Here is a 56,119-nt window from a genome sequence, read left to right on the forward strand (position 1 = left end):
TGGCAGCCTTGAGATTGGCCGTCACGGAAATTGCCGGGATCTCGCCGCCAAGTCTCAACGCATAAGCCGCCCCGCCACTGGCGCCTGTGACGAGTTTGCCGATGTCAGGCAGCCGGCCGGAGAGGTCGGCATTCAACATCTGGCCGTCGAGCGCGACGTTGCCGGCGGCTTCCAGCGTGCCAGATTTCAGGACGAGGTTGGACAGCGCGAATTTCGACGGGATGGTGCCGACCACCTGGCTTTCGAGCGAGATCGGTCCGTCGAACCTGCCTGTAACCGCGGCCGGCAGGGCTGCCGGTTCGACGGTGAGCTTGAGGTTGCCGGTCAGCGCCTGGTCTGCCAGCCGATAGGAGCCGTTGAGGCCGCCGTTGATATTGGCGCTTTCGACCGTGGTGCCGTTGAAGCCGATGCTGCCGGGCGAGATTTGCAGCGGCGAAGCGATCGTGACCGGCCCCTGGACGGCGCGGTTGAGGTTCGGGTCTGCAAAGGTCATGTCGCCGGCAACCAGGCGCAGCTGGACGCTGCCGGAACGGGCGGCGAGATTGAAGGCGTCGCTCTTTGCCGTCAGTTTGATGTTGCCGATATTGGCCTGCGGCAGGGTTGCGGTGTCGAGCGAGCCGCTGACGTTCAGTCGGGCGGTCTGCGCATCGCCTGTTAGTGCCAGGTTGAGGCCTGATATCAGGAAGCGGGCTTCGCCTTCGGCGAGCGGCCAGCGGAAATCGACGGGCCCGGAGGTGCCGAGCAGATTGGCGTTCAGGCTGTTGTTGCCGGCCGGATCGAGCGTGCCGGACGCGGCGATCACGACGCTGCCGGTGGCAATATTGCCGGTCTGGATATCGATCTTGCCGTGGTCGTCGAAGGTGGTGGCAAGATCGATATTGGTCTGGCCGGCAAAAAGCGGCCGGAATGCCGATGGCAGCAGCGAACTCAGGTCACCGCCGCCCTTGAGGTCGAGGTGGTGCAGTCCGTCTGCGGTGATCTGATGCCGGGTCTCGATTGCGGCACGCTGCTGCCCGTCGAGGGCGGCTTGCAATTTGCCTTTCCAATCGGATATCGGCCCCTGGCCGTCGAGATCGATGTTGACGGCGGGACTGTCCGGCAGGCCGAGAAAGCCGGCGACCAGCCCGCCCTTCGGCTCGGAAAGCTGCGCTTTCACCCGCAGCCGGTTTTCGGCCGGCGCGTAAGCGATGTCGGCGGCAAGCCGCGCATCCGGCACCGCGTGACGGCTGACATTGACGATCGCCTCGCCGCCATCGCCGTTTGCCGAAAGGCTGCCTTCGGCGGCGAGCGCGAAGGCGCGCCCGGCAAAGGGTTCGGCAAGTTTGATATCTGGCAGCGCGACACGGTCGATGTCGATCTTGATCGGAAGAGTAAAGCCGCCGGAATTTTCTGCTCCGGGCCGCGAGGGCAGGGTGCGGACCGGTTTGCGCAGCACGTCGATCGCCTCGATCTCGAAGCGTTTGGCGTGGAAGGTTCCGGTCAGCAGCGCCAGCGGGTTCCAGTCGATCGCGATGCCGTGAACTTCCGCAAACACGCCCCTGGTATCGGAGATGGTGATTTCGGCGGCGCGAAGCCCGCCGGTCAAAAGACCTTGCGGTTCACGCACTTCGATCGTCATGTCGCGATTGGAAAGCGTGGAGGCTATCTTTTCGGTGACGATCCGGGCGCCGAAGGCGGTGAAGCCGAAAATCGCAAGTGCCGCGACAGCGAGAATCAACGCGGCGCCGGCGACATAGCCGGTGAGCCGTATGACCCAGGTGACGATTTTTGCCAGCATTTGCATCGGTGCGGACACTACCCCGTTTTCATGACGGCCACAGATCGAAAAACACAGCTGAACGGCAATTCTAGAAGGATTGACCGATGCCCGCGTAGATTCCGTAATCTGTGCCACCTTCGTACTTGTTCAGCGGCATGGCAAAATCAAGCCGCAGCGGGCCGAAAGGCGTCGCATATCGTATTCCCGCACCGGCGCCGGCGCGGATATCGGAAAAACCCGGAAAGGTGCTGTCCGAGACGGTGCCGACATCGATGAAGGGCACGACGCCGATCGTATCGGTGATCCTGATACGGGCCTCCAGCGAACCGGTCACGTAGGAGCGGCCGCCGGTGGGGTCGCCATTGTCGTTATAGGGCGAGATTTCCTGGTAGCTGTATCCGCGCACGGAGCCGCCGCCGCCGGCAAAGAAGCGCTGTGTGGCGGGAATATCCCCAATGCTATCGCCGCCGATCAGGACGCCGGCGGCGAGCTTGCCGGCAAGCACCAGGCCGTCTTCCTGGCCAAACGGCAGATAGCCGGAGATCGAGCCCTCGAATGCCGCATAGGGCGTGGCATTGAAGATTTCGTAACCGGGCTTGGCCGAGAGCGTTGCGCGGTAGCCCTCCGTCGGATTGAACTTGTCGTCGCGTGCGTCGCGGTCATATTGGATCGGCAAGGCGACGGTCAGATAATCATTGGTGCCGAAGGCGTCGTCGTCGCGTTCCCAGCTGAGCTCGCCGGCTGCCGAGACCGTGTCCCGGTCGGTCAGTTCGTAGGAAAGGCCGAGCGAGGCGGTGACGAGCGTCGCATTATAGGCATCCGGATTTTCGGTCTTGGCGACGATGCCGGCCTTCAGCGTGGCGGCGGGGAAGAAGGCGCCAGGCTTGGTGAAAAGAATGCCGGCGGAATAGTCGAGACTGCCGACATCGGTGGTTTCGCCAAGCCGCGAGACCGATCCCTCGATCCGCAGCGTTTCGGCTTCGCCAAACAGGTTGCGGTGGCCCCAATAGCCCTGAACGCCGAAGCCGTCGGTGGTGGAATATTGCGCGCCGACGCCGAAATAGCGTCGCTTGCCTTCGGAAACCTCGATCGTCATCGGCAGCGTGCCGTCCGGCCCCAGCGCATCGCCTTCGTGAATGGTGACGCTCGAAAAGACGCCGAGCGCGCGAAGCCGCTCGCCGGCTTTCTTCAGCGCTTCCGGGGAATAGGCTTCGCCCTTGTTCAGCCGGGAATAACGCTGGATGAAAGCCGGCTTGACGGTCTTTTCCCCGGTGACGCCGACATCGCCGATCGGGGCGACCGGGCCACCTTCGGCAGCAAGGACGATATCGACGGTATCGCTGTTGTGATCGGCGACGACCTTGCGTTCGGTCAGCTTCGCAAAGGGCCGGCCCTCGCTCTTCAGCTGCTCGACGATCTTGTCGCCGGCCTTGATGATGGCAAGCGAGCCGGCCTGAGCGCCCGGGGCAAGATCATAATCGGCGGGATTGTGGTTTGCGGCATCGCCGCCGAACTGGACCTCCCTGACCTTGAAAACCGGGCCGGGAGCAATGTTGACGGTGACGGGGATCGGACCGGACCGGTCGAATGTCGGATTAGGCGGCAGGTCGTCGATATTCCTGCCGTCGATGGTGATCGTCACCACGCCGCCATAACGGGCCTTTTCATACAGAGTGGCGATCAGCCGCTCACGGTCGTCGCGCGCCTTGACGACGATGCCGAGATCGCCGGACACCGGCAGTTTCTGGTCACCGAGGAGACGGGAACTGTTTTCCAGGGCTTCTTTGAGGTCGGGATCGGCGGTATCGGCTTTGAGGTCGACATGGTAGCGCACCGGATCGGGCACCTGTTGACCTTCGTCCTCTTCCTTGCCGAAAATGGTGATGCCGAAAAGCTTGAAGGCGTAAGCATCGCCGATCAGGACCGGTGAGAACGCAGCTGCCGCCGCGACCACCATCATGGTGCCTGTTCGCCGATACGCAATACCTGTTTTCGGGCTTTTCCCTCTGATCCGCATCCGCCGCTTTTGGTTATGCCTAGAATGAAGCTTCGTTGCCCAGCCGTGAACAGCTTAGCGGCAAAATCGCGCGGGGTGTACCATTTTAAATTGCCAACGCGCTAATTTAGCACAAAAAATCCCGGATGTGTGTCCGGGATTTCCTGATGTGCGGATCTGTGAGCGCGCTCAGCGCGGGCAAGTGTCGATGTAGCGGCGACCGTAGCGGTCGCGATAGTAGCACTGGCCGGGCTGTTCGGCGACGCTGCCGATCAAGGCGCCGGATACGCCGCCGATAGCGGCGCCGACCGCCGCGCCACGAACATTGCCGGTGACTGCGCCGCCGATGACGGCGCCGGATGCAGCGCCGATGCCGGCGCCCTGCTGGGTCGGCGTACAGCTTGCGATCGACAGGCCGATCAATGCGAGTATGACAGCTTTCTTCATCTTTTCTCTCCGAGGTTGTTGCCCAGCGGGCAAAGGCCGTCCCTATTATTTTTTGTCAGGCTAGTCCGAAAACTATGTCGGAAGAAAGGGTTGTCCACTGCTGCGCAGATTTTTTTGCGATACCGGCCGCCGCCGTGCCTCACGCGATTGGCCAATTGCGCCGGATCTGCCGCATCAATTTCATCGATTGCAGCGCGCAGATTTTTTATCTGGAATCATTCAAAAAACTGGTCCTTTTGCCGCAGTTGATGGTAAAGCAAAGGGTAAGCATTGACGCGCGGACGTCCGGTCGGCAAGAACGGCCGCGCGATACTGGAGCATATGATGGATTTCGAAGCGTTTTTCAAAAACGAGTTGGACGGGCTTCATGCCGAGGGCCGTTACCGCGTTTTTGCCGATCTCGAACGTCACCGCGGCAACTTTCCGCGCGCGACGCGCCATACGGCCGATGGCCAAAAGGAAGTTACGGTCTGGTGCTCCAACGACTATCTCGGCATGGGCCAGAACCCGAAGGTGATCGAGGCGATGAAGAACGCCATCGACCACTGTGGCGCGGGTGCGGGAGGCACCCGGAATATTTCTGGCACCAACCACTATCACGTCATGCTCGAGCGTGAGCTGGCCGATCTGCACGGCAAGGAATCGGCGCTGATCTTCACCTCGGGCTATGTGTCCAACTGGGCGGCGCTCGGCACGCTCGGCGCGAAAATCCCCGGCCTCGTCATCTTCTCCGATGCGCTCAACCATGCCTCGATGATCGAGGGCATCCGTTATGCCAAGTGCGACAAGGTGATCTGGAAGCACAACGACATCGCCGATCTCGAAGCCAAGCTCAAAGCCGCCGATCCGAAGGCGCCGAAGCTGATCGCCTTCGAGAGCGTCTATTCGATGGACGGCGATATCGCCCCGATCAAGGAGATCTGCGACCTCGCCGACAAATACGGCGCGATGACCTATCTCGACGAAGTCCATGGCGTCGGCATGTACGGCCCGCGCGGCGGCGGCATTGCCGAGCGCGAAGGACTGATGGACCGGCTGACGGTCATCGAGGGCACGCTCGGCAAGGCCTTCGGGGTGATGGGCGGCTATATCGCCGCATCGGCGGCCCTTTGCGATTTCATCCGGTCGTTTGCCTCCGGCTTCATCTTCACCACGGCGCTGCCGCCGGCCCTTGCCGCCGGCGCCGTCGCCTCGATCCAGCACCTGAAGGTCAGCCAGTTCGAGCGCGCCCGCCATCAGGACCGGGTGCGCAAGCTGAGAGCGCTGCTCGACCAGAACGGCATTCCGCATATGCCCAATCCGAGCCATATCGTGCCGGTGCTGGTCGGCGATGCGGCCAAGTGCAAGTGGATCTCCGACCTGCTGCTCGACAATTGCGGCGTCTATGTCCAGCCGATCAACTATCCCACCGTGCCGAAGAAGACCGAGCGCCTGCGCATCACGCCGACGCCGCTGCATTCCGACGCCGATATCGCCCATCTGGTCGAGGCGCTGCATTCGCTCTGGTCGCGCTGCGCGCTGGCAAGGCACGTCGCCTGATACTTTCATGATCGTTTGGGTTTGAACCGCAAGTCGGGGGCCTCCACTGGAGGCCCTGATGCCGTTCGATTTCGCGCGCCACCGCAAATCCCCTGTGCCCGCACAAGAGCATCCGGCGCTGCCGTTTTGAGAAGCTGCGCCGGTCTCGGCGTGACACGGATCGGTCTCTCTCTCTACCTTCCTCGCTGCAGTCCGCGCCTCCACCCATCGTTCCAACTGCATGAGAAAACCTTTTCTCACTTGACATCGAAGTTGGTAAAAGCTTTTCTCAGGCTACTTCAGAAGGAGGAAGGTCTGAACATATCGGGAGGAAAAAGAGGCAGGATCACCATTCATGAGGTGGCGTCGGCTGCCGGGGTGAGCATCTCGACGGCGTCGAAGGCTCTCAACGACACCGGCCGGATGGGGGCGGAAACGCGCGAGCGGGTGAAGCGGATTGCCGGCGAAATCGGCTATCGGCCGAATGCGCTGGCGAGAGGTCTTCTCAGCAAGCGCAGCTTCACCATCGGGCTGCTGACCAACGACACCTATGGCCGTTTCACGCTGCCTGTCATGGCGGGTATTTCGGACGCTCTCGTCGATCATGGGGTTTCGGTTTTCCTCTGCGCCATCGAAGACGATCCGGCACTCGCGCAGATCCATGTCGATGCGATGCTGGACAAGCAGGTCGACGGCATCATCGCGACGGGAAAACGGCTGGACAGACGTCTGCCTGTCGATCTGTCGAATTTGCATGTGCCCGTCGTCTACGCCTTCACGGAGGGGACGCAGAACAGCGTTACCTTCCGTTCCGACGACGAACAGGGCGCGCGGTTGGCGGTGGAATGGCTGGTGAAGGCCGGGCGGCGGCGGATCGCCCATCTCACCGGACCGGAGGAGTTCTTTTCTGTGCGCGAACGGGCCGGCGCCTATCATGAGGTGGCAGGTCACTGCGAACCGGTGCTCTACGGCGTCTGGTCGGAAAGCTGGGGTCATGAGGCGGTCGAACAGCTTTGGAAGCGGCCGGGAGAAAAACCCGACGCGCTTTTCTGCGGCAATGACCAGATCGCCCGCGGCGCGGTGGATGCGCTGCGCGAGCGCGGCGTCAAGGTGCCGCAGGACGTCTCGGTGATCGGCTTCGACAATTGGGAGATTGTCGCGGCCCAGACGCGGCCGCCGCTGACGACGGTGGATATGGAACTGAAAGAGCTCGGGCGGCAGGCCGGATTGACGGTGCTGGCGCTTGCGGAAGGACGGCCTGTCGAGCCGGGTGTCAGGAAATTGCCGTGCCGGCTGATCGTCCGGCAGTCATGCGGGAGCAAAGCTGCCGGGGAATGTGAATAAGGGAATGAGCAAAGGCGCAGGGAGATGCGCCATATCGGGAGGAGTGTCATGATCAAGCGTCTATTGGCGGCGACCAGCATCGCTACCTTGTGCCTGTTTTCGGCCGCGTCAGCCGCCGAGAATGTCGAAATGTGGGTTCGCACGGGGATCGGCGACTCGTTCAAGAAGGTGGTCGAATCCTATAATTCCAGCCACGACAATAAGGTCGTGGTGACCGAGGTGCCGTTCTCCGAGTTGGTGCAGAAATATGCGACGGCAATTGCCGGCGGGCAGGCACCGGATGCGCTGTCGATGGACCTGATCTACAACCCCGCCTTTGCCGCGGCCGGCCAGCTCGAAGACCTGACGGACTGGGCGAAGTCGCTGCCCTATTTCAACTCGCTGTCACCGTCGCATGTTCGCCTCGGCACCTATCAGGACAAGATTTACGGCCTGCCGCTCTCTGTGGAAACATCGGTGTTCGCCTGGAACAAGGATCTCTACAAGAAGGCCGGTCTCGACCCGGAAAAGGCGCCTGTGAATTGGGACGAAATCACCGCCAATGCGGAGAAGATCCGGGCGCTCGGTGACGATACTTACGGCTTCTATTTCTCCGGCGGCGGCTGCGGCGGCTGCATGATCTTCACCTTCACGCCGCTCGTCTGGGGTGCGGGCACCGACATCCTGTCGGCCGACAGCAAGACGGCGACGCTCGATACGCCGCAGATGCGCAAGGCCGTCGACATCTACCGCAATATGGTCAAGAAGGACCTGGTGCCGGCGGGTGCCGCCAGCGACAATGGCGCGAACTTCCTGACCTTCACCAATGGCAAGATTGGCCAGCAAAGCCTCGGCGCCTTTGCCATCGGCACGCTGGTGACCCAGCATCCCGACATCAACTTCGGCGTGACCCTCATCCCCGGCGTTGACGGCAAGCCGTCGTCCTTTGCCGGCGGTGACAACTTCGTCGTCACCAAAGGCACCAAGAAGATCGACGCGGTGAAGGAGTTCCTCGAATATATCTATTCGATGGACGGTCAGAAGATCATGGCGAAATACGGCAGCCTGCCGACGCGCGGTGATATCGCCGACAAGGTGCTGGAGGGTCTCGATCCGCGCATGCAGGTCGGCCTCAAGGCGATTGCCGTCGCCAAGACGCCCTATACGCTGCAGTTCAACGATCTGATCAACAGCGCCAACGGGCCTTGGGCAAGCTTCACCAACGCCGCGATCTTCGGCGACGACGTCGACGGCGCGTTTTCGAGCGCCCAGTCGGAAATGCAATCGATCATCGATAGCGGCCAATAACTCTCCCTCGGCCGCGGCCGGGGAGCGGTGGCAGCTTCCCGGCCAATTTCAATGGACAGATGCGGAGCGTTTGATGACCGGTTCCGGTTCAGAGACCCTATTGCCTCGGCGCAGGCGACGGCGCAGATCGAACTGGCGCGGCCTTGCCTATATCGCGCCGGCTATGGCGCTGGTCATCGTCTTCTTCATCATGCCGGTTGTCTTCACGGGATGGATGAGCCTGCACAACTGGCCGCTGATGGGCGCGTCGCGCTGGATCGGCTTCAACAATTATTACCGCATGATCAACGACACCCGTTTCATGACGGCGCTGAATTTCACCGCCTATTACACCGTGATCGTCACCATCGCGATCTTCGCCGTCGCCTTTCCGCTGGCCATTTTCGTCGAGAAGGAACGGCAGTTCGTCAGCGCCTATCGCACCATCATCTTCCTGCCCGTCGTCGTCGGACTTGCCACCGCCTCGCTGCTCTGGGTCTGGCTTGCCAATGTCGATAGCGGCTTCATCGGTCCGGCCTTGAAAGCGCTCGGTCTTCTGGAAAAGAGCCCCAATCTGCTTGCGACCTTCGACACCGCCTTCCTGACCGTCGTGGTGATGGTCGTCTGGAAGATCGCAGGCTTCACCATGATCATTCTGCTGACCGGGCTGCAGGCCATTCCATCCGAGCTGACGGAGGCGGCCCGCATCGACGGCGCCGGCCGCTGGCAGCGTTTCCGGCATCTGACGCTGCCGCTGATGCGCAAGACGATCGCACTGGCGCTGATCGTCTCGGTCACCGGTTCGATCCTCGCCTTCGACCAGTTCTACATCATGACGGCGGGCGGACCGCAGAACAAGATGATCTCGGTGGTCTACTACATCTTCAACCAGTCTTTCGTGTCGTTCAATCTCGGTTATGGCGCCGCACTCTCGATCGTGCTTCTCGCCATCCTGATGGCCATCAGCATCGTGCAGCTCTGGCTGCTGCGCGTCGGGGAGGAGCGTCCATGAGCACCTCGAGGGAACGCCGCGCCCGCAAGGCGATCCGGACGAAGTCGGCCTATCATCTCACCGGCATCGCCATCTCGATCTTCTTTCTCGCCCCCTTCGTGATCACGCTGCTCGCCTCCTTCCGGCCGGGCGCCGAGGCCAGCCTGCCGCCTCTGCCGCCATGGCCGACCTCCGGCGTCAGCTTCGATGCCTATGCGCTGCTCGATACGTTCGGCGCCGGCATCTGGCGGCACATGATCAATTCGCTGTTTGTTTCGATCGCCACCGTGGTGCTGACCGTCGCTGTCAGCCTGCTCGCCGGCTACGGCTTCTCGAGGTATCGCTTCCCGATGAAGAATCCGCTCTTCGTGCTGATCATCGCGACGCTGATGATCCCGTTCCAGTCGATCCTGACGCCGCTCTTCATCATCCTGGCAAAGCTCGGCCTCAACAACTCGCTGCTCGGGCTGACGCTCGTCTATGTGACGCTGCAGCTGCCTTTCTCGGTCTTCATGATGCGCAACGCCTTCGATGCGGTGCCGAAGGAGATCGAAGAAGCCGCGCGCATCGACGGCGCGCGTGACCTCAGGCTGCTGGTCCGCGTTCTGCTGCCGCTGGTGCTTCCCGGTGTGGCGACGGTAGCGATCTTTGCCTTCCTCAATGCCTGGAACGAGTTTCTGGCCGCCCTCGTGCTGCTCTCCAGCAATGAGAAATACACTTTGCCGGTGCTGATGACGGCGGTTCGCGCCGGGCGGCTCGGCGCCATCAACTGGGGAGCCGTGCAGGCCGGTGTCGTCGTCATGACGATCCCCTGCCTGATCGTCTTCCTGCTCCTGCAACGCTACTACATGCGCGGGCTGATGGCCGGCGCGGTGAAATGATCCCAAAAAGGTAGAGCCCATGACCAAATCAACCAACGACCGTCAGTTTCGTCCCGTCGCCGTTCCGGATGTCGAACTCGGCGGCTTCTGGGGCAAATGGCAGGACGCCGTCTGCAATTCCACCGCCGAAACCCTGCTCGACCGCTGCGTCGAGGCCGGCATGCTGAAGGCGATCGACGTCAACCAGCCGAGCCCCGGCGTCGTCATTCCCATTCAGCCCTGGGGCGGCACGACGCAGATGTTCTGGGATTCCGACCTCGGCAAGTCGATCGAGACCATCGCCTATTCGCTCTATCGCCGGCCGAACCCGAAGCTCGAGGCGCGCGCCGACGAAATCATCGACATGTATGAGAGACTGCAGGACAAGGACGGCTATCTGAACGCCTGGTTCCAGCGCGTCGAGCCCGCCCGCCGCTGGACCAATCTGCGCGACCATCACGAACTCTATTGCGCCGGCCATCTGATGGAAGCGGCGGTCGCCTATTACCAGGCGACCGGCAAGCGCAAGCTGCTCGACATCATGTGCCGCTTTGCCGATTACATGATCAAGATCTTCGGCCACGGCGAGGGCCAGATATCGGGCTATTGCGGCCATGAGGAAGTCGAACTGGCGCTGGTCAAGCTTGCCCGCGTGACCGGCGAGACGAAATATCTCGACCTGTCGAAATACTTCATCGACGAACGCGGCACCGAGCCGCACTTCTTCACGGCCGAGGCCGCTCGCGACGGCCGGAGCGCTGCCGACTTCCATCAGAAGACCTATGAATATGGCCAGGCGCACCAGCCGGTGCGCGCGCAGACAAAGGTCGTCGGCCACGCCGTGCGCGCCATGTACCTCTATTCCGGCATGGCCGACATCGCCACAGAATACAAGGACGACAGCCTGACGGCGGCGCTGGAAACCCTCTGGGACGATCTGACCACCAAGCAGATGTACATCACCGGCGGCATCGGCCCGGCGGCCTCCAATGAAGGCTTCACCGACTATTACGATCTGCCGAACGCCACTGCCTATGCCGAGACCTGTGCCTCGGTCGGCCTCGTGTTCTGGGCAAGCCGCATGCTCGGCCGCGGTCCGGACCGGCGCTACGCCGATATCATGGAGCAGGCGCTTTATAACGGTGCGCTGCCCGGTCTTTCCACCGACGGCAAGACCTTCTTCTACGACAATCCGCTCGAAAGTGCCGGCAGGCACCACCGCTGGAAATGGCATCATTGCCCCTGCTGCCCGCCCAATATCGCCCGGCTGGTGACGTCGATCGGCTCCTACATGTATGCCGTTGCCGACGACGAAATCGCCGTGCATCTCTATGGCGAGAGCACCGCGCGGCTGAAGCTTGCCAATGGTGCTGCGGTGGAACTCGAGCAGGTGACCAATTATCCCTGGGATGGTGCGGTCGCCTTTACCACCAGGCTGGAGAAGCCGGCGACATTCGCGCTGTCGCTGCGCATTCCGGACTGGGCGGAGGGGGCTACCCTCAGCGTCAATGGCGAGATGCTCGATCTCGATGCCGCTATCCGCGACGGATATGCCAGGATCGACCGCGAATGGGCCAGTGGCGATCGTGTCGCTCTCCATCTGCCGCTGGCGCTCCGCCCGCAATATGCCAATCCGAAAGTGCGCCAGGATGCCGGCCGAGTGGCCTTGATGCGTGGCCCGCTCGTCTATTGCGTCGAGACGACCGACAATGGCGACGATCTCAACGCCATCGTCCTGCCGCGCGAGCTGCCGGCCGCCGAAACCGTCGTGCTGAAAGATCTCAACGATGCCGTCGCCCTCGATCTCAAGGTCGAGCGCGAGGAGACGTCGAATTGGGGAACGCCGCTCTACCGCAAGGCGCCGGCCGAACGGCAGGTCGCCACCGCGCGTTTCGTACCCTATCATCTCTGGGATAACCGCGGACCCGGAGAGATGCTCGTCTGGGTCCAGTCGGACAAGTAGGTCGTTTGGGGATGACGAACGGTATGGCTAACAAGAGCGTCGTGCTCCAGGACGTGCGAAAAAGCTATGGCAATCTGCAGGTGGTCCACGGCATCGACCTGACGATCGAGGAAGGTGAATTCGTCGTCTTCGTCGGCCCGTCCGGCTGCGGAAAATCGACGCTTCTTCGCATGATCGCCGGCCTGGAAGACGTCACCGACGGCGAGGTCGAGATCAAGGGACGTGTTGTCACCGATCTCGATCCGTCCGAGCGCGGCATCGCCATGGTCTTCCAGTCCTACGCGCTCTATCCGCATATGAGCGTGCGCGACAACCTGGCCTTCGGGCTGAAGATGGCGCGCACCAATGCCGCCGAAATTGAGACGCGGGTGAAGGCTGCGTCCGCCATCCTGAAGATCGACCATCTTCTCGACCGGCGGCCGGGACAGCTTTCCGGCGGCCAGCGGCAGCGTGTGGCGATCGGCCGGGCGATCGTGCGCAAGCCCGATGTCTTCCTGTTCGACGAACCGCTGTCCAATCTCGATGCGGAACTGCGCGTGTCGATGCGCATCGAGATCGCCCGCCTTCACCGCGAGCTCGGCAACACGATGATCTATGTCACCCACGACCAGACGGAGGCGATGACGCTCGCCGACAAGATCGTCGTGCTGCGCGACGGCCGCGTCGAACAGGCGGGAACGCCGCGGCAGATCTACGAGGATCCCGCCAATACCTTTGTGGCGGGTTTCATCGGCTCGCCGAGGATGAACCTTTTGAATGCCCGCTGGGGTGAGGGCGCTCTGGTGGAGGTCGCCGGCCGGCGCATCGACAGCGGCCTGCCGTCGGCAGACAGGCCGGTGGGCGCCGCGGTGACGCTCGGTCTGCGGCCTGAACATCTGGCGGTGGCATCCGAGCCACCGGGCAGCCTGACGGCCAGGGTCGATTTTTCGGAGTATCTCGGGGGAACGCAGTATCTTTATTGCCAGCTTGCCGATGGCCAGTCGCTCACCGTCGAGCATCGGTCACCGATCGGCATCACGGCGGGCGAAGAGGTCAGCCTGCTGTTTGAACCATCCGATTGCCGATTGTTCGATGAGAGTGGCAACCGGCTGCGATAAGCGCAGCCTTCAGCCGGCGATAGCCAGTTTCATGAGATCACCAGCCCTTTGCCGGGCCTGCCTGTCGGCGGTAAAGACATCGTCCATATCGGCGGCCGGCGGCAGGCCGGCCAGATCGTCCATGACCCTTTCGGTGATCTCGGCCATGGCGAGGAAGGGCAGCCGCCCTTCGATGAAGGCTTCGAGCGCCACTTCCTTGGCGCCGTTCAGCACCGCGCCCTGAACGCCGCCGCGCGTCATCGCCAGGCGCGCCAGCCGCAACGCCGGAAAGCGCACTTCGTCCGGCGCTTCGAAATCCAGCCTGGCGAGCTTGGCGAAATCCAGCCGCTCGATCGGCAGGTTCGGCCGGCGCGGAAAGGACAGGGCATAACCGATCGCCGTGCGCATATCGGGCGCGCCGAGCTGGGCCAGCACCGACCCGTCGCTATAGCCGACCATCGAATGGATGATCGATTGCGGATGGATGATGACCTCGATCTGTTCGGGCGTCAGGCCGAACAGATTGCGGGCTTCGATCATCTCCAGCGCCTTGTTGAACATCGAGGCGCTGTCGATCGAGATCTTCAATCCCATTGACCAATTCGGGTGAGCGCGCGCGGTTTCCACCGTCACATCCGCCATCTCTTTGAGCGACGCGGTGCGGAAGGGGCCGCCCGATGCCGTCAGGATGACGCGCTCGATGGCGTGGCGCTGGTTTTCTTCCAGCACCTGGAAGATCGCATTGTGCTCGCTATCGACGGGGAGCAGCCTGCCGCCGCCTTGGCGGACGGCTGCGATGAAGAGATCGCCGGCCGAGACCAGGCATTCCTTGTTGGCAAGGGCGATATCGGCGCCGCGGCGCGCCGCCGCGAGTGTCGGCGCCAGGCCCGCGGTGCCCACGATTGCCGCCATTACCCAGTCGGCTTCGCGCTCGGCCGCTTCCATCAGACCGGATTTTCCCGAGGCAACCGCGATGCCGCTGCCGGAAAGTTCGCTCTTCAGTGATTCGTAATGCCGGTCATTTGCCGTCACCGCCAGCCGCGCGCCGGAGGATTTCGCCTGCCGGGCCAGCAATTCGACGTTGCCGTTGCCGGTCAGCACGGAGATTTCGAAGTTCTCCCGCCCACCCAGATGATCGACGACATTGAGCGTGTTCCGGCCGATCGAGCCGGTCGAGCCGAAGATGCTGAGGCGCCGCGGCGCGGTTTTGCCGGTCATCATATGCAATTTCGCGAAAAATTTCTCTCGTAGGTTCAGGCTCTACTAGGCTTTGCAAGGGGCGGCAAGTGTGCGGTGCAGCAGATTTCTAGCGCTGAGGGGTTTACAGAACAGCCGGGGGATGTGACCCTTATACCATTGCTCGAGGAATCGAGTTTCGCTGGCGGTCGGTCATGGCCGCATGGGCAATTCGGGGTGCTGCGGCGCCCAGGCACTCGGTGCCGCCGGCCTTCCGGCAAACATTAAATCGAGGATTGAAACCGGGATGAGCGGCTTGGCCGTGATCTCTATCGCGGGCTTGGCCGTGATCCCACCGCGTTCGCTACGAGCGCTTTATGTGCGCTGCCGCTTCGATGTCGAGTGTTGCAGCCTGTATCAGGTCAAAACACGTTCTTATGTCATGACGATATTCAAAATAGCATGCATTCTTTTGTCGATCCTGCCGTCGCTCGCTGCTGCTGCGAGGGCGGATGATCTGCTGATCTGGTCGCCGGCAAAACTTTCCGACGGGTCCTACAAGGCGACGATGGGTTTTCGCCTGCCAGCGGAATGGGAAACCAGCGCCGGCGCCGATATCGGGCTCGCCTCGACCAAAGGCGGAGCCTTGCTGCCCGATTCCGGACAGGCCATGCTCTGGGGCCGGATCGTCAGGACGAGTGTCACGCCGGCCGGCCAATCACAGCGGGGCGCGAAAGTCAGTGTCGATACGCTGCGCGGCAGCGGTGCGCTGACCCTCAGCCGCTCCCGCAGCTGGATCCTGTCCGATACGCTCGACATGCAATCGAGCCGGTCGATCAGTGTCCAATTTGACGCGGTCGATACCAGGCAGACCTCGGTGACGGCGTCGCAGGCGCTGAAACTGATCTATCCCTGGACGGGAACCTCGCTTTCGGCTGGCACAGGCGTCAGCAATGCCGGCGGCGACTTCTCGACGACGGTGGGGGTCAACCAGGACATCCTGCCGAACCTCAACCTCGATGCCTCGGTGAACAATCCGTTTTCACCGGATGAGGCCGGCAGCGTCAATCTCCGCTATCGCCTGCAGTGGTAGCGTTGAACCAAACTGCACCGATCGGCGTTTCCTCGGCAGATTCACGGAGAAACGGATCATGGTTTTCAAGGAACAGACATTTCACGGGCTCGAACCTGAAATAGAAACGGAAATCGCCAACCACGCGTTGCTCGAGTCGGCTGTCGCCAATGCGCTGGCAATCGCCGGCGGCATTGATGCGGCGGATGTCGAGGTGACGATGGAAGAAGATCAGGTCGTTCTGACCGGCACCGTCGGCACGGTCGGCGAGATCGAACGGGCGACCGCGGTCGCCAAGGCCGTCGAGGGTGTGCATTCTGTGCGGAACCGCATCCTGCTCGGCGGATCGTCGCTCGACGGCACGCATTGATCACACTGCGGCCGCTCCGGGGCTGCCGATCACGAATATATCGATGTCGTCGCCTATGAGGCGACGTCCCGTTGATCAACCAGCGAAGCGTTCGACGAGGAAGGACGAGCCGGCCAGACGATCCGTCTTCTGCATGGCGCCCGACCCCTGCGGGTGGTAGGCGATGGCGAGCAGCACGGCGCTGACGGCGATATAGGTGATTGCCAAAAGAGTCAGCTTGATACGCATGATGAATACTCCTGTTTCGCGATAAACGCGGCTAAACTTGCGAAGTTCCTCATGGCAAGATCAGGTGGAAGCCCGGCCGATCGGATCAGCCGGGCTTATCCTACATAGGTTTGCCTCATCGGCAGATCCGGGTTTCCTTGACGATCGTATGGCCATGGCGGCGGATCTTCTCCGTTTTGGTGAAGCAATCGCGCGACACGCGATGCGACATCCCATAGTGGCGGTTATACGGACGGTGGCGGTAATAGGGGCGTTCCGAATCGCCGTAATAGGGGCGTGCATTATCCGTGGTGATGGTGACACTTGCCGCCTCTGACGGCATTGCGGAAAAGACGGACGCCGCAGCGAGCGTACAGGCGAGGATGAACTGTTTCATGACGAGCCTCTCTTTCTGAGTTGGTCCTGTTCTGAGTTGGTCCTGGGTCAACTCGCCGGAAGCGCTGTCGGTTCAATCACATAGAGTTACCGATTGTGTCGACGAAGAAACCTTTGCGGCCACGGATCGTTAGCGCTGGGGAAGGACGGAGACACCGCTCATGGGACCGATTGCAAGGATCATCGCCATCGTCGCCGGGCTTGCCGGCGGCACGGTTTTTTCGCAGGCGCCGGAATTTGCCCAGCAATACCGCCAGCGGATCGGTGGAGCGGTCGACGAATTGCGGGTCATCGTCGAGGATTTCAACCGGCAAGCGGCCGACCATCATCTCGATCGCCAGCAGGCGCTGACCGCCTATGCACAATCCTCCGACGATTTCCTGCGCGACCGCGGCGTCTCGATGCAGAGCACGATCACCCGCTACGAAACGCTGCTGTCGCAGCAACTGAAACTCGGCACCGCCGCCCCCGTCGCCAAGCCCTTCGTGCTGTTGGGAGAACCGGACGACGTCGTTTTCGCCAATACCTGGCGTGATTTCGTGCCCGGTGTTCCTGTCAGTTTCGCCGGTCTTGTCGGGGGCGTAATTGGTTTTGCCGGTGGGTGGGTCGTGACGGCGCTGCTGGGGTTGGGGGCACGACGCGTTGGGCGCGGACGACGAGCCGATCGTCAGGTGCGGTGAGCCAATACGGGAGGTCAGGCGTCCTGCTGCCCATCTTGAAGACGAGGTCGGTCATTCCATTCCTCCCGCAGGATGAGGGGAAGCAGACGACTTGAAGCAAGCGGCCGCTGCAAGATGCTCTGCTAGCTCAATGAAGAACGGCGATGGCCGTTACGCCAGCTTCATCCGCGGCGCGAATGATCGCCGCCCTCAGCTGCTCAGGTTTAGCGTTACCCTTCACGACGTCCAGACAGATTTCAATAGCAGCAAGGAACTCCTTTCCGTCGTCGCACGGGAACTCGTTCATGAGCGCGTTGGCGGCCCCCACGGCTGTCCTGACGGAAAAAAATCTGTCGGGGTCCTCAAAGAGAAGAATGACGGGATCGAATTCGATCGAAGTGTCCCATTCCATTACACAATACTCCCGATGGGATGGCATATTGTTAACGCTGCAAGGGGCGTGCCACCGCACGACGCGGGTCGCATGCGCGCACGAGCTCGAGGGTATCATCGCCAAAGATCGGAACACGCCGAGATCGAGTATCGGGCCTGGACGCATGACGGGAAGTTGCGCCGCGCCTGATATAAAGGGCTGAGAGAGGAGCAGGACAACGCGTCACTTACGAGTTGGAATAGTCCGTCAACCGCTACGGTCCGCAACCGACACAAGGCTTGAGAATACCGATCAGAGCCAATACAATCGTTAACGAAAGAAAAGAACTACCAACTACCAAAACAGGCCACATAATCAGGAACTTCTCTCTCGGCTTAGCTAAATAGCGATCATCATCTTGGGCCTCGGACCGGTACAGACTGGGCCCAAAATCCATGCTGAAATCGAAGCCATTTCTAACGTAGAAGATCCACGACCTGAGGTACCAATACCAATTGTTTGCGCAAAGGCCGCCCACCAGGCCGAACACTACCCACAGCGCGATTCGATCTTCTGTCAATTAAGCTGTCCCGAATAAGCCACGGTTGTTAGTTCATCCCGCGTTTGTCGAGTGGGCCAATACTCCGATGTAGATCATTACACATTGTCGGACCTTTCGCCACGACCCGCAGCAATTCCCCCATTTATATGTTGATCCAAAGCTTGCGTCGAAACGGCCCGGGTACTTACTCGCTTGAAATCAACGGAAGCAGCCTGCAACACGATTGCCAACTGCGGCGGCAACATTTCGATGTAGATTGTTGGATATTGGTGATCCCGACGCGATTCGAACGCGTGACCCCCAGATTAGGAATCTGGTGCTCTATCCTGCTGAGCTACGGGACCACTGAATGCCATGCATACAAAAGGCTTGGCGCGAAGCCAAGCCTTAATTGTTGCTAGGCGCCGAGGCGCTGTTCGGCGAGACGGACCCAGTAGGAAATGCCGTGGGCGATGGCGTCGTCGTTGAAGTCGTAGGCCGGGTTGTGGAGGCCGGCGCTGTCGCCGTTGCCGATGAAGATAAAGGCGCCGGGGCGGGCGTTCAGCATGTAGGAGAAATCCTCGCCGCCCATCATCGGCTCGATCTCGGCGTTGACGTTGGCCTCGCCGGCGATGGCGCTGGCGGTGGCCACAGCATGCTCGGTCTCATCGGGGTGGTTGACGGTGACGGGATAGTTGCGATGGAAGCTGATCTCGGCCTCGGCCCCATGGGCTGCGACCAGGCCCTCGACGATCTGCCGGAAGCGTGTCTCGGCGAGCGTGCGCACCTCGGCGTCGAGAGTGCGGACGGTGCCGGCGAAAGTCGCATCGTTCGGAATGACGTTATGGGCGAAACCGGCATTGAACTTGGTCACCGAAACGACGACCGAGCTGATCGGATCGGCGGTGCGCGAGGCGATCATCTGCAGGTTGGCGACGATCTGGGCGCCGATGGCGATTGGGTCGATCGTCCGGTGCGGCTGGGCGGCATGGCCGCCGCGGCCCTTGATGGTGACGGTGAACTCGTCGGTTGCCGCCATGATCGCGCCCTTGCGGATGGCGAACTGTCCCACGGGCAGGCCCGGCAGGTTGTGCATGCCGTAGACCTCTTCGATGTCGAAGCGCTCCATCATGCCGTCCTTGACCATCAGGTTGCCGCCGCCGCCGCCTTCTTCGGCGGGCTGGAAGATGACGGCGACATTGCCGTTGAAGTTGCGGGTCTCGGAGAGATATTTCGCAGCGCCGAGCAGCATGGCGGTATGGCCGTCATGGCCGCAGGCATGCATCTTGCCCGGTGTCTTCGAAGCCCAGGACTTGCCGGTGATTTCCGTCAGCGGCAAGGCGTCCATGTCGGCGCGCAGGCCGACGGTGCGGCGGCCTTCGCCCTTGCCCTTGATCAGGCCGACGACGCCGGTGCGGCCGATGCCGGTGACGATCTCGTCGACGCCGAATTCCTTCAGCTTTTCAGCGACGAAGGCGGCCGTGTTTTCCACCGCGAAGAGGAGTTCGGGCCGGGCATGGATGTGGCGGCGCCATTCGGCGACTTCGTCCTGCAATTCCGCGGCTCTGTTCAAAATCGGCATATTCGCGTTCCTATTATGAAATCCCGACAATCTTTCATCGCATCACAACGGTGTGAAGCTGGGATGTGAGGCTGTGCAAATTACTTCGTCAATGACCTTTGCCATGTCATAGCCATATAGGCTAGATAGGGGAAGGTTTCGAGATTTTCCTAATATCCGAAGGACGAACCGTGTCGACGAGCCACTTCCGTTTGTTTGCCGTTTTGCGGCCGTTTCGTGTCGTGGTCGCCGCGACTGCCGGTTTTCTTGCCTCTATTCCGCTCGCTCAGGCCAATCCGCATATTCTCGTCGACGTGCAGACCGGCCGCGTGCTCGAGCACGAGGAAGCCTTCCGCAAGTGGTATCCGGCCTCGCTGACCAAGCTGATGACCGTCTATACCGTGTTCGATGCGATCCGCGCCGGTCAGATCAGCCTCGATACACCCATCGTCATGAGCAAGCGCGCCGCCGCGCAGCCGGCGGCCAAGATGTATTTCAAGCCGGGCCAGAAGCTGACGCTCGACAGCGCGCTGAAGATCCTGATGGTGAAGTCGGCCAACGACATTGCCGTCGCGGTCGCCGAAGCCATCGGCGGCACGCAGGAAGGCTTCGTGACGCGGATGAACGGCGAGGCGCTGAAGCTCGGCATGACGGATTCGCATTTCGTCAATCCGAACGGCCTGCCGGGCAAGGGGCAGTATACGACGGCGCGCGATCTTGCGGTGCTGACGGTGGCGCTGCGCCGCGATTTTCCGCAATATGCCAGCTATTTCGCGCTGGAAGGGTTCACCACCGGCCAGCAGAACGTGCCGAGCCTCAACATGCTGATCGGCCGCTTCGCCGGCGCCGACGGCATGAAGACCGGCTTCATCTGCGCCTCCGGCTTCAACCAGATCGGTTCGGCGACACGCAGCGGCCGCACGCTGGTCTCCGTCGTGCTCGGCACCGACAGTCTGGCGGCGCGCGCCGATGCGACGGCGAACCTGTTGCAGAAGGGCTTCACCAGCCAGTTTCCCGGCAACGACACGCTAGGGTCGCTTAAGCCCTACGGGCCGGGACAGGACCAGGTTACCGACATCACCGCCGATATCTGCAGCGCCAAGGGCGCAAAAATACGCAGCGAAACGCGAGACGAGGTCGGCCGCATGCGGGTGCAGTCGCCCTATATCCTGGAAATGGACCACGATCCGCGCTTCGTTTTTGCCGGCCTCATTCCCGGGCAGGATCCGCAGCCGGCTCAGCAGCCGGAAAAGGTGGCGACTGGCGATGCGGCTGGAGCGCTCGCCAACGTGCCGGTGCCGATGCCGCGCCCGACATCATTCTAAACTGCTAAGGTAAAATGAGATGAGCGCGCTCAACGACAGGATTCCGGTCACCATCCTGACCGGCTTTCTCGGCGCCGGCAAATCGACGCTCCTCAACCGCATCCTCAAAGACCCTGTGATGAAGGATGCGGCCGTCATTATCAACGAATTCGGCGATGTCGGCATCGATCATCTGCTGGTCGAAAGTTCCGGCGATTCGATCATCGAACTATCCGACGGGTGCCTGTGCTGCACCGTGCGCGGCGAACTTGTCGATACGCTGGCGAACCTGATGGACGCGGTGCAGACCGGCCGCGTCAAGCCGGTGAAACGCGTCGTCATCGAAACAACAGGCCTTGCCGACCCTGCCCCGGTCATGCAGGCGATCATGGGCAATCCCATCATTGCCACGAATTTCGAGCTCGACGGCGTCGTTACGGTCGTCGATGCGGTAAACGGGCTGCAGACGCTCGACAATCACGAGGAAGCGCGCAAGCAGGCGGCGGTCGCCGACCGGCTGATCGTCTCGAAAAAGTCGATGGCCGGCGGGGCGGATGGAACCGATGCTTTGGAAAAGCGGCTGCGGGCGCTCAATCCGCGCGCCGCGATGATGGATGCCGACAGCACCGATGCCGGCAGCGCCATGGTGCTGGTGAACGGGCTCTACGATCCGGCGACGAAGATCGCCGATGTCGGCCGCTGGCTGCATGACGAGGACGCGCACGAGGCGCATCATCATCACAGTCACGACGATGATCGTGACGGCAATCATGCTCATGGTCATGATGGGGATCACCATGGTCACCACCATCATCACGGTCATGCGCACCAGGACGCGCACGACGTCAACCGTCACGATGCCTCGATCCGCTCTTTCTCGATCATCGAGGAGAAGCCGATCGACCCGATGGCGCTCGACATGTTCATCGACCTCCTGCGTTCGGCCCATGGCGAAAAGCTTTTGAGAATGAAGGCGATCGTTTCCGTCTCCGACCGGCCGGAACGGCCGCTGGTGCTGCACGGCGTCCAGAGCATCTTCCATCCGCCGGTGCGGCTTCCCGCCTGGCCGGATCCGCAAGACCGGCGCACGCGCATGGTGCTGATCACCCGCGATCTGCCGGAAGCCTTCGTGAAGGATCTGTTCGACGCCTTTCTCGGCAAGCCGCGCATCGACAGGCCCGATCGTGCCGCACTCTCCGACAATCCGCTCGCTATTCCGGGCATGAAAATTTAGCTAGTTTGGGAGTTTTTTACAGCGCCCCGAGGTGCGAACTGATGGTCGAACCGTTCTTTAAGGAAGGTAAGTTTGACATAGAATTGCAAATAATTGAAAATTCGGGTGGTAAGCTACAATCAGCGGCATTCGTCTGGCGCCCACCCATAGCCGCCGTAAGATGCGTCCGTATATTCAAGGGCAGGCGGTTTGGGCGTGACAGTAACTTTGGTCAATACGATGGCGCGCGGCATCGCGTCGGGAGCGGTTTTGATGCTGGCGGGATGCGGCTTGCCACTCCATGAGACCGTCCAACCACAGGCATCACTAACAGTGAGATCGGAGACGGGCACGCCTATCCAAGGGGCGCAGGTGAGACTCAATATGCGCGCGATCCCCAGTACCGCGCACGCGGTAACCATCGTGTCGACGGACACCGATGGGAGGGCCTCATTTCCTGAGGTGAAGGAGTGGCATACCAGATATCCGCTTATGATGCACGGAACGGTGGAATACCGATGGACCTGGTGCGTTTCGAAGGCAGGTTATCAGGACCACGATGAAAGATGGTCTGTACGTTTTTCCGAGTTTAAACCCTATGCGGTTGTGACCCTGAAAGAAGGAAATTCAAGTGGCTGCCCAGATACGCCCTAGGGCCAATTGCTGGTACCTAGAGGACGATCACTTTACTCGGGGTTATATCCGCAGGATGAGGCGGCGGCGTTCATCGTTATTTCTCCTTCAAGATCCACGCCGGTGAGCAGCTGGTGCAGTCATATAAATAAAAGGCAACCTCATTTCGGGCCGCAGCTCCATTGGGGATTGCGCGGAAAAAACTTTCCCGGTGCTACGGTGGTGTCGGGCCAAGGAAGCCGTGCCAGTTAGCGCTTGCGGATCAGGAAGCGGTGGCCGTTTTCGGTCTTTTCGGCCTCGACCAGTTCGTGGCCGTCCTCATTGCAGAAATGCGGCATGTCGATCACAGCCATCGGATCGGTGGTGTCGACGCGAATGAGGGCACCGCTTGCCATGGCGGCAAGCTTCTTGCGCGTCTTGATCACCGGGAGTGGGCATTTCAGGCCGCTGAGATCGTAGAGAACGGGTGGCAAGCCGTTCAGTTCCGCGCCCAGAATTTCCAGAACGGCTTCTTTGCCGCGGCTTCCGCCGTTTCCTGCGGTTCGGGCGCCGTATAGGCCAGCGGATTCGGCATCGGCACCGGCACGACCGCTGGGGTGGCGGCAGCGATGGCGGTTGCCTGCGGTTGGGCAGAGATTGCCTGCGGCCCGGCAGGTGCTGCCGGCGTGGCGCCAGGCGCGGTCTTGGCGGCGAGGCCCTGCGCGGTGCGCTTGGCCATCAGGTCTTCGAGTTCGGCAACCTTCACCATGCGGCCGGCTTCCAGCGAGGTGCCGGTCGGGGCATAGGCGAGTTCGCGGCCCTTGCGGGTCTTGGCGACCACCGCCTTGCGCTCGGCTTCGGACGGGTCGTACCAGGCCATGCCGTCGAATTTGCTCATCGCCTTGGCATAGTCGGCATCATAGGTCTTGCCGTAGGAGGCAAGGGCTGCCGTCAGCGCCGGCGGGGTCGACATCGCAGGGCATTTGCCGGCGGCATTGAAGGCGCCGCCATCGGTTGCCTGCTGGTTGAAGACGTATTTCTTCTCGCAGACGTTCACCTCGGGCGGGCGTTTCGTCACTTCGAAATTGTCGTAGCCGACCTTCAGCATCTTCCAGAAGTCGTAACTCGAGTCGAGGCGATGCTTGACCATGTTTTCCGCCGTCATGCGGAAGGGAAAGGCCTGCAGCTGCACCGTCGCCTGACCGCCCTTGAAAGCGTCGCGAGCGAAGGCATAGATCTCCAGCACCTGCTGGTCGGTCATCGAATAGCAGCCGGAGGACGAGCAGGCGCCATGGATCATCAGATCGGAGCCGGTACGGCCATTGGCCGCGTCGTAGCGGTTCGGGAAGCCGGTGTTGATCGCCAGATAATATTTGGAATTGGGGTTCAGGTTGGCGCGTGTCAGGTCGTAGAAACCTTCCGGCGCCTGCCGGTCGCCGGTCTTGACCTTCGGACCGAGACGGCCGGACCAGGCGCAGATCTTGTAATCGGCGATCTTGTCGAAGCGGTTGTCGGTCTTCGCCTTCCAGATCTCCATGGCACCTTCTTCCTTGAAGATGCGGATCATGATCGGCGAATTGCGGTCCATGCCCTTGGCGGCCATGGCGGTGAGGATATGGGCGGGAAGCGGCTGTTCGACCTTGTTCTTGACCTTGGAAAGATCGACCTGCGCGGTTTCCAACGCGTCATTGCAGCCGGTGAGAGCCAGCGCCATGAGGGAAACATAGGCAAAATGACGTATGCGCATCCAAACTAGCCCATAAAGATAGTGCGACCCGGTCCGCCTATGGAGTTCGGGCGCTGGAAGGAATCATAGGCGGCTTATACTTTATAAAACCTTACCAGCCTATGACTTGCCCCGAACATCCCCGCAAGCGCGAATGTTACAGATAACATCAATGTGGCCAAGATTTGGCCCCAATCGATGAAAGTCCGCAACTTGTCTTAGAGGTTGCGGCCGATATTGAGGAATTTCTGACGCCGCTCGTTGCGCAGCTGCTCGCCGGAACGAGAGGCCATTTCGCCGAGCGCATTGGCAATCATGTCGCCGGTCGCGGCGATGACGCTGTCCGGATCGCGATGCGCGCCGCCGAGCGGCTCGGAAATGATGCCGTCGATGACGCCGAGCGATTTCAGATCTTCGGCGGTGATCTTCATGTTGGTTGCCGCCTCGCGGGCGCGGGTGGAATCGCGCCAGAGGATGGAGGCGGCCCCTTCCGGCGAGATGACGCTATAGATCGAATGCTCGAGCATATAGACCTTGTTGCCGGTGGCGATGGCGATGGCGCCGCCCGAGCCGCCTTCGCCGATGACGACGGAAACGAGCGGAACCTTGACGCCGAGACACATTTCCGTCGAGCGGGCGATCGCCTCGGCCTGGCCGCGCTCTTCGGCGCCGACGCCGGGATAGGCGCCTGCCGTATCCACCAGCGAAATCACCGGCAGGCCGAAACGATCGGCCATTTCAAGGATGCGGATCGCCTTGCGGTAGCCTTCCGGACGGGGGCTGCCAAAATTGTGCTTGATGCGGCTCTTGGTGTCGTTGCCCTTTTCCTGGCCAATGACGGCGACCGGCTGGCCGCGAAAGCGGGCAAGGCCCGCCTGGATCGCCGCATCCTCGGAAAATTTGCGGTCGCCGGCGAGCGGCGTGAATTCCTGGAACAGCGTCTTGGCGTAGTCGACGAAATGCGGGCGCTGCGGATGGCGGGCGACCTGAGTCTTCTGCCAGGGATTGAGCTTGGAATAGATTTCGACGATCGCCTCACGGACGCGAACCTCCAGCCTGCCGATCTCATCGGTGGTGTCGATGCTCTCGTCTTCCGTGGCGAGCTTCTTCAGCTCGATGATCTTGCCTTCGAGGTCGGAGATCGGCTTTTCGAAGTCGAGATAATTGTGCATGAGGTGCGTTTCCGTTCCTTGTGCCACGGGGCGTTTTCCTGGCTCCGCCCCTTGTCGCCGGTCCTATTCGTGCTTTTTCGCCTGTTTGGCAAGGGGGTGATGCGTCTGGACGAGTTGCTGCAGCCTCTCTTCCAGGACATGCGTGTAGATCTGCGTGGTCGAAATGTCCGAATGGCCGAGCAGTTCCTGGACGACACGCAGATCGGCGCCGTTGGCAAGCAGATGGCTGGCAAAGGCGTGGCGCATGACGTGCGGCGAGATCATCGACGGCGTCAGGCCGGCTCGGATCGCCAGGTTCTTCAGATCGCGGGCGAATACCTGGCGCGGCAGGTAGCCCTCCTTCGAGGCGGCGGGAAACAGCCATGGGCTTTCCTGCGGCTCCTTAACTGCGGCATTTTCCGCCGCCAGCAGGCGTCCGTAGGATTTGAGCGCTGATATTGCCGATTGCGACAGCGGCACCAGCCGCTCCTTGTTGCCTTTGCCGCGGATCATCAGGAAGCGGCCTTCCTGATCGAGGACGCGGGCGGGAAGCGAAACCAGCTCGCTGACACGCATGCCGGTGGCATAGAGCAGCTCCAGCAGCGCCAGCATGCGCAGGCGCTGCAGCTGGCCCGGAGCCGCATCCTCCGCCTCGGCCTCCGCCTGTGCAAGCAAACGGCCGACTTCCTCGACGCCCATCGTCTTCGGCAGCGGGCGGCCCTTCTTCGGCGCGTCGAGAATGCCGGTGGGGTCGTCGGTCCTCAGGCCCTCGGCGTAGAGGAACTTGTAGAACTGCCGCATGGCGGCAAGCCGGCGCGCCTGGGAAGAGGGTTTGAAGCCCTTTCGGGCGAGCGAGGCGAGATAGGCGGCCAGATCGGCGGAGGCGGCTTCGGTCAGCCGTATGCTGCGCTCCTTCAGGAAGGAGCTGACATCGTCGAGGTCGCGCTCATAGGATTGCAGCGTGTTGGCGGCCGCACCGCGCTCGGCACTCATCATCTCCAGGAAGGATTCCACATGGACGTGACCGAGATCTCTCATGCCGCTCACTTCCTGGCCGGGTCGATCGTGCCCGTCGCAGGCGGATTGACCCGCTCGGACGGAATGCGGATCGTCACGTCGCGCTGCTGCGGCTCGACGAAGGTCACCAGCGCCCACATGGCTCCGTAGACCGTCCCGGCGAGGATCGCGCAGAAGAACAGAAAACGGAACAGGGTCGGCATCCGGCAACTCCTTCATGCTCTGCTTCTGTTATAAGAAGCGTATCTGCAAGTGCAAGAAGCGGTATTCAAGCCATGATTCCCTTGTTCGCGACTTGACGCTCCATCTGCATTTGTCGATACGGTTTGCAAACAAAGTGTGAATGGACCGATGAGTGAACCACTGCTGACCGTTGCTGACAGCTTGAAAGACAGAGCTCGCGCCGCGCTCGGTTCACGCAATCTGATCCTTGTCGGCCTGATGGGCGCCGGCAAATCCTCCGTCGGCCGCATCGTCGCCAGCCAGCTCGGCATTCCTTTCATCGACAGCGATGTCGAGATCGAGCGGGTGTCGCGCATGACGATCCCCGAACTTTTCGCCGCCTATGGCGAGGAAGAGTTCCGGGCGCTGGAAACGCGGGTGGTTAAACGGCTGCTGAAAAGCGGGCCGCGTGTCGTCTCCACCGGCGGCGGCGCCTTCATCAACGAGCGGACGCGCAAACGCATCAAGAAGGGCGGCCTTTCCGTCTGGCTGAAGGCCGATCTCGACGTGCTCTGGGACCGGGTCAACAAGCGCGACACGCGGCCGCTGCTGAAGACCGAAAATCCGAAGCAGACGCTCGAAAACCTGATGAATGCCCGTTATCCGATCTATGCGGAGGCAGATCTCACCGTGCTGTCGCGCGACGTGCGCAAGGAAATCATGGCCGACGAGGTGTTGATGGCCGTGATCGAAGCTCAGAAGGAAAGTGCAGCGTCATGAATGCGATAACCTCCGACATCCAGACGGTGCATGTGCCGCTCGGCGAGCGCGCCTACGATATCCTGATCGGGCCGGGGTTGATCGCGCGGGCCGGCGCCGAGATCGCCTCCCGCCTCAAGGGCCGCAAGGCGGCCGTCATCACCGACGAAAATGTCGCTCCGCTCTATCTCAAGGCCCTCGTTGCAAGTCTGGAGCAAGCGGGCATCGCCTCGGCTGAGGTAGTCCTGCCGGCCGGCGAAAAGACCAAGAGCTTCGAACATCTGATCACCGCCTGCGACAAGGTGCTGGAAGCCCGCGTCGAGCGTAACGATTACGTCATCGCGCTCGGCGGCGGCGTCATCGGCGATCTCTCGGGATTTGCGGCCGGCATCGTCCGGCGCGGCGTGCGCTTCGTGCAGGTGCCGACCTCGCTGCTATCACAGGTCGATTCCTCCGTCGGCGGCAAGACCGGCATCAATTCCCGCCACGGCAAGAACCTGATCGGCGTCTTCCATCAGCCGGACCTGGTTCTGGCCGATACGGATGTGCTGAATACGCTGAGCGAGCGCGAATTCCGCGCCGGTTACGCCGAGGTCGCCAAATACGGTCTGATCGACAAGCCGGATTTTTTCGCCTGGCTGGAGGCCAACTGGAAAGCGGTTTTTACAGGCGGCTCGGCACGCATCGAGGCGATTGCCAAGAGCTGCCAGGCGAAGGCCGACGTCGTCGTTGCCGACGAGCGCGAGAACGGCCAGCGGGCGCTGCTCAATCTCGGCCATACTTTCGGCCATGCGCTGGAGGCGGCGACCGCCTATGACAGCTCCCGTCTCGTGCATGGCGAGGGCGTTTCGATCGGCATGGTGCTGGCGCATGAATTCTCCGCGCGGATGAACCTGGCAAGCCCCGACGATGCGCGGCGCGTCGAACAGCACCTGAAGGCGGTCGGCTTGCCGACGCACATGGCGGAGATTCCGGGCGCGTTGCCGCCGGCCGAAACGCTGATGGATGCGATCGCGCAGGACAAGAAGGTCAAGAGCGGCAAGCTCACCTTCATTCTGACGCGCGGCATCGGCCAGTCCTTCGTCGCCGATGACGTTCCGGCTTCCGAAGTGATCAGCTTTCTCCGGGAAAAACATCCTTGACGACGATTGAAGGCGCGCTGGCATTTCTCGCGACATATTGGCCGGAAATCCTTTCGATCACGGCGCTCGTGCTGATGTCCGCCTTTTTTTCCGGCTCCGAGACCGCTCTGACCGCCGTTTCGCGCAGCCGCATCCATACGCTTGAGGTGAACGGCGACGAACGCGCCGGCCTTGTCCGGCAGCTGATCGAGCGGCGCGACCGGCTGATCGGCGCGCTGCTCATCGGCAACAATCTCGCCAACATCCTGTCCTCCTCGATCGCCACCAGCCTGTTCCTCGGGCTGTTCGGCAGTTCCGGCGTGGCACTGGCGACGCTGGCCATGACCGTCATCCTGGTCATCTTCGCCGAAGTGCTGCCGAAGAGCTGGGCGATTTCGAGGCCTGAACGCTTCGCGCTCGCCGTCGCATTTCCGGCCAGGCTTTTCGTCCTCGTCGTCGGCCCGGTTTCCTCCTTCGTCAACGCGATCGTGCGTCGGATCCTTGCATTGTTCGGCATCAACCTCTCGCGGGAGATGTCGATGCTGACGGCACATGAGGAGCTGCGCGGCGCCGTCGACCTCTTGCACCGCGAGGGATCGGTGGTGAAGGCCGACCGCGACCGCCTCGGCGGCGTGCTCGATCTCGGCGAGCTTGAACTCTCCGACATCATGGTCCATCGCACGGCGATGCGGGCGATCAACGCCGACGATCCGCCCGAAGCGGTGGTGCGCGCCATTCTCGAAAGCCCCTATACGCGCATGCCGCTGTGGCGCGGCACGATCGACAACATCATCGGCGTCGTGCACGCCAAGGATCTGCTGCGGGCGCTTGCCGAGCCGAACATGGAGCCGCAGAACCTCGATATCGTGAAAATCGCGCAGAAGCCGTGGTTCGTGCCCGACAGCACCAACCTCGAAGACCAGCTCAACGCCTTCCTCCGGCGCAAGCAGCATTTCGCCGTCGTCGTCGACGAATATGGCGAGGTGCAGGGCATCGTCACGCTGGAGGATATTCTCGAGGAAATTGTCGGCGATATTTCCGACGAGCACGATATCGAGATACAGGGCGTGCGCCAGGAGGCCGACGGTTCCGTCGTCGTCGACGGCGGCGTGCCGATCCGCGACCTGAACCGCGCGCTCGACTGGAACTTGCCCGACGAGGAGGCGACGACGATTGCCGGCCTCGTCATCCACGAATCGATGACCATCCCGGAAGAGCGCCAAGCCTTCACCTTCTACGGCAAACGCTTCATCGTCATGAAGCGCGAGAAGAACCGCATCACCAAGCTGCGCATCCGTCCCGCGGGGGAAGACGGCGCAAAGCCTGCCTGATCCGAGCAATTCAAATTGCTACAGCGTCCTTTGCGCGTCTGAAAAGACGCGCGGCGCTGTAGGATCGCGGGCCGCCAATGCCTATATAGGCTGCAGTGCCGCTACCAGCGGGTCGGTTCGCCGGGTGCCGCCGGTTCGACGGCCAGCGCATGCAGGCCGGCATCAAGTTCCGGTTTCAACAGGTCGGTGATCGCCCGGTGGCGCGCCAGCCGCGACATGCCGGTAAATTTTGCCGAAACGACCCTCACCCGCATATGGGTTTCGCCGGTGCCGGTGATATCGGGCTGATGGCCGGCATGCAGATGGCTTTCGTCGATGACGCTCAGGCGTTCGGGCGCGAAGGCTTCGATTAGTTTTTCTTCGATGCGGGTTCGCAGGGTCATCATCCAGTCTTGCTGCTTCGCGAAAAAGGTTCCCACCAAGCCAGCAACAAACCCGTTTGTCAATTCTTGTTGTCGCTTCGCGACAGCCCCATAATTAGCGCCGTCATGAGACTTGATTCAAAATATTTCGATCGCATCCGAACACGCCGCAAACGCGAGCCGGAGCCGGAGCAGGCGCCGCCCACCTGTCAGTGGGACGGCTGCGACAAGAAAGGCTCGCATCGCGCTCCTGTCGGACGCAATGCGGAAGGCCAGTTCTTTTTGTTCTGCTTCGAGCACGTCAAGGACTACAACAAGGGCTACAATTATTTCTCCGGTCTTTCCGACGGCGAGATCGCGCGCTACCAGAAAGAGGCGATCACCGGCCACCGGCCGACATGGACCGTCGGAGTCAACAAGGCGGCGAAGGACAGTCCGCTGCATTCGGAGGTGCGCTCCGGCGCCTATACGCGCGTTCGCGATCCCTTCGGTTTCGTCAAGGAAGGCGGCAAGGGCAGCGGGCCGCGTTTTCCCCAGGCGCGCAAGCTGAAATCGCTGGAAACCAAAGCCTTCGAAACGATGGGTCTCGATGCCAATGCGACCTCGGCGGAGATCAAGAGCCGCTACAAGGAACTGGTCAAGAAGCACCATCCGGATGCCAATGGCGGCGACCGCGGCTCGGAGGAACGTTTCCGCGCCGTCATCCAGGCCTATCAATTGTTGAAGCAGAACGGTTTTTGTTAATTCCCGTCCTTGCTCTTGGGCTTCAATCGGGTATGGTCCAAATCGGCTGAGGCCGCAGGCAAACGCGGCTCATTTTTGTGCGTTTTCCCGACATCGCCTCCGCCGACCTTCCGGACGCGGCGTTTCTTGTCCGGGACTCTTTCAAGAATGCTCGCACGCGGTCATTATCCCGCCGAGGTTTCGTTTCAGTCCCGGAGAAGTATCGCCGACGTTCCGACCTGGACGGGCGCGGAATATATTCGCGGCGTCACGGTTGCGACATGGCGAGACAGTATGGCCGGGTGGCATCACCCGCCTTGGAGACATGATGAGCAAGATCGACCTTGATATATCAGAACTGCCCGATACCACCGTTTCGGTCCGCGAGGCCTTCGGCATCGATTCCGACATCCGCGTTCCCGCCTACAGCAAGGGCGACGCCTATGTGCCGGACCTCGACCCCGACTACCTGTTCGACCGCGAAACGACGCTCGCCATTCTCGCAGGCTTCGCCCATAACCGCCGCGTGATGATCTCCGGCTATCACGGCACGGGCAAGTCCTCGCATATCGAGCAGGTGGCGGCGCGCCTCAACTGGCCCTGCGTGCGCATCAACCTCGACAGCCATGTCAGCCGTATCGATCTCGTCGGCAAGGATGCGATCGTCGTCAAGGACGGGCTGCAGGTCACCGAATTCAAGGACGGCATCCTGCCTTGGGCCTATCAGCACAATGTCGCGCTTGTTTTCGACGAATATGATGCCGGCCGCCCGGACGTGATGTTCGTCATCCAGCGCGTGCTGGAATCCTCCGGCCGGCTGACGCTGCTCGACCAGAGCCGCGTCATTCGGCCGCACCCGGCCTTCCGCCTGTTTGCGACCGCCAACACGATCGGCCTCGGGGATACCACCGGCCTCTATCACGGCACGCAGCAGATCAACCAGGCACAGATGGACCGCTGGTCGATCGTCACGACGCTGAACTACCTGCCGCACGATCACGAAGTGAATATCGTCGCTGCCAAGGTGAAGAGCTTCGGCAAGGACAGGGAAGGACGCGACACCGTCTCGAAGATGGTGCGGGTCGCCGACCTGACGCGCGCCGCCTTCATGAACGGCGATCTCTCGACCGTGATGAGTCCGCGTACCGTCATTACCTGGGCTGAAAACGCCGAGATCTTCGGCGATCTCGCCTTCGCCTTCCGCGTCACTTTCCTCAACAAATGCGACGAGTTGGAGCGTCCGCTGGTCGCTGAGCACTATCAGCGCGCCTTCGGCGTCGAGCTGAAGGAAAGTGCCGCCAATATCGTTCTCGGAGCCTGAGGCCCGACCGATCATGGCAGCTCGCGGTGACAATTCGAAAGCAAAGCCCGGCGCGCCCGTCGACGTCGAGCCATTACGCCGGGCGATATCCGGCTGCGTGCGCTCGATCGCCGGCGACGGCGATGTCGAGGTGACCTTCGCCAACGAACGGCCGGGGATGACCGGCGAGCGCATCCGGCTGCCGGAGCTTTCCAAGCGGCCGACGGCGCATGAGCTGGCGGTGACCCGCGGGCTCGGCGATTCCATGGCGCTGCGCCTTGCCTGCCATGATGAGAAGGTGCATTCGACGATGGCGCCGCAGGGCTCGGACGCCCGGGCGATCTTCGACGTCGTCGAGCAGGCGCGCGTCGAGTCGATCGGCGCGCTGCGCATGGAGGGCATGGCTGCGAACCTGCGCTCCATGACGGAAGAGAAATATTCCAAGGCGAATTTCACCGGCATCGAGCGCCAGGAAGATGCACCGGTCGGCGAAGCCGTGGCGATGATGGTGCGCGAGAAGCTAACCGGCCAGCGCCCGCCGGCTTCCGCCGGCAAGGTGCTCGACCTGTGGCGCGGCTTCATCGAGGACAAGGCGGGGGCTGAACTCGACAATCTGTCGAGCGCGATCAACGACCAGCAGGCCTTCGCCAAGGTCATCCGCAACATGCTGTCGGCCATGGAAATGGCCGAGGAATACGGCGACGACGACAGCGACGCCGACAATGACGACCAGTCGGAGCAGGACGACCAGCCGAGCGGCGACGAGCAGGATCAGGACGAGGTCGACGAGGATGCCGGCACCGATGCCGCCCCCGTCGAGGACAGTGAAGTCGCCGACGAGCAGATGGAGGACGGCGAGACCGAAGGCGCCGAAATCTCCGACGACGACATGATGGAAGAGGGCGAGGACGATTCGGAAACGCCGGGCGAGACCCGCCGTCCGAACACGCCTTTCGCCGATTTCAACGAGAAGGTCGACTATCACGTCTTTACCGAAGAGTTCGACGAGATCACCACCGCCGAGGAACTTTGCGACGCCGCCGAGCTGGAACGCCTGCGCGCCTTCCTCGACAAGCAGCTGGCGCATCTGCAGGGCGCGGTCGGCCGCCTCGCCAACCGGCTGCAGCGCCGCCTGATGGCGCAGCAGAACCGCTCCTGGGATTTCGACCTGGAAGAGGGCTATCTCGATCCGGCCCGGCTGCAGCGCATCATCATCGATCCGATGCAGGCGCTTTCCTTCAAGATGGAGCGCGACACCCAGTTCCGCGACACCGTCGTCACCCTGCTCATCGACAATTCCGGCTCGATGCGCGGCCGGCCGATCACGGTCGCCGCCACCTGCGCCGACATTCTCGCCCGCACGCTGGAGCGCTGCGGCGTCAAGGTCGAGATCCTCGGCTTTACCACCAAGGCCTGGAAGGGCGGACAGGCGCGCGAAAGCTGGCTTGCCGGCGGCAAGCCGCAGACGCCGGGCCGCCTCAACGATCTGCGCCACATCATCTACAAGTCGGCCGACGCGCCCTGGCGCCGGGCACGCGCCAATCTCGGGCTGATGATGCGCGAGGGCCTGCTTAAGGAAAATATCGATGGCGAGGCGCTGATCTGGGCGCATAATCGCCTGCTCGCCCGCCGTGAGCAACGCCGCATTCTGATGATGATTTCGGACGGGGCGCCGGTGGACGATTCGACGCTGTCGGTCAATCCGGGCAATTATCTCGAGCGGCACCTGCGCGCGGTCATCGAACAGATCGAGACACGCTCGCCTGTGGAACTGCTGGCCATCGGCATCGGTCACGACGTGACGCGCTACTATCGCCGCGCCGTGACGATCGTCGATGCGGACGAGCTCGCCGGTGCGATGACCGAGCAGCTGGCCTCGCTGTTCGAAGATCAATCCACCCAGCCGCGTGGCGGCCGGCTCCGTCGTGCCGGCTGACGCCGCTGGAAGAAAGATGATCGGTCGGCGGCTCCGCCGCGCGGCGTCGATTGCCCTTTGCATCGCCGCCAGCGCTTGCCCGTCATGGGCCGCCGACGATGTGCCGGTCATTAGCCGGCAAATCTCCGATTTCAGGATCGGCTCTTCGGAGACGAAATTCGGATCGCTGGAGTTTCTCGGCGGGTTGGAGATGGTCTCCAGCAGAGCGCTGTTCGGCTCGCTCTCCTCCATCCGCTTCCGGCAAGATCAAAAACATTTCATCGTGGTGCTCGATACCGGCCAGTGGCTGACCGGCAGCATCGAGCGCGACGCCAAGGGCAGGCTTTCGGGTCTTGCCAATGTCGTCATCACGCCGATGAAGAACAGCGCCGGACGCAGCTTCGAGGGCAAGGGACACATGGACGCCGAGGGCCTGGCGCTCGACGGTGACCGGATCCTGGTCTCCTTCGAGCAGCGCCATCGCGTCGATATCTATCCCGACCCCGGTTTTGCCCAATCGGGCGCGATCGGCACTCTGCCGATCCTCATCCCGCGGAAGATGCTGAGCGACAATCGCGGTATCGAGACCATCGCCGTGGCGCCGGCATCGAGCCCGCTCAAGGGCGGCGTGGTCATCGTCTCCGAACGCGGTCTCGACGGCGACGGCAACCGGCTGGCGGCCATTCTGAGCGGGCCGCTGAAAGGGCGGTTTGCGGTCGAGCGGGACGGCAGCTTCGACGTCACCGACGGCGCCTTCCTGCCGAACGGCGACCTGCTGCTGCTGGAGCGGCGTTTCAATATGGCCGAAGGCATCGGCATGCGCCTTCGGCGCATCAAGGGCGGCGATATCAGGCCCGGCGCCGTCGTCGACGGCGAATTGCTGCTCGAAGGCAACTTCAACTCGCAGATCGACAATATGGAAGGCCTCGACGCTTTCCAGGCTGCCGACGGCACGACCCATATTATCCTGGTATCGGACGACAATCATTCGATCCTGCAGCGCAATCTGATGCTGGAATTCCGACTTTCCGACAATGTGAAGCAGGCTGCGTCAGACTGATGTCACAAGCTTTGGCTATCGGATTGAACCGCAGCCGGCCGGCTTGAAGCCGCTATCGGAGGGAAATCATGGTGCATATCCATGTCATGGGCGCGTCCGGTTCCGGCACGACATCGCTCGGCCTTGCGCTTGCCGAAAAGCTCGATATCGCCCATCTCGACACCGATGATTTCTTCTGGCTGCCGACCGATCCGCCGTTCACGACGCCAAGGGATGCCGACGAGCGCATTCGGCTGCTTCTTGAGGAGACGGCACGACCTGGAGGCTGGGTTCTCTCGGGATCGGCGCTGAAATGGGGAGGGCCGCTCGAGCCGCTCTATGATCTGATCGTGTTCCTCAGGATCGAGCCGGAGCTTCGAATGGCGCGCATTTGTGCGCGGGAGATTGCCCGATACGGCAACAGAATCGGACCCGGCGGCGACATGGAGGTGAAAAGCGGGGAATTCCTGGAATGGGCGGCCAGTTACGATACATCAGGTCCCGAACGCCGCAGCCTTGCGGCGCATGAGCAATGGCTGGAAACGCAGACGTCGCCGGTGTTGCGGCTCGATTCATCGCGAGAGATAGACGATCTGACTGCGGAGGTGCTTCTGCATCCGGCGATCGCCGCCGGTGCGGTCCGGCGGCGTCGGTGATTTCGCTGCTCAGCCGGCGCGAGCGGCCTGCATCGGCCGCAGCACATTCATCAGCGCGCCATAGGGCAGCAGCATGACCAGGCCGACGATCATCTTGACGGCGAAATCGCCGATCGCCCAGGAAATCCAGCGCGGCGCCTCCGTGGCGAAGACGCCGAGGACGGGAGCGGCTTCCAGCGCGAAGGGTTCGTTCGGGCCGAGGAAGACGAAAAACGCGGCGAAGGACAGCGAGAAGAACATCACCGTATCGAGCGCCGAGCCGATCAGCGAGCCAATGAGCGGCGCGCGCCACCAGGCCTGGCGGCGCAGGCGGTTGAAGACGGCGATATCGAGCAGCTGGCCGGCGAGATAGGCCGAGCCGGAGGCGATGGCGATGCGCGGCACCGAGGTAAAGAAGGAGAGGCTAACGCCGACGACGAAGCCGGCAAAGACGACCTTGCGGGCTGCCTGCGGGCCGAACTGGCGGTTGGTCAAGTCGGTGATCAGGAAGGCGACCGGATAGGAGAAGGCGCCCCAGGTCAGGATGTCGGCAAGGTTGATGCCGGCGACTTCGGCGTTCAGCGGAAACTGGACGAGGAAGTTCGAGGCGACGACGACAAGCGTCATCAGGGCGACGTAGGCGATGGTATAGCGCGTCTTCAGCATTTTTTTATCCTGGGTGATGCCACCAGTTGGAGGGTCAAACCGGCAAAGCAAAAGGCCTGACCGGTTTTATCCGTGCAAGCCTTTTGAAGCCGTATGAAAGAAGAGCGGAAGCTTACGCAGCAGCGGCTTCGGCGGTCTTCTTGACGATCTGGCGGCGCAGCAGGCGTGCGCGCATCGACAGTTCGTTTTCGCTTGCCTTGATCAGGAAGGCATCGAGGCCGCCACGATGCTCGACGGAGCGAAGAGCAGCAGCCGAAACGCGAAGACGATAACGCTGGTTGAGAGCGTCTGAGATCAGCGTGACCTGGCACAGGTTCGGCAGGAACCGGCGCTTGGTCTTGTTGTTGGCATGGCTGACATTGTTACCAGTCAGGACGGCCTTGCCGGTCAATTCGCACACGCGGGACATGGAACACCTATTCTTGTTTTTGTCGGGCCATCGAATTGCCATTCCCGGCAAAACCAGGCGCGCAATCCAACAGGCATGATTGGAAAGTTGCGGTTCTATAGTCAGACAGGCTGCGCGCGTCAAGCCAAACCTTGGCCTTTCCCGCAATTCTGTCAAAAAGCTGCTGTTTTCTTCCCTTCACGGCAGGAGTATAGAGCGCTCGGCAAAGGCTGCCGGCGCGCGGCAAGACAAGGCTTTATTCATGGCTCATTCGGGCAGACGAATTTTCATTTCGGCCATCACAGCGCTTCTTGCCATACCGGCATCGGCGGCCGAAATCCAGCATCGGACGGAATACCGGGTGACGCTCGCCGGCCTGCCGATCGCGCGCGCCGCGTTCCTGACCGAGATCGAGGACGATCACAGCTACAAGATCGCCGGCAGCATCAATTCGGCCGGTCTTGCCGATCTCATCACGACGATTTCAGCCAAGACCAGCGTCACCGGCGTCGTGCGAGACGACAAGCTGCAGGCGCAAAAATATTCGCTCTATTACAAGAGCGGCAAGAAGGCCCGCGTCTACGAGGTCAGCTACCGCAACGGCGACATCATCTCGGCGACGACGACACCGCCGCCAAAACGTCCGAAGAACTGGATCGATGTGACGCCGCGCGACATGCGCTCGGTGCTCGATCCGATCTCCGGCCTGGTCTTCACCGGCGACACCAAGGTCTGCTCGCAGACGCTGCCGATCTTCGACGGCGAGACACGCATGGATCTGGTGCTCTCGCCGAAGGGCGACGAGGATTTCTCGACCAACGGCTTCAAGGGCAAGGCTGTTGTCTGCGGCGTGCGCTTCGTGCCGCGCTCGGGTTACAAGAAGGGCCGCAAGGACATCGTCTATCTCAGCAAGAGCGACCGGATGGAAATCTGGTTTGCCAAGTCGGACGCCGCAAATGTATATGCTCCGGTCTATGTGCGCATTCCAACCGAATATGGAATGGTGACGATCACTGCCGTCAAATACGGCAGCAACAGCTGACGGAGCTTGTTGCCTCCGTGAAGGGGGACGGGTGAAGCTTCGCGCGACATTGATCGGTTTTACGGCCATATTGATGTGGTCGTTCCTGGCGCTGTTGACGGCCGCCTCCGGCAAGATGCCGCCGTTCCAGCTTTCGGCCATCTGCTTTGCGATCGGCAGCATTCCCGGCCTCGCCGTACTGATCGTCAACCCGTCACGGCTGGCGCTGCTGAAGCAGCCGGCCAAGGTCTGGCTGATCGGTATTGCAGGCCTGTTCGGCTATCATTTTCTCTATTTCACCGCGCTGCGGAACGCGCCGGCGGTGGAGGCGGGGCTGGTCGCCTATCTCTGGCCGCTGTTGATCGTCGTCGGTTCGGCGCTGCTGCCGGGCGAACGGCTGCGCTGGTATCATCTGGCGGGGGCGCTTGCCGGGCTTTGCGGCACCTTCCTGATCGTCGGCCGCAACGGCATCGATTTCGACGGCGCCTATGCGGTTGGTTACGGGGCCGCCTTTCTCAGCGCTTTCACCTGGTCCGGCTATTCGCTGCTGACGCGGCGTTTCGACGCCGTCTCCACGGATGTGGTCACCGGCTTCTGCCTTGCGACCTCCATCCTGTCGCTGTTCTGCCATCTCGGCCTGGAGACGACCGTCTGGCCGGCAACCGGCTTCGAATGGCTCGCCGTCGCCGGGCTCGGGCTCTTGCCCGTGGGGGCTGCCTTCTACGCCTGGGATCACGGCGTCAAGAACGGCGATATCCAGATCCTCGGCGCGGCCAGTTATGCCGCACCGCTGCTTTCGACGCTGATCCTGACGCTGTTCGGGTTTGCCGAGCCGAGCTGGCGCATCGCTTTCGCCTGCCTGCTCGTCACCGGCGGGGCGGTGTTGGCCGCCCAGGATATGTTCCGCCGCAAGGTCCAGCCGCCCGTGGCAGCCGAATGATCTCAGCCGCCGGGCTTCCAGCCGGGCGGCGCCATCTCGAAGCTTGAAAATTCGAAGCCGGGCGAGACGGTGCAGCCGACCAGGGTGAAGTCGCCGAGGCTTTCGGCCGATTGCCAGCAATTGGCGGCAACAATCGCCTGGGGCCGCTCGCCGGCGGCCAGGTTCGTGCCGAGCGTCAGGGTCTCGCTTGCCGTTCCGTCTTGCGAGCGATGCAGCGCGAGCGGCGCGCCGGCATAGTAGTGCCAGACTTCGGCGGCGTCGTGGACGCGGTGCCAGTGCGAGCGCTGTCCCTTGGTCAGCAGGTAGTAGATCGCCGTCGAGTGGCCGCGGTCTCCACCCGCTGCATCGCGGAATGTCTGCACATACCAGCCGCCTTCGGGATGCGGCTGCATGCCGAGGGCGCGGATGATGTCTTCGGGAGACATTTAGAAATTGTCCTTGCGCTTGCGGATCTCGGCAAAGACTTCTTCGTTGGTCTTGCCTTCCATCAGCAGATTGCGGCGGATCGCCGGATCGGCGGCGCGCAGGAACGGATTGGTTTCCTTTTCCAGCCCCAGCGTCGTCGGAATGGTGAATTTGCCGTCGGCGCGCAAGGCCTCGATCTCGGCGGCACGGCTCTTCAGCCGCTCATTGCCGGGATCGACGGTCAGGGCGAAGCGGGCGTTGGACAATGTGTATTCATGGCCGAAATAGACGGCGGTCTCATCGGGCAGCACGGCGAGCTTCTGCAGCGAATGCCACATGTCGGCGGCCGGGCGTTCGAACAGCCGGCCGCAGCCGAGCGCAAACAGCGTGTCGGCGGCAAAGAGCAGCTTATCGTCGACGAAGTGATAGCAGATATGGCCGGCGGTGTGGCCGGGTGTCTCGATGACGTTGACCGTGTGATCGCCGAACAGGAAGCTGTCGCCGTCGGCCATCGTCCGGTCGAGACCGGGAATGGCGATGGCCTCGTTGATCGGGCCGATGATCTCGCAGCCGAACTGCTCCTTCAGCGCCAGGTTGCCGGTGACATGGTCGGTGTGATGGTGGGTGGTGAAGATATGGGTGATCTTCCAGCCGCGGCGTGCCGCTGCCTTGAGGATCGGCGCCTCCTCCGGCGCGTCGATCGCCGCGGTAAAGCCTGTTTCCGGGTCGTGGACGAGAACGCCGAAATTGTCGGTGCGGCAGAGAAAAACGTCTAATTCCAACGGTTTCATCGTTCAATAATCCCTTGTCATGCGAGTCTTGCGGAAATGTAGAGGTTCCGGCCTTGAAGTCCAACCGCCCGCTGATAACATTTATCGCAATGCACGCCGATATCGTCGACCTACGCCAGTTCTATCACTCCGAGCTCGGGCGTCTTGCCGAGCAGTCGATCGCCATGGCGCTGTCCTCGCTCTGGGTGCGGCTGCCGCAGGAGCGTCTGGTCGGCCTCGGTTATGCCGTGCCCTTCCTCGACCGCTTCCAGGCCGATACCGAGCGCACCTTTGCTTTCATGCCGGCCGGGCAGGGGGCGGTGAACTGGCCGATGGGCTCGCTCTCGTCGACGACGCTTGTTTTCGACGAGGAATTGCCGCTGCCGGATTCCTCGATTGACCGGGTGCTGATGGTGCATTCGCTGGAATTCGCCGAAAGCCCGCGCGAGACGCTGAAGGAGCTCTGGCGGGTGCTGGCGCCGGGCGGACGGCTGGTTATCGTCGTGCCGAACCGGCGCGGCGTCTGGGCCCGCATGGAGCATACGCCTTTCGGCTCGGGCCGCCCCTATTCGCGCGGCCAGCTGACGCATCTGCTGCGCGAGACGAATTTCACCCCGGGCGCAACCGCCGAAGCGCTGTTCTTCCCGCCTTCGAAGCTCCGGACCATCCTGCGCCTGCGCCGCGCCTTCGAACGGATCGGCCGGACGCTGTGGCCGGCCTTCTCCGGCGTCATTATCGTCGAGGCGCAGAAGCGGCTCTATCAGGGGCTGCCGGTTGCGGCGCGCGCCTCGCGCCGCGTCTTCGTGCCGGTTCTTGCCCCACACGGTGTACCCACCACCCGCAACCGGTAAGGCCGTCCGGCTCTCGACAAGAACCGCATTCCGCTTTAATGCCACGGGGTAATTTCCGGCAAATTCCAAGGTCGATCCCATGAGCGTTGAGATGAGCAAGCCCGTTCCGCGTCCCGGTATTCTCGATATCGCATCTTATGTGCCGGGCAAGGAACATGCGCCGGGCGTTGCCCGCGTCTACAAGCTCTCGTCCAACGAAACGCCGCTCGGCGCCAGCCCGAAGGCGATCGAGGCTTTCAAGGCCGCCGGTGGCGATCTCGGGCGCTATCCCGACGGGCAGGCGATCGAACTGCGCGAGGCGATCGCTGCGGTGCACGGTCTCAATCCGGCAAACATTCTGTGCGGCAACGGTTCCGACGAACTGCTCGGTCTGCTTTGCCATGTCTATCTCGGCGCCGGCGACGAGGCCATCATCACCGAGCACGGCTTCCTCGTCTACAAGATCCAGATCATGGGCGCGGGTGCCACACCTGTCGTCGTCAGGGAAAAGGATTATACCGTCGATGTCGACGCGATCCTGGCCGCAGTGACCGAGAAGACCAAGCTCGTCTTCATCGCCAATCCCGGCAATCCCACCGGCACCTATGTTCCGGTCAGCGAGATCCGCCGCCTGCAGGCCGGACTGCCGAAGCATGTCGTTCTCGTGCTCGACGCGGCTTACGCTGAATATGTGCGCCGCAACGATTATGAAGCCGGCATCGAGGTCGTCTCCTCCAATGCCAACGTGGTGATGACCCGCACCTTCTCGAAGGCCTACGGCCTGGCGGCGCTGCGTGTCGGCTGGATGTATGCGCCCGTCGAGATCGTCGACGCGTTGAACCGCGTGCGCGCGCCCTTCAATTTGAACGCACCGGCAATTGCCGCCGGTGCTGCGGCCATCCGCGACCAGGCCTTCGTCCAGCAGGCCGTCTCCTTCAACCAGATGTGGGTGGAGACGCTCACCCAGGCGCTCGAAGCGATCGGCCTGAAGGTGACGCCGTCCGTCGCCAACTTCGTCCTCATCCATTTCCCCGAGATCGACGGCAAGCGCGCCGCGGATGCGGACGATTTGCTGACGAGCCGCGGCTACATCCTGCGCGCCGTACGCAGCTATGGCTTCGCCAATGCGCTGCGCATGAGCGTCGGCCCCGAAGAGGCCAACCGCGGCGTCATCGCCGCGCTCACCGAATTCATGGGACGCAACGCATGAACGTGCAGTTCGATCGTATCGCGCTGATCGGCATCGGCCTGATCGGCTCTTCGCTTGCCTACGACATCAGGCGGCTCGGTCTTGCAACAGAGATCGTCGTCGCGACGCGCAGCGCCGATACGCTGAAGCGTGCCGAGGAACTCGGTCTCGGCGACCGCTACACGACGTCTTCGGCCGATGCCGTCAAGGATGCCGACCTGGTGATCGTCTCGGTGCCGGTCGGCGCTTCGGAAAGTGTGGCGAAAGAAATATCTGGGAGCCTGAAACCCGGGGCTATCGTCACCGATGTCGGCTCCACCAAGGCCTCGGTCATCGCGCAGATGCTGCCGCATATGCCGGATAATGTGCATTTCATTCCCGGCCATCCGCTGGCCGGCACGGAAAAATCCGGCCCGGATGCCGGCTTTCCCGGCCTTTTCGAAGGCCGCTGGTGCATCTTCACGCCGGTCGCAGGCACCGACGAGGCGGCGATGAAGCGACTGCGCAGCTTCTGGGAAGCACTCGGCTCGAAGGTCGACGAGATGGATGCGGAGCATCACGACAAGGTGCTCGCGATCGTCTCGCACCTGCCGCATATCATCGCCTACAACATCGTCGGCACCGCCGACGATCTGGAGACGGTGACGGAGTCCGAGGTCATCAAATATTCGGCCTCCGGCTTTCGCGACTTCACCCGCCTTGCTGCCTCCGACCCGACCATGTGGCGCGACGTCTGCCTGCACAATCGCGATGCGATCCTCGAAATGCTGGCGCGTTTCTCGGAGGATCTGGCCTATCTGCAGCGTGCGATCCGCTGGGGCGAGGGCGATAAGATTTTCGAACTCTTCACCCGCACGCGCGCCATCCGCCGGTCGATCGTCCAGGCCGGCCAGGATGTCGATGCACCGGATTTCGGCCGCCCCCACGCGCTGGATAAGAAGTAGCGGCCCGCGATGGTGGCGGTGGCGAGCGCAAGTCAGGCGGATGTCGACTGGCTGGCTCGCGAGGATGCCAGCGCCGGCAAGGCGTGGGTATCGCGCTGTTTCTCACTTGGGAAGAGGCGATGCGCGATGAGGGCGCCCGTTTGCTGATGACGTCGAGCGAATGCGATGAAAGCCGGCCGCAGGACTGGCATCGCCGCAACGGATTTACCGAAACCGGTGCGATCGAGCTGCCAAGCGTGCAATCGGTGCCGGAGGTCTTTTTCATCAAGCCGATAGGCTGAGAGGCGAGATACGTCAGATCGGTGGAATCCGGCCGAGCGGGATGAAGCCGCTGACGGTGGCGTTGCCGTGATCGACGACGAGATCGACCGAGACCTTGTCGCTGCCGTTGGCCAGCGCCTTCAGGAGCTTCGTGGCCGTGTTGACGGTCGAGGCGATATCCGGGAAGGCCTGTTTCAGGCTGTGGCCCCAGGGGCCGAGCTGTTCGATCTCCAGCTTGAATTTTCCCGAGAGCAGACCCTGATCGTCAAAGGAGAAGGGGCCGGTCAGTGTCATCACCTTGCCGTCGCCGATGTCGGCGACGATGCGGCGCAGTTCGCCGCTGGCACCGTTGAGGCCGCTCGGATCGCTGCCGTCGATCAGGCCGGCCTTGCCGGCGATGGTCAGGTCGATGCTCGCGGACAGTTTCGGGAAGATCTGCGGCCAGTCCTTGATCGCCGTGTTGGCATCCTGCACCGAGATCGCGCCATCCAGATCGGCGCCGTTCTGACGCAGATGGATTTCGGTGCGAGCGGCATCGAAGCTCATGGTCTGGCCGGTATAGGAGGAGACGGCCGTCGCCTTCAGACCCTCGATGACGGTCGAGCTGCGGTCGATACCCCGCAGCCTGGTCGCTAGGCTCGCTTGCAGGTTCGTCCATTGAGCCGAGATCGAAAGGCCATTGGTGGTGCGGATCTCGGCCGGCGAATCGAGCTCCCAGACGATATTGCCGGGCGCGTAGACCTGGGCTGCCGAGCGCAGTGCGCCGAAGGTGGCGGAGACGCCGTTGATATTGTCGTCGATATCGATCTTGGAGCAAAATAGGCCGATGCGGAAGGGATAGCCGCGGAATTCGATATCGGAGCATTCGCCGCTGACGCCAGCCTCTCCGCGCGGCGCGATCGCTTTCAGCACCGTGGTCTTCAATGCCGATGCCGCATAGAACCAGCCGCCGGTATAAAGCGCGATCGCCAGGAGGACGCCGCCACCCAGCAACCAGAATTTCTTGCCGCTGCCGGATTGGCCGCTGCCGGATCGGCTTGACGCTGCCATGATGTTCTCCAATGGTGAATCGCAAATGTGATTCCGGTCTGGCGTGCGATATGGACGAATTTTGGGTGTTTGGCTACGGTTCGCTGATGTGGAATCCGGGCTTCGAGTTTTTGGAACGGGCGGATGCTCTGGTGCATGGTTACAGGCGTTCGCTCTGCGTCCGCTCCTTTGTCCATCGCGGCACGCGCGACAGTCCGGGTCTCGTCCTCGGCCTCGACAGAGGCGGCGCCTGCCGCGGCATGGCTTTCCGTATTTCATCGGAAAAATGGGACGAGGTGATCGATTATCTCCGCGCCCGCGAACTGGTCACCAATGTCTATCTGGAGCGCCGGGTGCGGCTGCAATTTGCCGGAGGCCGCAGGGTGGAGGCGGTGACCTACGTTGCCGATCGCGACCATGAACAATATGCCGGGACGCTCGACGCATTTGAGGCGGCGCGCGTGGTCAACGAGGCCACCGGCCAGTCCGGGCCGAACGATGCCTATGTCTTCAACACGCTGGCGCATCTGAGGCAGATGGGCATTCGCGATCAGTGGCTGGAGCAGGTCGTCAGTGAAGTGGAGCGGCTGCGCGCCGCCTGATCAGGCCGTCGCTGCCTTCACCTTACGGAGTTCCGCCAGCCGTTCGATCGCCGTCGGCGGCAGCGGCAGATGCGGATTGCGTTCGACGGTATCGATGAGGAGTTCGTCGCTTGCCCGCTCCGTCACCTCGATCAGGTGGGCGAAAAAGGCGTCCGGATCCATTCCCGGCATGATCGGCGGCAGGATCCTCACCTTGAAATGGCCGGGATAACGGCGGAAGCTCCGCCGCGGCCAGAAGAGGCCGGGATGCATGGCGATCGGCACGACCGGGATGTCGAGGTCGCGGTACATGCGGGCGATGCCGTATTTATAGAGCGGCTCCGCGCCCGGCGGACGGCGGGTGCCCTCGGGATAGATGATCAGCTGGCGGCCGGTCGAAAGCTCTTGCCTGGTGCGCTTCAGCACTTCCACCATCACCTTGCCGCGGGCGCCGCGATTGACCGGGATCACCCGCTGCTTCTTGGCATACCAGCCGAACAGCGGAATCCACATCAGCTCGCGCTTCAGGATGTAGACCGGGTCTTTCAGCCAGGGCAGTAGCGCATAGGTATCCCAGAAGGACTGGTGCTTCGGCGCCAGGATGTAGCTACCGTCAGGCAGGTTCTCCAGACCCTCGATCTCGAAGGTCGTACCGACGATCACCCGCATCAGCCAGTGGTTGGACCGCGCCCAGTTCTTCGGGATCGCATAAGCGGTCAGGCGCGGCGCCACGAAATAATAAGGCGAAAGCACGATCATCCGGATGATCAGGTTGGCGTAGAAGATCGTGTTGAAGAGAACGGAACGCAGGGCGATCATGAAACTTTCCCGAGGCATGCTCACGCGACCGGCCTACACGATATTGTCCGTCATAAAAAGCGTTTGATGACGCCTCGATGCAAAAGCCTGAAGCATTTCGTAATTTCTCCGAGTCACGGAAATGCTTTAGTCCTGGCCGGACGCACTGGCCGAGCGCAGCCCGGTGTGACGGCCGAAGCCGGTGATGTTGCGGGCGCCGGTCAGCAGCACTTTCACATATTCGGCCAGCATGACGCGCATCGCATTCGGATCGGTGAACCAGTTACGGCTCTTCAAATCCGAGTTGACCACGGGATAGGCGATGAACTCGATGTCGGGATCGACATAGGAGAGTTCGGCGAGGCTTCGCGGCATGTGGTAGTTGTTGGTGACGATCAGAACGCTGCGGTATCCCTTGGCGTGGATCCAGTTGGAAGCTTCTTCGGCATTGCCGATCGTGTCGATCGCATCGTAGCCGATATCGACACAGCAGGAGAAGAGATCGGCCGAACCCTGCGTCATCCTGCGGATCTGCGCCGGCGTCGTCGTCGGGTGGACTCCGGAAATGAGCAAGCGCTTGCCGGCACCCTTCTGCAGCAGTTCCACGGCCTGGTCGATGCGCTGGTAGCCTCCCGTCAGGACCACGATGGCATCCGCTTTCGGCTCGGCCGGCGGCTTCAGCGTCGTGACGGAATCGGCAAAACGCAGGAAGCCGCCGAACACCAGCGCCATTGCCAGCACGCAGGCAAAGCCGCCCCAACGCAGCAGGCGGCGGATCAGCCCGCGCCGCGGCGGCAAAGCCGCCGGGCCGGCAAGCTCCGGGTCCTGGTGAATCGGGTTGGGTGTCGTATCTCCCATGGTCATGAATCGTGACTATACGCTGATTGGGGCGCGGAACAGACGCTTTCATGGCAAAACGGCATGGTTACGATCAACTCGCAATGCCGTCGGTGCGTGTCGGGTCCGAGCGTAGTGTATCGATTTCGTAGATCGTCCGCATGACGGTCAGCCGTGCGGTGAAGGTGGTCAGGAGCGCGATGACGATCATCGTTGCGAAGATGCCGGCATAACCAAGCACACCGACGGAGAAGGTGCCGAAGAGCGCGGTTGCCTGGTCGGTTTCCGGGGTGGCGAGGGTGCGGCTCTGCCAGAAACCGGCGCTGGCGAAGAACAGCGCGGCAAGGGCGCTGCCGATCGCCGAGCCCTTGAGGCTGATCTTCAGGAAATGCTTCTGGAATTCGGTGGCGACGAAGGAGCTTTCGGCGCCGACGAAATGCAGCACTTCGACGACGTGACGGTTGCCCGACAGCGCGCCGCGCGTGGCGAAGACGACGGTGAGCACCATCGCCGTGAAAACCAGCAGCAGGATGCCGGTGCCGATCATGACAGTCGTATGCGCCATGGACACCAGCCGGTCGACCCAGGTGCGGTGATCGTCGAGGGTCGCCTGCGGGATGCTGTCCTTGAGCAGCGCCCGCATGGAATCGAAGTCCGGCGGATTGCTCTCGTCGATGGTGATGATGACGAGGCGGGGGACGGGCAGATCCTTGAGATCGAGACCGGGGCCGAGCCAGGGTTCGAGCAGGCGGGCGGTCGCCGCCTCGTCGACGATCTGGCCGCTCTTGGTGCCGACGAAGGTCAGCGCCAGGTCGCGCGCCTGGGTCAGCGCCTTTTCCATGTCGAGATTGTCGTCCGGCTTGATCTGGATGGTAATCTCGCGGGAGATCTGGCTCTCCCAGCTTGCCGCCGTCGAGCGCACCATGCTGACGCCGCCGAGCGTCAGGCAGGCGAGAAAGGCCATGATCGATATCACCACCATCAACGCACTGCCCTGGATGTTGGACGGCGGCAGGATCGGCGCGGTCGGGCGCACGCGCATTTCCGGCCGCTTCTGCTCCGCCTTGCCAGGCGCGGTGTCTCGGTTTCTGGATGGAGGCTCAGTCATAGATATCGAGATGCCCCCCCGAGAGGATCATGCGGCGGGCTTCCACCTGTTCCATCAGCGCCAGGTCATGGGTGGCGATCACAACGGCGGTGCCGAGGCGGTTCAGCTCGAGGAAAAGATTGAGCAGGCGCTTGGCCATCGGCGGGTCGACATTGCCGGTGGGTTCGTCGGCAAGCAGCACTTCCGGCCGGTCCATCAGCGCCCGGGCGATCGCGGCGCGCTGTTTCTCGCCGCCGGAGAGCACGGGCGGCAGCACGTTGATGCGTTCGCCGAGGCCGACCCATTTCAACAGTTCCAGGACATCGGTCTTGTAGGAGCTCTCATCCTTGCCGCGTACGCGTAAGGGCAAAGCGACATTCTCATAGGTGGTGAGATGGTCGAGGAGACGGAAATCCTGGAAGACGATGCCGACGCGGCGGCGCAGCAGCGGCAGCTCCGGGCGGGGGATTTCGGAAATGTCGCGGCCGAACATGCGGATCAGGCCGCGTGTCGGCTGCAGCGACATGAAGAGCAGCCGCAGCAGCGACGTCTTGCCGGCGCCCGATGGGCCCGTCAGGAATTGAAAGGACTTCTTCGGAATGTCGAAGGTCAGGTCCCGGAGAATCTCCGGGCCCATGCCATAGCGCAAACCGACATTCTCGAAGTGGATCAACGGGCAGCTCAGTCTGTTCTTGGTTTCACCGCGTGACTTGTTAACCAACAGGGTTAACAGCCGGTAAATTTTGCTGGAAAGGCGCCTGTTTGATGGCGGTCTTTGCGAAGCATTAACCATTAAAATTTACGACTGAGGAGGATTCGTTTCAATGCCAGATTTCTCCTGGCATCGAAACCATGTGGACATCTGCGAGGCAGCCGCCATGGAAGCATCCTCCTTCAGCCGCCGGACGCCGGGCCAGGTCTATGATTTCCTGCCGCCGGAACCTGCTGCCCGCCCGTACCGCGCGGCGCGTCCTGCCGATATTTCCGACGCCGAATTCGTGACTCTCGGCAAAGTGCGGCCTCGGGAATTCAATGCCAGGACCCATAACGACAACCGCAAGCGCATGGCCGCGGCACAGGCTGCACAGCCGCCTCTCATGCCGGCGATGGCCGCTTCCGTTCTGCAGACATTGGAATCCTGGCTGCAGCGCGCGTCGATGCGCAGTTTCGCCGCGCTGGTGCTGGCGCTCATCGTCCTCGTCTTCGGGCTTGCGGGCGGTTTTTCCAGCCTTTCCGGCGAGCGAGCCACTTCCGGCGCGCCGCTGCATTTCACCCATGTCACGGTGACGCCGCGTGATGCGAACGGGATGCGGGTGCTGGTCATCAACGGCATCATTGAAAACGACAGCGGCACGACGCAGACGGTGCAGCCGATCCGTGCCGATCTGGTGACCGATGAGCGACTGACCGCAAGCATCGTCATCAATCCGCCATCCGATGTCATCTACAGCGGCCAAAGCCGGGGCTTCTCGGCTCGCGTCCAGCATGCCGGCGGAAAAATGCCGGAGATCCGGCTTTCGTTCCTGCCGTAGAAAATCCGGGATCTGTCATGGCCGACTTTCCGGCCACAGGTCGCGCCAATCCCGTTAAATTTCAGTGGCGAGGCTGTTTCAAGGCCGCATATGTGCTAACGGCTTACCCTTCTTTTCATGGAGCAAGCCCTTATGCCTGTCGTGCGCGGAAAAAATATCGAGCCGCTCTTCACCGCCGAGCAGATCGCCGAGCGCAATCATTCGATGGCGCGGGAGATCGCCAATGGCCCGACCAAGGACCTGCTCGTCATTGCCGTGCTCAAGGGTTCGTTCATCTTCGCCGCCGACCTGATCCGTGCCCTGCATGATAGCGGGCTTGCCCCGGAGGTCGAGTTCATCACTCTGTCGAGTTACGGCATCGGCACGGTCTCGCAGGGCGTGCGTATCGTCAAGGACATCGACAGCGACGTCCATGGCCGCGACGTCCTGCTGATCGACGATATCCTCGAATCCGGCCGGACGCTGCTCTTTGCCAAGGAATTGCTGTTCGAGCGCGGGGCGCGCAACGTCAGCATCGCCGTGCTGCTCGACAAGCGCGTCAAGCGCAAGGAAAAGCTGGAGGCCGATTATGTCGGCTTCGAATGCCCGGACTATTTTGTCGTCGGTTACGGCATGGATGTCGCCTATGCCTTTCGCGAACTGCCTTTCGTCGGCGTGGTGACCGGGGACGCCTGAGCGGCTGCATCATCCCTGAGGTCGGACTCTCGGGGATAAATGATTCAGCAATTCAAGGCGTTGCGGCATTCCCCGAGCGTCTGAAAGACGCGCAGCGTTATCTTGCCGTTCGAGACGGGTTGTTAACCATCTCGTCCATCGCTTCCTCATCTTTACCGATCGAAAAGGAAATCCTGATGATTTCCGTCGCGGGGCTGACACGGAGCGATGCACATATGGCAAGAATTCTGATCACGGAAGACGAGGACTCCCTGCGGTCTTTCGTAGCCCGAGCCCTGCGGCTTGATGGCCACGAGACCGATGAGGCGGCTGACGGGGCCGAGGGCCTGGAGAAGCTCAAGGACGGGGTCTACGATCTGCTGCTTTCAGATATCCGCATGCCTGTCATGGACGGCATCGAACTGGCTCATCAGGCGAAAGACGCTTTTCCCAGCCTGAAAATCCTGCTGATGACCGGCTATGCCGAACAGCGCGAACGGGCCGACGACCTTGCCGAAAAGATCATCGACGTCGTCGCCAAACCATTCGCGCTTCCCGATATCCGCAAGGCGGTCGCCCGGGCGCTCGTCGCTTAAAGTGATGGTAAAAACTGTGAGCGGTTTTCGGGCGCTATCCCGCTCACTTCCTTCGATTCGGATTTGAGGCCGATCCGGCCGAAATCCTTGCTCCAGCGCGGTGGCCGTAAGGCCTACTGGATGTCCAGCAATCGTTCGAGATACCGCCGTTCCATTTCCTGCGGCGGATTGTTGCCGAGCTTCTCGCGGATCGCGTCGAGGATCTCTCGGGCGCGCTGAACGTCGATCTCGTCGGGGACCTTGACGCTGTTGTCGCCGAATTCAGGTCCCGGGGGGCGCGGCCGACCGAGCGGGTCGCGGCCATTCTGGTCGCCACCCTGACTCATCTGGCCGTTCGGACCCTGGCCTTGCTGGCCCTGCTGCGCCTGCATCATCTGGTTCATCATGTCGCGGGCACCCTGGCGAAGTGCTTCGAGCGCGCGGCCCTGGCCCTCGAGGGCCGGCTGGCCGCGGCCCTGGCCGAGTTCGCGGCCGGCGCCTTCCATCTCGCGTTGCGCCTGACCGAAGCCCGGACCGGGCTTCATGCCCATCTCGCCGAGCTTCTTCTGCAATTCGCCGAGTTGCCTGCCGAGCGCATCCTGCTGGGCGCGCAGCTGTTTCAGCGCCTCGCGCAGCTGCTCGGCGGTCATCTGGTCGGAAGGCTGCTGGCCGTCTTTGCCTTGCTGGCCCTGCTGCTGATCCTGCGGTTCGCCGTTCTCGCCGGGGTTCATCTCGTCGAGCAGCGGATCGTTCTCGCCCATTTCAGGCTCGCCGCGCTGCATGCGGTCCCTGAGCTGCTGATCGAGGCGGAAGGTCTGATCCATCAGCTTCTGCTGATCGCGCAGGATCTCGCCGAGCTTGTCGATCTGCTTGCGGGCCTCGCTGTTTTCCTGGCTTTGCTGGCCGCGCTGCGGCCTGCCGGCCTGCAGGTTGTTCATCATGCGCTGCAATTCCGACAGCATCTGCTGGGCTGCGTCACGATTGCCGGAGCGGGCGAGATTCTCGATCTGGTCCATCATCCGTTCCAGATCCTGCTGGCGCAGAATGTTCTGCGCGTTCTGGTTCGGCTGCATCGGCGCGTTCTGCATACGCTGGGCGAGCTCGGTCATATAGTCCTGCATCGCCTTGCGCAGTTCGTCCATCAGCTTCTTGATCTCCTCGTCCGGAGCGTTGCGGTTCAACGCGTCGGCAAGGTTCTGCTGGGCTTCGCGCAGCTTGCGCTCGGCAAGCGAAAGATCGCCGTCCTCCATGCCGAGCGCGATCTCCCAGAGATACTGGGCCGTATCCTTGAGCGCCTCCTCACCCCTGGCGAGCTTCATGCGCGTCAAGGCGGATTGCAGCAGCAGGTAGTTGGTCAGCTTGGGGATAGTCTCCTCGGGACGGATGGTCAGCGCCTCGTTCAGCGCGATCGCCTGCGGCATCTTGCGGGTGTCGAGCGCGAAAACCTGCCGTTCCTCGGCGACGGCCGCGGCAAGCGGCTCGTTGAACGGTCGCGACGGCAGCACCATCTCATGCGGCGGGCTGCGGCCGGTCTGGCCGGCAGCATCCTTGGCGACGAGCGTGACACGCACCCGCTTGCCGGCAAGCGGGTGTTCGGTCAGGTTGCGGCTGGTGACGCCCTTGGCGTCGCGGGCGTTGCGGCGGGGAATGTCCAGTCGGTATTCCGGCAGCGGATAGAGCGGCGTTGCCGTCGGATCGTTTTCCAGGGGAACGATCTCCGCATGCGCCTCCTGGACGCCGTAATCGTCCTTGACGGTGAAGCCGATTTCAAGCGCGCCGTTGACGCTGCGCTTCGGCAGGCCGTCGAAGGCGATCTCAGGCGCCTTGTCGGGAAGGATGTTGAAACTCCAGCGGCGGCCGTTGACTTCGAGCGCGCCGCTCTCCTCGAGCTTCATCATATGCGTCTGCGCGACGAGAGCCGGACTGGCTGCGGCTGTATTCGGCTGTTCGCTGCCCGACGCCGCCGGCTGCTGCGGCTTGGTATCCGCCTGCACAGCAATATCCTGCGCTTCGCCGTTTGCCTTGCGGAACACCACCTTTTCGGCTGTCGTCCCGCCGCTGACCCGTACGGTGAGGCTTGAAAACTGCGGAATACCGATCGGCGCCTGCTCGCTGCCGTCAGCGGTCAGATAGATGGGGGCGCGGCCGGTATAAGAAGGCGGCGTCACCCAGGCGTCGATGCGCACCGCCGGATTGCTGACCACCTGCTCGGGTGCCGCCTGCAATGCATCGGCGATCGAGCCGCCATTGATCGACAGCGAATAAGCGAAGGCGGTGACCAGCAGCAGCGCCGGCACGGCGCGCAGGGCGAAACGGTCATGCGCGGCGATATCAGGCCGCGGCAGGCCGGCATCGAGGGCGGCGATCTTTTCCGCCATACGGGTCTGGTGCTCGCGCCAGAGCGCCCGGGCAAAGGGCGTATCGAAGGCCGGCTCGTCTTCCTGGACGGTGACCGGCTGGTGCGGCAGGCCGTTGCGTTCTTCCAGCATGCGGTCGGCTTCAGCGATCCTCGGCCAGCGCAGGCTGCGGAAGGGGAGGAGCGAGACCAGAAAAGCCGCGGCGAAGGCGATCAGCAGCAGGATGCGCAGCCAGTCCGGCACGCTGCGGAAGACGCCGAACCAGGAGGCGGAGAGGTAAAAGGCGATGACGGAGAGCACCGGCAGCAAAGGCGGCAACAATTGCTCGAAAAACAGCACAAAGCGCGCCAGCAGGCGTTTTGTCGTCACCAGCCGGGCCAGCGACGGACGGAGCGCAAATGCACCTTTCTTCTGCCTTGAGAGGCTTGTCATCGGTCCGGTCTCCGCGATCTGGCGTTCTGGAACAGAGGGCGCTTCCGGCGATTGCTGGGCAATACGCTCATGAACGAAAGGATAACACTCTTTGTGGCGAAGGCGAGGGCGAGCGGCCGGCAATACTGGCTTTTCACGGTTATTCGCCAAAAAGTGATGGCTTGTTCAGTCCAGCCAGGCCGGAACGGAGTCGAGGCTAATCAGCTCGGCATAGGTTCTGCGCGGGCGAATCGCATGGAAATCGCTGCCCTTGACCAGCACTTCGGGCACCAGCAGGCGGCTGTTATAGGTGCCGGCCTGGACCGCGCCGTAGGCGCCGGCCGTGCTGACGGCCATCAGGTCGCCGGGCTTCGGCATCGCCATCTCGCGGTCGAGCGCCAGATAATCGCCGGTCTCGCAGACGGGACCGACGACGTCGGCGCGGATGCGTGGGGCGTTCGCGGCCGAAATCGTCACCGGTCGGATCTCGTGATAGGCCTCGTAGAGGGTGGGGCGGATGAGATCATTCATCGCGCCGTCGACGATGACGAAGGTCTTTTCGCCGCCATCCTTCACATAAAGGACTTCCGTCACCAGGATACCGGCATTGCCGACGATCAGCCGGCCGGGCTCGGTGATGATCTTGCAGTTGAGGCCGCGCAGCTGGTTCTTGACGATTGCCGCATAGGCATCCGGCAGCGGCGGCGGATTGTTGTCGTCCTTATAGGGGATGCCGAGACCGCCGCCGATATCGACGTGATCGATGGTGTGGCCGTCGGCGCGCAGCGTCGCGACAAGATCGTGCAGCAGCCTGAAGGCGTCGTCGAAGGGCTGCAATTCGGTGATCTGGCTGCCGATATGCATGTCGATGCCGGTGACCTCGATGCCCGGCAACTTGGCGGCGTGGGCGTAGATGGCGCGGGCGCGCTCCCAGGAGATGCCGAACTTGTTTTCCTTCTTGCCGGTCGAGATCTTGGAATGCGTCTTCGCATCGACGTCAGGGTTGATGCGGAAGGAGACCGGCGCTTTCTTGCCCGCGCTGACGGCGCGCTGGTTGAGGATTTCGAGCTCAGGCTCGGATTCGACGTTGAAGCAGTAAATGCCGGCTTCAAGAGCGAAATCCATCTCGGACGGCGTCTTGCCGACACCTGAGAACATGATGCGGTTTGCCGGAATGTCGGCGGCAAGCGCGCGGCGCAGCTCGCCTTCCGACACGACGTCGATGCCGGCGCCGAGGCGGCCCAGCGTCTTCAGCACCGCCTGGTTCGAATTCGCCTTCATCGCATAACAGACCATGGAATCCATGTCGGCGAAGGCTTCGGAAAAGACGCGGTAATGGCGCTCCAGCGTCGCGGTGGAATAGACATAAAAGGGCGTGCCGACCGCCTTGGCGATCTCGGGAACGGGAACGTTCTCGGCGTGAAGGATGCCGTCGCGGTATTCGAAATGGTTCACGGGCTTAAGCCTTAAAGAAGGGGGTCGAGAAGGAAGGGCTTATCAACGGTTCCCGGCTGTTTCGTCGGCTTGGAAACGTCACCTTCCTTGGTTGCCGCAGCGCTCGGCGGATCGAGGTCGCCCTTGCGCCCGCATCCGGCAACGGCAAGGCCGATGACGGCGAGAACGGCCGTCAGGCGGACGAGGTGCGGCAAGCTCTTCTGCATGGATATCCTCTTCTGCGGCATGTGCTGGCATCATTCAGCTCGAATGATGGACATCTTCATATCGAAGTTTATCCGCCTTGTGCACCCTGATTGTTGGACGGTCTTTCCGCGTCCTGAAGGAAGGGCGCGGCGGCTTTTCGCCCCGCCCCGTACGCATCAGTTGCGGGCGCGCCAGAAGGCGATCTGCTTGCGCACTTCAGACGGCGCCGTGCCGCCGAAGCTCTTGCGGCTGGCAACCGAGGCCTCGACGGTCAGCACGTCGTAGACCTTGTCGGTGATATCAGGATGGATCGCCTGCAGCTCGGCGAGCGGCAGCTCGGCAAGGTCGCAGCCCTTGCTTTCGGCAAGCGCCACGGCGCGGCCGGTCACGTGATGGGCATCACGGAAGGGCAGGCCCGCTTCGCGCACCAGCCAGTCGGCAAGGTCGGTCGCAGTCGAATAGCCGGAACCGGCCGCCGCCTTCATGCGCGCGGTGTTGACGGTCATGTCGCGCACCATGCCGGTCATGGCGGCGATTGCCAGTTCCAGGCTCTCGGCCGCGTCGAAGACCTGTTCCTTGTCTTCCTGCATGTCCTTGGAATAGGCGAGCGGCAGCCCCTTCATGATTGTCAGCAGCGCCACCAGCGAGCCGTTGATGCGGCCGGTCTTGGCGCGCACCAGTTCGGCGGCATCCGGGTTCTTCTTCTGCGGCATGATCGAGGAGCCTGTGGAGAAGGCGTCGGAGAGACGGACGAAACCGAATTGCGGGGTCGACCAGATGACGATCTCTTCCGCCAGCCGCGACAGGTGCATGCCCGTTATCGCTGCGATCGACAGGAATTCGATGGCGAAGTCGCGGTCGGAGACCGTGTCGATGGAATTGCGGGTCGGCTCGCGGAAACCCAGCGCCTTGGCGGTCATGTGGCGGTCGATCGGATAACCGGTGCCGGCAAGGGCGGCAGCGCCGATCGGGCTTTCATCCAGATGCTCGATGGCGTGGCGCACGCGCGAGCGGTCGCGGCCGAACATTTCGACATAGGCCATGCAATGATGGCCGAAGGTGACGGGCTGGGCGGTCTGCAGATGGGTGAAGCCCGGCATGACGCTTTCGGCATGTTCCTCGGCGCGGTCGAGGAAGGCGGCGATCAGGCCGGTGAGCATCCTTTCGGTCTTCTCGAGCTCTTCCTTCACCCAGAGGCGGAAGTCGAGCGCCACCTGATCGTTGCGCGAGCGGGCAGTGTGCAGCCGGCCGGCCGCCG

56 protein-coding genes, 1 tRNA gene and 1 pseudogene (2 of these 58 only partly in view) are annotated in these 56,119 nt (G+C 62.2%); 30 read left to right on the top strand and 28 right to left on the bottom strand.

The window, feature by feature from the left end:
• The 3 genes from CO667_RS09010 to CO667_RS09020 form a co-directional block, all read right to left on the bottom strand.
• Positions 1-1,783, bottom strand: the 5' end (the start) of a protein-coding gene (locus tag CO667_RS09010) for a translocation/assembly module TamB domain-containing protein (RefSeq protein ID WP_097618035.1). It extends 4,640 nt beyond the left edge of the window; the window shows 1,783 of its 6,423 coding nt (coding positions 1-1,783); its start codon is at positions 1,781-1,783; the stop codon falls past the left edge of the window.
• A gap of 64 nt (positions 1,784-1,847) precedes the next feature.
• Entirely contained in the window at positions 1,848-3,776 is a 1,929-nt protein-coding gene (locus CO667_RS09015) for an autotransporter assembly complex family protein (RefSeq protein WP_179874098.1), read from the bottom strand.
• 168 nt (positions 3,777-3,944) lie between these two features.
• Complete coding sequence (locus CO667_RS09020; protein ID WP_003582726.1) at positions 3,945-4,202, bottom strand: YMGG-like glycine zipper-containing protein; 258 nt, start codon at positions 4,200-4,202, stop codon at positions 3,945-3,947.
• Between the two features lie 324 nt (positions 4,203-4,526).
• Here CO667_RS09020 and hemA point away from each other — a divergent pair, with 324 nt between their 5' ends.
• The 7 genes from hemA to ugpC all read left to right on the top strand — a co-directional run bounded on the left by hemA (position 4,527) and on the right by ugpC (position 13,241).
• Positions 4,527-5,741, top strand: coding sequence for a 5-aminolevulinate synthase (gene hemA / locus CO667_RS09025; protein ID WP_097618108.1), 1,215 nt, complete (start codon positions 4,527-4,529; stop codon positions 5,739-5,741).
• A 339-nt stretch (positions 5,742-6,080) separates the two neighbouring features.
• On the top strand, positions 6,081-7,064 hold the full coding sequence (locus CO667_RS09030; protein ID WP_097618036.1) for a LacI family DNA-binding transcriptional regulator: 984 nt from the start codon (positions 6,081-6,083) through the stop codon (positions 7,062-7,064).
• A gap of 48 nt (positions 7,065-7,112) precedes the next feature.
• Positions 7,113-8,351 (top strand): sugar ABC transporter substrate-binding protein, encoded by a 1,239-nt coding sequence (locus CO667_RS09035; RefSeq protein ID WP_097618037.1) that lies wholly within the window; start codon positions 7,113-7,115, stop codon positions 8,349-8,351.
• Between the two features lie 73 nt (positions 8,352-8,424).
• Positions 8,425-9,342 carry a sugar ABC transporter permease gene (locus CO667_RS09040; protein ID WP_097618038.1) on the top strand — a complete coding sequence of 306 codons (918 nt, stop codon included), beginning with the start codon at positions 8,425-8,427 and terminating at the stop codon, positions 9,340-9,342.
• Positions 9,339-10,202 carry a carbohydrate ABC transporter permease gene (locus CO667_RS09045; RefSeq protein ID WP_097618039.1) on the top strand — a complete coding sequence of 288 codons (864 nt, stop codon included), beginning with the start codon at positions 9,339-9,341 and terminating at the stop codon, positions 10,200-10,202. Before CO667_RS09040 ends, CO667_RS09045 begins: the two co-directional genes overlap by 4 nt.
• A gap of 19 nt (positions 10,203-10,221) precedes the next feature.
• On the top strand, positions 10,222-12,144 hold the full coding sequence (locus CO667_RS09050) for a glycoside hydrolase family 127 protein (protein ID WP_097618040.1): 1,923 nt from the start codon (positions 10,222-10,224) through the stop codon (positions 12,142-12,144).
• A gap of 11 nt (positions 12,145-12,155) precedes the next feature.
• Positions 12,156-13,241: a sn-glycerol-3-phosphate ABC transporter ATP-binding protein UgpC gene (ugpC, locus tag CO667_RS09055; protein ID WP_097618041.1), complete on the top strand. Its 1,086-nt coding sequence runs from the start codon at positions 12,156-12,158 to the stop codon at positions 13,239-13,241.
• 9 nt (positions 13,242-13,250) lie between these two features.
• Here ugpC and dxr read toward each other — a convergent pair whose 3' ends face one another.
• The gene (gene dxr / locus CO667_RS09060; protein ID WP_097618042.1) at positions 13,251-14,441 is read right to left on the bottom strand and encodes a 1-deoxy-D-xylulose-5-phosphate reductoisomerase; all 1,191 of its coding nucleotides are present in this window, start codon (positions 14,439-14,441) and stop codon (positions 13,251-13,253) included.
• Positions 14,442-14,838: 397 nt separating this feature from the next.
• On the opposite strand from dxr, the gene CO667_RS09065 reads away from it, so the two are divergent.
• Entirely contained in the window at positions 14,839-15,489 is a 651-nt protein-coding gene (locus CO667_RS09065) for a hypothetical protein (RefSeq protein ID WP_097618109.1), read from the top strand.
• A gap of 58 nt (positions 15,490-15,547) precedes the next feature.
• A complete protein-coding gene (locus CO667_RS09070; protein ID WP_097618043.1) occupies positions 15,548-15,838 on the top strand; it encodes a BON domain-containing protein in 291 nt (96 codons plus the stop codon).
• A 75-nt stretch (positions 15,839-15,913) separates the two neighbouring features.
• Here the strand turns inward: CO667_RS09070 and CO667_RS35320 are convergent, their stop codons facing one another.
• Positions 15,914-16,066 (bottom strand): hypothetical protein, encoded by a 153-nt coding sequence (locus CO667_RS35320; protein WP_179874099.1) that lies wholly within the window; start codon positions 16,064-16,066, stop codon positions 15,914-15,916.
• Between the two features lie 115 nt (positions 16,067-16,181).
• A complete protein-coding gene (locus CO667_RS09075) occupies positions 16,182-16,442 on the bottom strand; it encodes a hypothetical protein (protein ID WP_097618044.1) in 261 nt (86 codons plus the stop codon).
• A 160-nt stretch (positions 16,443-16,602) separates the two neighbouring features.
• On the opposite strand from CO667_RS09075, the gene CO667_RS09080 reads away from it, so the two are divergent.
• Positions 16,603-17,121: a DUF2937 family protein gene (locus tag CO667_RS09080; RefSeq protein WP_097618045.1), complete on the top strand. Its 519-nt coding sequence runs from the start codon at positions 16,603-16,605 to the stop codon at positions 17,119-17,121.
• Between the two features lie 127 nt (positions 17,122-17,248).
• Here CO667_RS09080 and CO667_RS09085 read toward each other — a convergent pair whose 3' ends face one another.
• From CO667_RS09085 to CO667_RS09100, 3 genes are all read right to left on the bottom strand, one after another.
• Positions 17,249-17,512, bottom strand: coding sequence for a DUF982 domain-containing protein (locus tag CO667_RS09085; protein WP_097618046.1), 264 nt, complete (start codon positions 17,510-17,512; stop codon positions 17,249-17,251).
• Between the two features lie 790 nt (positions 17,513-18,302).
• A tRNA-Arg gene (locus CO667_RS09095) sits at positions 18,303-18,379 on the bottom strand.
• 53 nt (positions 18,380-18,432) lie between these two features.
• A complete protein-coding gene (locus CO667_RS09100; RefSeq protein WP_097618048.1) occupies positions 18,433-19,596 on the bottom strand; it encodes a M20 aminoacylase family protein in 1,164 nt (387 codons plus the stop codon).
• A gap of 170 nt (positions 19,597-19,766) precedes the next feature.
• On the opposite strand from CO667_RS09100, the gene CO667_RS09105 reads away from it, so the two are divergent.
• A complete protein-coding gene (locus CO667_RS09105; protein ID WP_097618049.1) occupies positions 19,767-20,900 on the top strand; it encodes a D-alanyl-D-alanine carboxypeptidase family protein in 1,134 nt (377 codons plus the stop codon).
• A 19-nt stretch (positions 20,901-20,919) separates the two neighbouring features.
• Positions 20,920-22,113, top strand: coding sequence for a GTP-binding protein (locus CO667_RS09110; protein WP_097618050.1), 1,194 nt, complete (start codon positions 20,920-20,922; stop codon positions 22,111-22,113).
• 860 nt (positions 22,114-22,973) lie between these two features.
• Here the strand turns inward: CO667_RS09110 and CO667_RS09120 are convergent.
• The 5 genes from CO667_RS09120 to CO667_RS35325 form a co-directional block, all read right to left on the bottom strand.
• Entirely contained in the window at positions 22,974-23,198 is a 225-nt protein-coding gene (locus CO667_RS09120) for a sulfurtransferase TusA family protein (RefSeq protein WP_097618051.1), read from the bottom strand.
• Between the two features lie 5 nt (positions 23,199-23,203).
• Entirely contained in the window at positions 23,204-24,451 is a 1,248-nt protein-coding gene (locus CO667_RS09125; protein WP_097618052.1) for a murein L,D-transpeptidase family protein, read from the bottom strand.
• A gap of 197 nt (positions 24,452-24,648) precedes the next feature.
• A complete protein-coding gene (locus CO667_RS09130) occupies positions 24,649-25,602 on the bottom strand; it encodes an acetyl-CoA carboxylase carboxyltransferase subunit alpha (RefSeq protein ID WP_097618053.1) in 954 nt (317 codons plus the stop codon).
• Positions 25,603-25,665: 63 nt separating this feature from the next.
• Entirely contained in the window at positions 25,666-26,619 is a 954-nt protein-coding gene (xerD, locus tag CO667_RS09135) for a site-specific tyrosine recombinase XerD (RefSeq protein WP_097618054.1), read from the bottom strand.
• Positions 26,620-26,624: 5 nt separating this feature from the next.
• Entirely contained in the window at positions 26,625-26,801 is a 177-nt protein-coding gene (locus CO667_RS35325; RefSeq protein WP_097618055.1) for a hypothetical protein, read from the bottom strand.
• 148 nt (positions 26,802-26,949) lie between these two features.
• Between CO667_RS35325 and CO667_RS09145 the strand changes: the two genes are divergently transcribed.
• From CO667_RS09145 to CO667_RS09155, 3 genes are read left to right on the top strand one after another with little or no spacing between them, the layout of a single operon-like run.
• The gene (locus CO667_RS09145) at positions 26,950-27,540 is read left to right on the top strand and encodes a shikimate kinase (RefSeq protein ID WP_097618056.1); all 591 of its coding nucleotides are present in this window, start codon (positions 26,950-26,952) and stop codon (positions 27,538-27,540) included.
• The gene (gene aroB / locus CO667_RS09150; protein WP_097618057.1) at positions 27,537-28,661 is read left to right on the top strand and encodes a 3-dehydroquinate synthase; all 1,125 of its coding nucleotides are present in this window, start codon (positions 27,537-27,539) and stop codon (positions 28,659-28,661) included. The genes CO667_RS09145 and aroB overlap by 4 nt, the downstream gene beginning before the upstream one ends.
• Positions 28,658-29,971 (top strand): HlyC/CorC family transporter, encoded by a 1,314-nt coding sequence (locus tag CO667_RS09155; protein WP_097618058.1) that lies wholly within the window; start codon positions 28,658-28,660, stop codon positions 29,969-29,971. The genes aroB and CO667_RS09155 overlap by 4 nt, the downstream gene beginning before the upstream one ends.
• 101 nt (positions 29,972-30,072) lie before the next feature.
• Here the strand turns inward: CO667_RS09155 and CO667_RS09160 are convergent, their stop codons facing one another.
• A complete protein-coding gene (locus tag CO667_RS09160) occupies positions 30,073-30,357 on the bottom strand; it encodes a BolA family transcriptional regulator (RefSeq protein WP_179874100.1) in 285 nt (94 codons plus the stop codon).
• A 102-nt stretch (positions 30,358-30,459) separates the two neighbouring features.
• Here CO667_RS09160 and CO667_RS09165 point away from each other — a divergent pair, with 102 nt between their 5' ends.
• The 5 genes from CO667_RS09165 to CO667_RS09185 all read left to right on the top strand — a co-directional run bounded on the left by CO667_RS09165 (position 30,460) and on the right by CO667_RS09185 (position 35,966).
• Entirely contained in the window at positions 30,460-31,077 is a 618-nt protein-coding gene (locus tag CO667_RS09165; RefSeq protein WP_097618059.1) for a J domain-containing protein, read from the top strand.
• Between the two features lie 307 nt (positions 31,078-31,384).
• Positions 31,385-32,377 carry a cobaltochelatase subunit CobS gene (cobS, locus tag CO667_RS09170; protein ID WP_097618060.1) on the top strand — a complete coding sequence of 331 codons (993 nt, stop codon included), beginning with the start codon at positions 31,385-31,387 and terminating at the stop codon, positions 32,375-32,377.
• A gap of 13 nt (positions 32,378-32,390) precedes the next feature.
• Complete coding sequence (cobT, locus tag CO667_RS09175; protein ID WP_097618061.1) at positions 32,391-34,292, top strand: cobaltochelatase subunit CobT; 1,902 nt, start codon at positions 32,391-32,393, stop codon at positions 34,290-34,292.
• A 16-nt stretch (positions 34,293-34,308) separates the two neighbouring features.
• Positions 34,309-35,331, top strand: a complete 1,023-nt coding sequence (locus tag CO667_RS09180; protein WP_097618112.1) for an esterase-like activity of phytase family protein — start codon at positions 34,309-34,311, stop codon at positions 35,329-35,331.
• 68 nt (positions 35,332-35,399) lie between these two features.
• Positions 35,400-35,966 carry an adenylate kinase gene (locus CO667_RS09185; RefSeq protein WP_097618062.1) on the top strand — a complete coding sequence of 189 codons (567 nt, stop codon included), beginning with the start codon at positions 35,400-35,402 and terminating at the stop codon, positions 35,964-35,966.
• Between the two features lie 9 nt (positions 35,967-35,975).
• Here the strand turns inward: CO667_RS09185 and CO667_RS09190 are convergent, their stop codons facing one another.
• Positions 35,976-36,611 carry a VUT family protein gene (locus CO667_RS09190; RefSeq protein WP_097618063.1) on the bottom strand — a complete coding sequence of 212 codons (636 nt, stop codon included), beginning with the start codon at positions 36,609-36,611 and terminating at the stop codon, positions 35,976-35,978.
• 112 nt (positions 36,612-36,723) lie between these two features.
• Positions 36,724-37,020 carry a 50S ribosomal protein L28 gene (gene rpmB / locus CO667_RS09195; RefSeq protein WP_008527777.1) on the bottom strand — a complete coding sequence of 99 codons (297 nt, stop codon included), beginning with the start codon at positions 37,018-37,020 and terminating at the stop codon, positions 36,724-36,726.
• Positions 37,021-37,261: 241 nt separating this feature from the next.
• Between rpmB and CO667_RS09200 the strand changes: the two genes are divergently transcribed.
• Both CO667_RS09200 and CO667_RS09205 read left to right on the top strand, forming a co-directional pair.
• Positions 37,262-38,041, top strand: coding sequence for a DUF3108 domain-containing protein (locus tag CO667_RS09200; protein ID WP_097618064.1), 780 nt, complete (start codon positions 37,262-37,264; stop codon positions 38,039-38,041).
• A gap of 31 nt (positions 38,042-38,072) precedes the next feature.
• Positions 38,073-38,960 (top strand): EamA family transporter, encoded by an 888-nt coding sequence (locus CO667_RS09205; protein WP_097618065.1) that lies wholly within the window; start codon positions 38,073-38,075, stop codon positions 38,958-38,960.
• A gap of 2 nt (positions 38,961-38,962) precedes the next feature.
• Here the strand turns inward: CO667_RS09205 and CO667_RS09210 are convergent, their stop codons facing one another.
• Together CO667_RS09210 and gloB are read right to left on the bottom strand one after the other, a co-directional pair.
• A complete protein-coding gene (locus CO667_RS09210; RefSeq protein ID WP_097618066.1) occupies positions 38,963-39,385 on the bottom strand; it encodes a cupin domain-containing protein in 423 nt (140 codons plus the stop codon).
• Positions 39,386-40,156 (bottom strand): hydroxyacylglutathione hydrolase, encoded by a 771-nt coding sequence (gene gloB, locus CO667_RS09215; protein WP_097618067.1) that lies wholly within the window; start codon positions 40,154-40,156, stop codon positions 39,386-39,388. It lies immediately after the preceding gene.
• Positions 40,157-40,209: 53 nt separating this feature from the next.
• Here gloB and CO667_RS09220 point away from each other — a divergent pair, with 53 nt between their 5' ends.
• From CO667_RS09220 to CO667_RS09235, 4 genes and pseudogenes are all read left to right on the top strand, one after another.
• Entirely contained in the window at positions 40,210-40,986 is a 777-nt protein-coding gene (locus tag CO667_RS09220) for a class I SAM-dependent methyltransferase (protein WP_003582647.1), read from the top strand.
• A 91-nt stretch (positions 40,987-41,077) separates the two neighbouring features.
• Positions 41,078-42,175, top strand: coding sequence for a histidinol-phosphate transaminase (gene hisC, locus CO667_RS09225; protein ID WP_179874101.1), 1,098 nt, complete (start codon positions 41,078-41,080; stop codon positions 42,173-42,175).
• The gene (locus CO667_RS09230) at positions 42,172-43,098 is read left to right on the top strand and encodes a prephenate/arogenate dehydrogenase family protein (protein ID WP_097618069.1); all 927 of its coding nucleotides are present in this window, start codon (positions 42,172-42,174) and stop codon (positions 43,096-43,098) included. Before hisC ends, CO667_RS09230 begins: the two co-directional genes overlap by 4 nt.
• Positions 43,099-43,107: 9 nt before the next feature.
• A pseudogene (locus CO667_RS09235) lies at positions 43,108-43,379 on the top strand (hypothetical protein).
• 13 nt (positions 43,380-43,392) lie between these two features.
• Here CO667_RS09235 and CO667_RS09240 read toward each other — a convergent pair.
• Positions 43,393-44,409 carry a DUF2125 domain-containing protein gene (locus CO667_RS09240; RefSeq protein WP_097618070.1) on the bottom strand — a complete coding sequence of 339 codons (1,017 nt, stop codon included), beginning with the start codon at positions 44,407-44,409 and terminating at the stop codon, positions 43,393-43,395.
• Between the two features lie 50 nt (positions 44,410-44,459).
• On the opposite strand from CO667_RS09240, the gene CO667_RS09245 reads away from it, so the two are divergent.
• Complete coding sequence (locus CO667_RS09245) at positions 44,460-44,990, top strand: gamma-glutamylcyclotransferase (protein ID WP_097618071.1); 531 nt, start codon at positions 44,460-44,462, stop codon at positions 44,988-44,990.
• Here the strand turns inward: CO667_RS09245 and CO667_RS09250 are convergent, their stop codons facing one another.
• The 4 genes from CO667_RS09250 to ftsE form a co-directional block, all read right to left on the bottom strand.
• Positions 44,991-45,788 (bottom strand): 1-acyl-sn-glycerol-3-phosphate acyltransferase, encoded by a 798-nt coding sequence (locus tag CO667_RS09250; protein ID WP_097618072.1) that lies wholly within the window; start codon positions 45,786-45,788, stop codon positions 44,991-44,993.
• Positions 45,789-45,914: 126 nt separating this feature from the next.
• Positions 45,915-46,631 (bottom strand): YdcF family protein, encoded by a 717-nt coding sequence (locus CO667_RS09255; protein WP_097618073.1) that lies wholly within the window; start codon positions 46,629-46,631, stop codon positions 45,915-45,917.
• Between the two features lie 67 nt (positions 46,632-46,698).
• On the bottom strand, positions 46,699-47,712 hold the full coding sequence (locus CO667_RS09260; RefSeq protein ID WP_097618074.1) for an ABC transporter permease: 1,014 nt from the start codon (positions 47,710-47,712) through the stop codon (positions 46,699-46,701).
• The gene (gene ftsE / locus CO667_RS09265) at positions 47,705-48,364 is read right to left on the bottom strand and encodes a cell division ATP-binding protein FtsE (protein ID WP_003567051.1); all 660 of its coding nucleotides are present in this window, start codon (positions 48,362-48,364) and stop codon (positions 47,705-47,707) included. The genes CO667_RS09260 and ftsE overlap by 8 nt, the downstream gene beginning before the upstream one ends.
• A 205-nt stretch (positions 48,365-48,569) precedes the next feature.
• Between ftsE and CO667_RS09270 the strand changes: the two genes are divergently transcribed.
• The 3 genes from CO667_RS09270 to CO667_RS09280 all read left to right on the top strand — a co-directional run bounded on the left by CO667_RS09270 (position 48,570) and on the right by CO667_RS09280 (position 50,473).
• Positions 48,570-49,223 carry a hypothetical protein gene (locus tag CO667_RS09270; protein WP_097618113.1) on the top strand — a complete coding sequence of 218 codons (654 nt, stop codon included), beginning with the start codon at positions 48,570-48,572 and terminating at the stop codon, positions 49,221-49,223.
• Between the two features lie 132 nt (positions 49,224-49,355).
• Positions 49,356-49,898: a hypoxanthine phosphoribosyltransferase gene (gene hpt / locus CO667_RS09275; protein ID WP_097618075.1), complete on the top strand. Its 543-nt coding sequence runs from the start codon at positions 49,356-49,358 to the stop codon at positions 49,896-49,898.
• Between the two features lie 215 nt (positions 49,899-50,113).
• On the top strand, positions 50,114-50,473 hold the full coding sequence (locus CO667_RS09280) for a response regulator (RefSeq protein ID WP_018495840.1): 360 nt from the start codon (positions 50,114-50,116) through the stop codon (positions 50,471-50,473).
• Positions 50,474-50,586: 113 nt separating this feature from the next.
• Here CO667_RS09280 and CO667_RS09285 read toward each other — a convergent pair whose 3' ends face one another.
• The 4 genes from CO667_RS09285 to argH form a co-directional block, all read right to left on the bottom strand.
• On the bottom strand, positions 50,587-53,241 hold the full coding sequence (locus CO667_RS09285; protein WP_097618076.1) for a TIGR02302 family protein: 2,655 nt from the start codon (positions 53,239-53,241) through the stop codon (positions 50,587-50,589).
• A gap of 165 nt (positions 53,242-53,406) precedes the next feature.
• The gene (gene lysA, locus CO667_RS09290) at positions 53,407-54,675 is read right to left on the bottom strand and encodes a diaminopimelate decarboxylase (RefSeq protein ID WP_097618077.1); all 1,269 of its coding nucleotides are present in this window, start codon (positions 54,673-54,675) and stop codon (positions 53,407-53,409) included.
• Between the two features lie 11 nt (positions 54,676-54,686).
• Entirely contained in the window at positions 54,687-54,881 is a 195-nt protein-coding gene (locus CO667_RS09295; protein WP_003543301.1) for a lipoprotein, read from the bottom strand.
• 156 nt (positions 54,882-55,037) lie between these two features.
• Positions 55,038-56,119, bottom strand: the 3' portion of a protein-coding gene (gene argH, locus CO667_RS09300; RefSeq protein ID WP_097618078.1) for an argininosuccinate lyase. It continues 322 nt past the right edge of the window; only the last 1,082 of its 1,404 coding nucleotides appear in the window; its start codon lies beyond the right edge, outside the window; its stop codon occupies positions 55,038-55,040.

Source organism: Rhizobium sp. L43, assembly GCF_002531725.1.
Classification (GTDB): Bacteria; Pseudomonadota; Alphaproteobacteria; order Rhizobiales; family Rhizobiaceae; genus Rhizobium.

Coding starts and splice junctions, on each gene's coding strand:
- CO667_RS09015 (WP_179874098.1), bottom strand. CDS start 3,776: ATGCGGATCAGAGGGAAAAGCCCGAAAACAGGTATTGCGTATCGGCGA.
- CO667_RS09020 (WP_003582726.1), bottom strand. CDS start 4,202: ATGAAGAAAGCTGTCATACTCGCATTGATCGGCCTGTCGATCGCAAGC.
- hemA (WP_097618108.1), top strand. CDS start 4,527: ATGGATTTCGAAGCGTTTTTCAAAAACGAGTTGGACGGGCTTCATGCC.
- CO667_RS09035 (WP_097618037.1), top strand. CDS start 7,113: ATGATCAAGCGTCTATTGGCGGCGACCAGCATCGCTACCTTGTGCCTG.
- CO667_RS09040 (WP_097618038.1), top strand. CDS start 8,425: ATGACCGGTTCCGGTTCAGAGACCCTATTGCCTCGGCGCAGGCGACGG.
- CO667_RS09045 (WP_097618039.1), top strand. CDS start 9,339: ATGAGCACCTCGAGGGAACGCCGCGCCCGCAAGGCGATCCGGACGAAG.
- CO667_RS09050 (WP_097618040.1), top strand. CDS start 10,222: ATGACCAAATCAACCAACGACCGTCAGTTTCGTCCCGTCGCCGTTCCG.
- ugpC (WP_097618041.1), top strand. CDS start 12,156: ATGACGAACGGTATGGCTAACAAGAGCGTCGTGCTCCAGGACGTGCGA.
- dxr (WP_097618042.1), bottom strand. CDS start 14,441: ATGATGACCGGCAAAACCGCGCCGCGGCGCCTCAGCATCTTCGGCTCG.
- CO667_RS09065 (WP_097618109.1), top strand. CDS start 14,839: ATGACGATATTCAAAATAGCATGCATTCTTTTGTCGATCCTGCCGTCG.
- CO667_RS09070 (WP_097618043.1), top strand. CDS start 15,548: ATGGTTTTCAAGGAACAGACATTTCACGGGCTCGAACCTGAAATAGAA.
- CO667_RS35320 (WP_179874099.1), bottom strand. CDS start 16,066: ATGCGTATCAAGCTGACTCTTTTGGCAATCACCTATATCGCCGTCAGC.
- CO667_RS09075 (WP_097618044.1), bottom strand. CDS start 16,442: ATGAAACAGTTCATCCTCGCCTGTACGCTCGCTGCGGCGTCCGTCTTT.
- CO667_RS09080 (WP_097618045.1), top strand. CDS start 16,603: ATGGGACCGATTGCAAGGATCATCGCCATCGTCGCCGGGCTTGCCGGC.
- CO667_RS09085 (WP_097618046.1), bottom strand. CDS start 17,512: ATGGAATGGGACACTTCGATCGAATTCGATCCCGTCATTCTTCTCTTT.
- CO667_RS09100 (WP_097618048.1), bottom strand. CDS start 19,596: ATGCCGATTTTGAACAGAGCCGCGGAATTGCAGGACGAAGTCGCCGAA.
- CO667_RS09110 (WP_097618050.1), top strand. CDS start 20,920: ATGAGCGCGCTCAACGACAGGATTCCGGTCACCATCCTGACCGGCTTT.
- CO667_RS09125 (WP_097618052.1), bottom strand. CDS start 24,451: ATGCGCATACGTCATTTTGCCTATGTTTCCCTCATGGCGCTGGCTCTC.
- CO667_RS09130 (WP_097618053.1), bottom strand. CDS start 25,602: ATGCACAATTATCTCGACTTCGAAAAGCCGATCTCCGACCTCGAAGGC.
- xerD (WP_097618054.1), bottom strand. CDS start 26,619: ATGAGAGATCTCGGTCACGTCCATGTGGAATCCTTCCTGGAGATGATG.
- CO667_RS35325 (WP_097618055.1), bottom strand. CDS start 26,801: ATGCCGACCCTGTTCCGTTTTCTGTTCTTCTGCGCGATCCTCGCCGGG.
- CO667_RS09145 (WP_097618056.1), top strand. CDS start 26,950: ATGAGTGAACCACTGCTGACCGTTGCTGACAGCTTGAAAGACAGAGCT.
- aroB (WP_097618057.1), top strand. CDS start 27,537: ATGAATGCGATAACCTCCGACATCCAGACGGTGCATGTGCCGCTCGGC.
- CO667_RS09160 (WP_179874100.1), bottom strand. CDS start 30,357: ATGATGACCCTGCGAACCCGCATCGAAGAAAAACTAATCGAAGCCTTC.
- CO667_RS09165 (WP_097618059.1), top strand. CDS start 30,460: ATGAGACTTGATTCAAAATATTTCGATCGCATCCGAACACGCCGCAAA.
- cobS (WP_097618060.1), top strand. CDS start 31,385: ATGAGCAAGATCGACCTTGATATATCAGAACTGCCCGATACCACCGTT.
- cobT (WP_097618061.1), top strand. CDS start 32,391: ATGGCAGCTCGCGGTGACAATTCGAAAGCAAAGCCCGGCGCGCCCGTC.
- CO667_RS09180 (WP_097618112.1), top strand. CDS start 34,309: ATGATCGGTCGGCGGCTCCGCCGCGCGGCGTCGATTGCCCTTTGCATC.
- CO667_RS09185 (WP_097618062.1), top strand. CDS start 35,400: ATGGTGCATATCCATGTCATGGGCGCGTCCGGTTCCGGCACGACATCG.
- CO667_RS09190 (WP_097618063.1), bottom strand. CDS start 36,611: ATGCTGAAGACGCGCTATACCATCGCCTACGTCGCCCTGATGACGCTT.
- rpmB (WP_008527777.1), bottom strand. CDS start 37,020: ATGTCCCGCGTGTGCGAATTGACCGGCAAGGCCGTCCTGACTGGTAAC.
- CO667_RS09200 (WP_097618064.1), top strand. CDS start 37,262: ATGGCTCATTCGGGCAGACGAATTTTCATTTCGGCCATCACAGCGCTT.
- CO667_RS09210 (WP_097618066.1), bottom strand. CDS start 39,385: ATGTCTCCCGAAGACATCATCCGCGCCCTCGGCATGCAGCCGCATCCC.
- gloB (WP_097618067.1), bottom strand. CDS start 40,156: ATGAAACCGTTGGAATTAGACGTTTTTCTCTGCCGCACCGACAATTTC.
- hisC (WP_179874101.1), top strand. CDS start 41,078: ATGAGCAAGCCCGTTCCGCGTCCCGGTATTCTCGATATCGCATCTTAT.
- CO667_RS09230 (WP_097618069.1), top strand. CDS start 42,172: ATGAACGTGCAGTTCGATCGTATCGCGCTGATCGGCATCGGCCTGATC.
- CO667_RS09240 (WP_097618070.1), bottom strand. CDS start 44,409: ATGGCAGCGTCAAGCCGATCCGGCAGCGGCCAATCCGGCAGCGGCAAG.
- CO667_RS09245 (WP_097618071.1), top strand. CDS start 44,460: ATGGACGAATTTTGGGTGTTTGGCTACGGTTCGCTGATGTGGAATCCG.
- CO667_RS09250 (WP_097618072.1), bottom strand. CDS start 45,788: ATGATCGCCCTGCGTTCCGTTCTCTTCAACACGATCTTCTACGCCAAC.
- CO667_RS09255 (WP_097618073.1), bottom strand. CDS start 46,631: ATGACCATGGGAGATACGACACCCAACCCGATTCACCAGGACCCGGAG.
- CO667_RS09260 (WP_097618074.1), bottom strand. CDS start 47,712: ATGACTGAGCCTCCATCCAGAAACCGAGACACCGCGCCTGGCAAGGCG.
- CO667_RS09270 (WP_097618113.1), top strand. CDS start 48,570: ATGGAAGCATCCTCCTTCAGCCGCCGGACGCCGGGCCAGGTCTATGAT.
- hpt (WP_097618075.1), top strand. CDS start 49,356: ATGCCTGTCGTGCGCGGAAAAAATATCGAGCCGCTCTTCACCGCCGAG.
- CO667_RS09280 (WP_018495840.1), top strand. CDS start 50,114: ATGGCAAGAATTCTGATCACGGAAGACGAGGACTCCCTGCGGTCTTTC.
- CO667_RS09285 (WP_097618076.1), bottom strand. CDS start 53,241: ATGACAAGCCTCTCAAGGCAGAAGAAAGGTGCATTTGCGCTCCGTCCG.
- CO667_RS09295 (WP_003543301.1), bottom strand. CDS start 54,881: ATGCAGAAGAGCTTGCCGCACCTCGTCCGCCTGACGGCCGTTCTCGCC.